This window comes from Pseudomonas sp. UBA6323 (genome assembly GCF_002439135.1).
Lineage (GTDB): Bacteria > Pseudomonadota > Gammaproteobacteria > Pseudomonadales > Pseudomonadaceae > Aquipseudomonas.
In genome coordinates this window covers 1-57,671 of record NZ_DJSX01000079.1, presented here as the reverse complement: position 1 = coordinate 57,671, position 57,671 = coordinate 1, and the positions used below count along the sequence as shown (strand labels likewise).

Below are 57,671 nucleotides of genomic sequence, written 5' to 3'. Positions count from 1 at the left end.
AGATGGAGCGTTTGAAGGCGCTTGGTCTGCAATGGGTGCGCCTTGATCTGCACTGGGACCAACTCGAACTGGCTGAGGACCAATATAATGTAGCGGCCTTGGATGTACTGGTGCGTGATCTGGAGCGCCAGCAGCTCAAGTCCGTTTTCTATCTGGTGGGCTCGGCCCGTTTCATCACTACGGCCCCGCCGGAGTCTCCGTACCAGGATCAGTATCCGCCGCGCGACCCGGAGGTTTTCGCCCAGCGCATGGCGCTGCTGGCCATGCGTTACCCCAGTGTCGACGCCTGGCAGGTCTGGAACGAACCGAATCTGATCGGTTTCTGGCGCCCCGAGGCAGATGCGGCCGGCTACGCCCGCCTGCTCGAAGCCAGTACCAGGGCTCTGCGCAGCGTCGCCCCCGACAAACCGGTGGTGGGCGCCGGGCTGGCATTCTTCAGCGATCTGCCCGGTGGCGCGAGCATGTTCGAGCAGCTCGGCCAACTGGGTGTGCAGCGGCTGAACACCATCGTTGCCTATCACCCCTACACCCAGCTGCCGGAAGGCAACATGCGTGGCAGCAACGATTTCGCCCTGCGCACACGCGAGCTCAACGATGTATTGCGCCGTTCCGGTGTACCCGCCATCTGGGCGACGGAGTGGGGCTGGTCCAGCTATTCGGGGCCCAAGGAGGCTCAGGACATCATCGGCCGAAACGGCCAGGCCGATTACGTTCTGCGGCGTCTGGCCTTGATGAGTACGCAGGATTTCGACCGGGTTTTTCTCTTCACCCTCAATGACCTCGACACCCGTGCAACCGTCAGAGACCGTGACTATGGGTTGCTTGATCTTGAAGGTAATCCCAAGCCTGTCTACCTGGCGCTGCAACGGTTCCTGAAAATCACCGGGCCGCGCCTGGTACCCGCCGAGCCCCCGCAGATCGCAAAGAAGATCGACGGGCTGTACAACATCGCCTGGAAGGACGAGAAGGGACGGAACCTGCTGATGTTCTGGGCGGAGAAGGGCGCTGAGCTTGAGCTTCCGGGAGTCACCCGCGCCGTTCTCCACGATCCGCTCACGGGGCGCGAAACGGCGCTCGGCAATGGCAGCTGGGTGAAGGTGAAGACCAAACCGTCGCTGCAGATACTGACCTGGGACTGAACCTAGATGCGTTTATTGTGGGTTCTCCCTTATTCGCCCTGGCCCACCACCAGCGGTGGCAAGACCCGCCAGTACAATCTGCTGCGCAGTCTGGCCGAACGTGGGCACCGCATCACGTTGCTGGTGCAGAGCAAGCAACCACTGAGCGCCGACGACCGGGCGATGCTCGAGCCTTTGCTCGAGCAACTGATCGTCGTGCCGCGCCGCCCGCTGCGCAGCTTCGCAAGTCTGTTCGTGGCGCTGTTCGCGCCAGCCCCTCTGCTGGCTGGTGTGAATGGTTATGCCCCACGCATGCAGGCCGCGTTCGTCGAGTTGCTGCAGCAGCGATGGGATGTCGTGCAGGTGGAGCACAGCTATACCATCGAGCCGTTGCGAAAGCCGCTCCGTGAACAGCGGCAGCCGTTCGTGCTGACCGAGCACAATGTCGAGTCATCGCTGGGGGCGGCCACCTATTCCCGCTTTCCGACCTGGGCGCGGCCGTTCGTCTGGTTCGACCAATGGCGTTACCGGCGCTGGGAGCGCCAGGTGCTCAGGCAGGCGGCACGTGTGGTCGCCGTGACCGAAGCGGATGCGGCCGTGATGCAGCGCCTGACTGGGCAACCGGTGGCCGTGGTGGTGAATGGCGTGGACTGTGCGCAGTTCGCTGGCGCAACGCCCGACAATGCTTGCCAGAGGATCCTGTTTCTCGGCAATTACGAGTACTCGCCAAACGTCGATGCCGTGCAGTGGGCGCTGGATGAGATCATGCCGCTGCTGTGGCAACGCAACCCGCGTGCGGTCATCAGCATCTGCGGGCATGCGCTGCCGGCCCAATGGCCTGAGCGCTGGTCTGACAAGCGAATCGAGTGGCAGGGGTTCGTCAGCGACCTCCCGGCGCTGCAGTCGCAGTCGTCGGTGTTTCTTGCCCCGTTGCGCCACGGCGGTGGCTCGAAGCTCAAAGTGCTGGAGGCCCTTGCCGCCGGTCTGCCGCTGGTAAGTACCGCGCAGGGGGTGTCCGGCCTGGCGCTGGAGCCGGGGCGCGACTATTTGGCTGGCGAGACGGCGCAGCAACTGGCCGTAGCGTTGTCCGAGGTGCTGGACCAGCCGGCGGATGCCGCGCGACTCGGCCAGGCCGGGCGCGAGTATGTCCGCGTCCATCACGACTGGGCGGTCGCTGCCAGTCAGGTGGAGGCCATCTACGAAGACCTGGCGCGCCAGCCGGTATCGGAGGCGTCATGCGCATAGGCCTCGACTATCGGATGGTGGCGTCTGCGCCGATGTCGGGTATCAGTCGTCAGGTGCTGGCGATGGAGCGCGTGCTGCGCGAACTTCCCGATGTAACCCTCACCCGCTATGCCGTCGCGCCGTCAGGAGCCGATCTGCGCCAGCAGGTCTGCTGTCCGCCCTGGGATTGCGCCTCGGCTTCGATGCACCAGCCCCACAACCGGCTGCGCTTCGAGGCCTGTTTTCTGCCAGGCGAACTGCGCAGGCAGGGTATCGATCTGTACATCGCGAACTTCAACATGGGTCTGCCCCTGCCTCCGCGTCCCAAGGGCACGCGTTACGCGCTGTTGCTGCACGATCTGTTTCAGATCACGCTCAAGAATTACCACGCCAATGCTTTCAAGGCTGCGGTCTACCGTGCCTGTGACCGCCTTTCGATCAGCTATGCGGTGCGGACGGCCGATCAGATCTGGACCCCTTCGCGCTTCACGGCCGACGAGGCGGTGCGGTTGTTTCCTGGCGTGGCCGACAAGGTTCGGGTACTGCCCAACCTGGTAGAAGGTTTCAGTGGGCAACCTGCGGCGCTTACCCGGCCATTGCCTTCACGTTACTGGCTGGTGGTGGGCACGCGGGAGTTGCGCAAGAACATCCCATGGTTCGTCGAAGCCTGGGCGCAGGCCAGGCGTGAGTCTGCTGAAATTCCTGATCTGGTGATGGTCGGCAGCCTGGACCACTTGCCTCAGGCGCAGCGTGACCTGCCAGGCCTGCATGCCTTGTCGGGACTCGATGATGCGCAGCTTCACGCCGTGTATGCGCGAGCGCAGCGGCTCTGGCAGCCCTCATACGCCGAAGGATTCGGTCTGCCGGTTGTCGAGGCCCTGAGCCTGGGTGTGCCGGTGGCCGTGGCTCGCGGCTCCTCCCTCGAAGAGGTGGCGCCTGCGATCAGCCCGCGTTTCTCGCCCAGTGATGGGCCGGCACTGGTACAGCTCATGCTGGGGCTGTCTGCGGAGCCGGCCGAGGACCCACAACTGTTGCGTCAGTGGGCTGAGCGATTCGGCCCGGCAACCTATCGTAATCGCCTGATCGAATTGATCGCGGAAGTGAGTTCGTAATGCCAGGAAAGCTAATTGCCATCGTCGTTGGCGTCGTATTTGGTGCGCTGCTGCTGTTTCTGTCCCCGGTCAAGGCCGTGGCGGCCGTCTTCGCGGTGGCGGTGGCCCTGAGCGTACTGCGCTTTCCGCTGTGGGGGCTGCTGCTGTTCGCGCTGCTTGCCACCTTCATGCCCTACGCGACGGTCAACCTGGGAATTCGTACCACGGTCAGCGAGGCGCTGCTGGCGCTGACCTGGGGTGCCTTGCTGTGGCAGGCGTTCATTTCCCCGGCCTCCCGGGTCGCGGTCACCGGCACCACCGAGCGCTGGCTCATGGTGCTGATGCTGTTCAGTATCCTGCCCTTCGTGGTGGGGCAGCTCACCACACAAGGCACCGCCAGCGGTCTGTCCAACTGGCTGCGCTGGTTGCTCAACCTTTCCGTCGTGTTCCTCGCTGCCAAGCTGCTGCAGGAGCGCAAAAACCGGGAGTTGCTGGTTGTCTGCCTGTTGCTCGGCACGTTGGCGATGCTGCTCCTGTCGATCGCGGTATTCCTGAGGACCCGCTCAGCTTCCGGCATGCTGCCGGTGCTGACGTTCTTCAGTTACGGCAACCTGGATATGCTCGGCTTCGCCCTGAATGCGCTTTCATCGCGCATGGGCTCGCCCTGGATGCACCCCAATGCCACGGGCGGCATCATGGCGCTGTTGTTGCCCCTGGCGCTGTGTTTTGGCCTTGCCAATGAAGGCTGGCGGCGCTGGCTGGGGCTGTGCGTCGCCTTGCTGGGGGCTGCGGCACTGCTGCTGTGCAGTTCGCGCGGGGCGATGCTGAGCCTGACCGTGGTACTGATCTGGATGGCGGGACGGCGAGTTCCCTATACCGGTCGCCTGTTGATGCTCGGTGCCGTGCTTGTCGTTGCGCTGGTGATGAGTTACCCGCCTCTGCAGGAACGCCTGGCGACGATCTTCTCCTCGGATAACGCCAGTACACAGGAGCGATTCGACGAATACCGGATGTTCCCCAGGGCGGTGCTTGCCTACCCGTTCGGTCTGGGCTTCAAGCTGGAGCCGCCTATCGAAGGCACTGACCTGATCGGCATCTCCAACCTGTGGCTCAACTTCATGTACAAGCTAGGGCTTGGCGGCATGCTGTTGTTCATCGCCGTCACCTGGCGCTGGTGGCGCGAGAGTCGGCCTGAGCAGGGGGCTATCGTGCTGACGCGGGACAATGCGATCTGGCTGGGTAGCCTGGGTGGTGTGCTGGCAGCGCTGATAAGCGGTCTGTTCGACCATTACTTCAGCTTCGCGGTGGTGATGATCGGCCTGTTCTGGTTGCTGGTGGGTATCAATCTGCTGGAGGCCAGGCGGCTGTTCCCTGCTCGCAAGCTCCATCGCGGATTGCAGCGCCAGCGCCTGGGTGTCGTGGTCAACGAGCGAGGCTGAGGGGCGACCATGCTTGGCTCCGCCGCGTCGCTCACCCTGGTTACCCTGTTCGGCCTGGCGCTGGGCTTTGCCCGTGAGTGGCTGCTGGTCAGCGCATGGGGCGCTGGCGCGCAGAGCGATGCCTTCCTTGTCGCACTGTTTCTGCCGGAGGCGGTTCGCATGTCGCTGGCCGGTGGGCTGCTCAGTGCCGCTGCGTTGCCTCTTTATCTGGCCGAGGACGAGGTGGGGCGTCGTCGCTGGATGGGGGCGCTGTTGCCGCAGCTTGCGTTGATCGGTCTGGCCGTCGCGCTGCTGGTACTCGTTACGGCTCCATGGATTGTCGGTGTGATCGGCCTGGGCCTGAGCGATGCCGGGCAGGTCCAGGCAGGTGACACCTTGCGGCTGCTTGCGTGGTGCATACCGGGTTTCGTGCTGCATGCGCTGCTCAGTGTGCCGCTGCAGGCCAGTGAGCGCTTCGTGATGGCGGGATTGGGCTCGGTGCTGTTCAACGCACCGCCCGTGATCTATCTGGCAAGCATGGGGACGCAAAGCAGTGTCTCCGGTGTAGCCGAGGCCTGCGTGCTGGGCAGCGTGCTAATGGCCGGCTCGCTGCTGCCCTGGCAATGGAAACAGGGCTGGAGGCCATGGCGCAGCAACGGCTCCCTGCAGGCACTTCGGCTACTGGGGCAGCGCATGTTGCCGTTGGTTGGCAGCAACGCGGCGAGCCAGGGGCTTGCCCTGCTTGAGCGTTCAGTCGCGTCGCTGCTCGGGGAGGGCGCTGTTACCTGGGTCAACCTGGCCCGCAAGCTGGTGAACCTTCCGCTGGTGGCATTGATGAGCCTCAATCAGGTGCTGCTGGGCCTGATGAGCAGCCGAGCCGATACGCAGCGTATTCCTTTGCTCAGACGTGGGGTCGAGACGGCAAGCCTGCTCGCGTTGCCGGCCGGCATCGGCCTGGTGGGCGCCGCCCCTGCGCTGGTGGCATTGCTGCTGCCGTCATCGCTGGGGGCTGATCCGCTACCGGCGCTGCTTGCCTGGTTTGCCCTGCCGCTGGTGTTCGGTTGTTGGAATGCCTTGCTCGCCCGTTATGCCTATTCAACCGGCGACACGGTTCAGCCGCTGTACTGCGAACTTCTGGGCAGCGGCGTCAACGCGCTGTTGTTGCTGGCGCTGCCCTGGTGGCTGGGGTTGGCCGGTATACCGCTGGCAGCCGTGGCAGGCGTGCTGGTCACGGCCCTAGCGCTCATGCGCCGCCAGGCGCTTCTGGGCCAGTTGGCCTGGGTGCGGTACTGGCTGTGTGCGGGCTTGTTGCTGGGTATCAGCGCAGGAGGTCTTTTCGGCGTGGCAGACACCTGGTTGCAACTGGGGCTGACTACGCTGTTCGCGGCGGCGACGCTCGCCGGCATGGCATTGATACTGCGGCCCTGGCGTGCCGCCTGAGCGGTGCGGGTACGTCTCACGAACACACGAACAGTCAGAGCCCCGTAGCGGGCTTTCTTGAAGGGGAAGCAAGGTGGAGCAGCGCTGGATTCAGATGGATATCGCCAAGGGCGTGGGTATCCTGATCATTGTGTTCGGGCATGGATGGTTCGTGGCCAGCTCGCCGGATTTTCTCTATCCGCTGCTGGCGTCCTTCATTCTGCCGCTGTTTTTCTTTCTCTCCGGGGTTTTCTTCAAAACCACTGGTACCTTCGCTGAAACGGCTATTGGCAAGGCCGATGCCCTGCTCAAACCTTTCTTCTTCACGATGTTGTTGTATGTCGTGGTGCGTGATGTGTTGCGAGGGCAGCCCCTGCTACCGGATATCGTAGGCTTGTTCTATGCCTCGGTCAGCACACTGCCCTGGCAAGCATTGTGGTTCCTGCCGCACTTCTGGCTGGCAATTCTATACAGCTGGTTGTTGTTGCGCCTGCTTGAGTCGTTGCGGTGCCCCGCTCCGATCATGTGGCTTGTCGTGGTCGTTCAGATGCTGCTGGGAATCTGGCTGCTTGGCTGGTCGTGGCATTCGCCGGTCACCTTTTTTGGCCACTCCTATAGCATACCTGGGCTGCCGTTCAGTGCCGATGTTGTTTTTATCAGTAGCGCATACTTCTTGCTTGGCTATCTATTACGCTCGGCTCTGCGTGCACATAAAACCTCGTTGATAGGTCTATTAGTCAGCGTCGTATTGTTCGGCATGATTTTCTTTTTTCATCCCGTGACTATGGATTTGGCGCAACGACGTTATGATCATTGGCTGTGGACCACGTTGTTGGCGGTTCTGGGGGTGTATATCTGTTGGGCGTTGTCAGGTCTGATGACACATTGGAGCTGGCTTTCCAAAGCTATGACATATATCGGGCAATCGACTCTGATTATCCTGATCTTCCATGGTGAGATTCAAAACAAAAGCTTCGCCTTGCTGAGATGGTTTTCTGTTCCTGACCATTTAGGTGCCGCTATTGCGCTTGTGTTTACCGTGATTGTTTCCTTGCTGATTGGTGAATTTATTAAGCGATTTGGTTTTTTGCGTGTGATGTATTTACCTGCTTGGAAGAAAAAGAATAAGAAAAAATTGAAAAAGGCGACAGCCAGTCAGGCCTCAGAGTAAGCGAAGGGTTTTGTAATATTACGGTTGGATTCGAGTTGCTCCGGCTTTTTAGGTTTATTTGTTTAGGTCAGGCGGCCAAGGCCTGACCTGTTTGTTGTTTTGTTGCTAGCGGGGTTGGGCTCGCCTCCACAGGCGAAGTTGTCGTTTTGAGTTCAGGAGGCGTCGGTAGTTTTACTAGTTGTCTCGTGGCTCCTCCTAAGCGACAACCAGCCCGGCCTTGTACATTTAAGGGCCTTAACCAAGGCTTTGCTGTAATTATCGCCCGTACTGCCAAATGAAGGCTCGACGCAGTCTCTGCCAGCCGCTTGTTTTGGCGTTTAGAGGCATTCTGGCATGGCCGCTTGATGGATCAGTCCACCGACGCGCAGCATGGCGACCATGCTGAACGTGAAGTCTTGCTTCTAATAATGGTGCTGGCTGTCTAGCCGAGGTGAGCGGTGCAAAACGCTCGAACGCCATCACATACAGCTAACCAGCTAGGTCAAGGCATAGGGGAATCTGGGACCCAAAAGGCGTCGGTGAGGTAGCGATGGGGCGCTCGTCATGCACTCCGAGCTGCTGCGCTCGATATAGACGCCACGCCCCTCTTGTCTTCGGTGCGGCGTGCCCAGTCTTCGGCATCACGCTTGGTTCGGAAGGAATTGGAGCAGGTTGGCCAGCCAGTCTTGCGGATGACTGCTTTCCAGGTGTCAGAAGGGGTTTACGAGGGTCGCCATATGTTCTCCGAGGTGTACTCGGTACGGGGCTGTACCGAAACTCTACCTCGGGAACATATGAGTACGGGGTTAGGAAATTCCAAAGCCCGTAGGCTTGATGTAAATGGTGCCGGCACCAAGAGTCGAACTCGGGACCTACTGATTACAAGTCAGTGGGTGTAACGATACCCTCTGATTTACGAAACACTACAAGCCTATACAGGATGAGGCTTTCAGCCTAGTATTGCCTTAACGGGCTAACACTAAAATCGACCAAATTTGTTAGCCCGTGTTAGCCCGTGTTAGCCCGGTGTTAGCCCGGTGTTAGCCCGACACAGCAGAGGCAGGATCATGGCAAAGCTGAAATTCACCAAAACGGCACTGCTGGCGCTGCAACCGCCAGAGGCAGGAAGGCGTCTCGCCGTCTACGACACAGAAGTGCCGAAGCTGGCGATGCGGATCACTTCGGCCGGCTCCCGCACCTTCTACGTCGTGAAGCGCGCCGGCTCCTCGATTGCCTGGGTGAAGCTCGGCACCTTCCCCGAGATGACCGTCGAGCAAGCACGCGGCGAGGCGCAGAAGATCCTCGGCGATTTCGCCACCGGAGCCAACCCAGCCGCAGCGCGTCGCGCCATTCGCCAGGAGCCGACCTTCACCGAGATGCTGGCCGACATGCTCGCGCATAAGAAAAAGCGTGACGGCTCGCCGATCACCGAGCGCACCAGGAAGGACTACCTCGACACAGCGCGACTTCACATGGGGGCCATCGCCAACAGCAAGCTGTCGCACATCACCCGCTCCGAGGTGAAGGCGATTCATACCAAGGCGAGCAAGAAGAGCGCACGACAAGCAGACAAGGCCGTTGCCATCATTTCCTCGGTGTTCAACTACGCCGCCGATCATGAGCATTTCAGCGGTACCAATCCTGCCAGCCGCATTCAGAAGAACGCCGTGGTATCACGCGACCGCTTCGCCCAGGCCGCAGAACTGCCGTACCTGCTCGAAGCCATCGGCGAATCCAGCCTGAGTGACTTCTTCCTGCTGTCGCTGCTGACTGGCGCGCGCCGCTCCAACGTGCAGGCAATGGCCTGGCGCGACCTCGACCTCGACGCCCGCGTCTGGCGTATCGGCATGACCAAGAACGGCACGCCGCAGAATGTCACCCTGTCGCCCGAGGCCGTGGCTGCCCTGCATGCCCGCAAGCGCACGACCGGCACCTCGCAATTCGTGTTTCCTGGCGATGGCAAGACTGGCCACCTGGTCGAACCGAAGAAGGCATGGGCTGCGATCCTGCTACGCGCCAGCCTGCGCCGCCTTCTCGACCACTTAGACGGACTGGGCAAACTGACTGGCGAAGAGCGCCAGCAGGCTGAGCAGCAAGTCGCAGCAGCGCCAGCAGCCGCAGCGAAACGCTACCGCGCCCTTGCCGACTCGCTGGGCATCGACCCGGCGATCTATGACATGACTGATTTACGCATTCACGACCTGCGCCGCACCCTCGGGAGCTGGCAGGCCAAGACTGGCGCATCTCTGGCGATCATCGGCAAGTCGCTTAACCACAAGACCCACCAAGCGACGGCAATTTATGCCCGCCTCGACCTTGACCCCGTGCGCCAGTCCGTCGAGACAGCAACAGCGGCCATGCTCGAAGCCGCAGGCATCAAGCAACCTGCCGAAGTGGTGAAACTGCCGACGCGCAGCACGAAGAATTGATAGCGCAAGGAGGCGACCGTGGCGAACAACACCAATTTACTTTCAGACCAGCTTAGGGGACTGCAAGGCTTGATCGCATCCATGCCAGAAGATGACGCGATTATGCCTCTCTCCCAGTCATTCCTCGATAACGCCATCAGCGCCTTATCTGAACTTCAGAATGCGCACCCCCAGGCTTATGAGCAGGCAGAGCGGCTAGCCCTGTATCTCGCCAGCCTAGCGACCTGCATAGGGAGTCACTATGCGGGAGTGATCGCAGACCAAGCAGAGAAGGCTGGCGAAAACCGGCGAATCGCTAATACCGCGACAGAGCTATACGCCGACGTTGCCAGAGCGAAAGCCGCTGCATTTTGGGAGGCTGACTCACTTCGACAGGAGTATTCAGTTATGGAGGTGGCCGAGCAGGTTCGCGACATCATGCTCAGGGAAGGCTTTTCCATGGAAAACCAGAGCGGAAAAGAGAAACTGACATTAAGTCGAGTGAAGGGGTGGATTGCGTCATTTGCCCCCCAATACGCTCGCGAGCCCGGCAGAAGAAAAGCGAGCGAGTAGCATATTGCCGCGGCTTTGTAAATATTGAATCCGCAGCGGTTCGCAAATTTTAAAGCCCCGCCCCTTTCTCGAAGATAGCCCCGTCGGACCGATCCACACGGGGCTATTCCAAACATAGCCCCGCCGATTCAATCCAAACGGGGCTATTCACATGACCAAAACCCACGCCATAGACCTTGCCGCGCTCAAGGCAGAGATTGCCCAGCAGATCGCTGAGCAACTCGGCCTTGACCCGAAGAACCCGCCCGTTGCCATCGGCGACAAACAGGCATCCGAAGTTCTCGAAGTGAAGGCGACCACCCTGGCCGTCTGGCGCTCCACTGGCCGCTACAACCTGCCTTACCTCAAGGTCGGCCGCCTGGTGAAGTACCGCATCAGCGACCTTGCCGAGTTCCTGGCTCGCCGCACCACCAGTCATACGGGCGAGGTGGTCTGACATGAAAAAGACTGCAACCCCCGAAGTAAAGCGCTGCCAGTCGCTTAGTAAGTCGACTACCGAACCGCCTTCCAAGATCGCTCGCATCCTTTCGCACCTTCTGAGCGGCACCAGCACCAACCGCTTCGAGGCTGAACGGCTGGGGGACTACTGTCTGCCGTCCACCATTTCCGTGCTGGCGAACTCCTATGGCCTGGCCTTTCAGCGCCAGACGGAGAAGGTGCCGAACCGCTGGGGCAAGCCTTGTACCGACACCCGCGATAGCCTGCCGGAAAGCGAGTACAAGCGCGGCCGCGCCGTTCTGGCGGCGCTGACAGCCAAGCTTTAGGAGGTGAGCAATGAACGCACCTCCCTTTACCCCTACCTGTAACGCGAAAGGGTTCGCCGGCCAAGTTGTCGCCATCCGCTACTTGGAAGACGGCTTCCTGTCGTGCTTCCCGCCCGCCCCGCCTGCCGAACTGGCCGGGATGCTGCGAGGCGCTCTCTCGAACATTGTGGTGCTGGTGATTACCCACCATTACGAAAGCGACCAGTGTGTCCGGGCAGGCGATGACACCGAGCGGGTGAAGCCCCGCATTGGCGAAGTTCGAGACACAGCGAATCCGGGGCGCGCCTTCCTGCAAGGCATCGGCTCCCGCTTCGACAAGGAGTAACCCGAATGACTATTCAAAACGGCGTCCATGCGCCGAAGGGTTCGCTTTGCCCGGAGAAAGGCACTGCCGACCTACAAGGCATTATCGGGCCAGTCGCCAACCTGCTGCTGGGAGATCCCAATGCGGCACTCAGTAAACCTACCGAGCTGCGTTTCGGCTCGCATGGGTCGCTTGCTGTGGATCTGGAAAAGGGTGTCTGGCACGACCACGAAGAGGGCATCGGCGGCGGCGTGCTCGACTTGATTTCAAGAAAGACGGGCATCACCACCCGCGCCGGGCAATTGAGCTGGCTGGAGAAAAATGGACTGAAAGAACAGAAGCCGACTCAAAGTCCTGCAAGTCCTAAAGTCCTGGTTAAGCCGCAAATCGACATCACCTATGGCTACAAGGACGAGAAAGGCAGGCTGCTGTTCGAGGTAGTCCGGTTCGAGCCTAAAGACTTTCGCCAGCGCAGGCCGGACGGCAAAGGCGGCTGGATCTGGTCGGTTAAGGGCGTGCGCCAGGTTCCATACCATTTGCCGCAATTGATCGAGGCGAACCCTAGCCATCCGGTGTTCATCGTCGAAGGCGAGAAAGACGTGCTCCGGCTGGAGTCACTCGGGCTGGTGGCCACCTGCAACGCTGGCGGAGCCGGAAAGTGGCCGGACGAACTGAGCAAACATTTTGCCGACCGCCCCGTGGTCATCCTCCCTGATAACGACGAGCCTGGGCGCAAGCACGCCGACAAGGTAGCGCACGCGCTCGGCATAGTCGCGGCGGATGTGCGAGTGCTTTGTCTCCCTGGCCTGTCTCCTAAGGGCGACGTGTCCGACTGGCTTGATGCAGGCGGAACTGTCGAGCAGCTTCTCGAACTGGTGGCAGCGCCCGGCAATCACTTGCCCGAGGATGACGCGCCTACCGAGCAACACTTCGAGCCAGGCGACGAGGATGACGAAAAGCAGAGCCAGGCATCGCTGCTGGTCAAATTCGTCGAGCAACGCTTCGAGCTGTTCCACGACTCGAATAAAGACGTGTTTGTCCGCGACCGCAAGACCGGAGAAGTCCGCAGCCTGCCCAGTCGGCAGTTCCGCGATTGTCTGGTGGCTGGCTTCTACATGGACACGGGCAAGGCGCCCCGAGACCAGTCTATTCGCGAGGCAATAACCACCCTGGCCGGGCTTGGTCGGTTCCACGGCGAACTGCGTTCTGTTCACCTGCGCACGGCAGGCGGCAATGGAGAGTATTGGCTCGACCTGGCCGCCCCTGGCAGCAGCCGAGCCGTTCGACTTCGCGCTGGGCATTGGGAGATCGTCGAGGAAGTCGATATCGCCTTCGTTCGCCCCGAGTCTATGCAGCCGCTACCCGATCCTATCCCCGGCGGGTCTATCGACGCGCTGTGGAAGGTTGCCAACGTGCCGCACGGCTCCCGTCTGCTGGCCCTGACGTGGTTGATTGAATGCTTGCGACCGGAGACACCCTTTCCGGTAATGGAGCTGCTGGGCGAGCAAGGGAGCGCCAAGAGCACGACACAAATAGCCTTGCGCCGGCTGATCGACCCCAACGCCTGCGACCTGCGCGGGGCACCCAAGACAGTCGAGGATGTTTTCGTATCGGCCGGAGCCTGCGCAATGGTCAGTTACGAGAACATTTCTCACCTGCCGGCACCCATGCAGGACGCGCTTTGTGTGCTCGCCACCGGAGGCGGATTTGCCAAGCGCAAACTGTACTCAGACGCCGAGGAGAGCGTCATCACCGTCAAGCGCCCGATCATTCTCAACGGCATTTCCGCCGCTGTGACTGCACAGGATCTTGTGGACCGCGCCATTACCATCGAGACGCCCGTTATCACCGAGCGCCAGGAAGTAACCGGCCTGTGGCGTGAGTACGAGGAGAACCGTGCTCACCTGCTGGGCGGCCTGCTGGATATTGCGGCAAAGGCGCTGGCAGTTCTGCCGGACATGCGCATCACCGCCGATGACCGTCCGCGCCTAGTCGAGTTCGCACTCCTTGGAATGGCCGTCGCGCAAGCTGCCGGACACGCCCCCGAGGACTTCATGCGGGAGTTCGGCGCAAGCCGGCAAGAGAGCCTGGCGCGCACTATTGACGCAAGCCCTGTTGCGGCGGCTGTGGTGGACATGATCGAGGCGCGTCCGCAAGGCGTGACAGCACCAGCCAAGGAGATCTTGCTCACCCTGGAGCAGTACCGCCCGACCGGCTGCGACTCCTGGCCGCGCTCACCTAAAGGGCTTGGCGACGCACTACGCCGAGCCGCACCAGCGCTTCGGCAGTTGGGCATCGACTGCAAGTGCTTGGGCAAGATCGGCGGCGCGGTTAAGTGGGAGATCAAAAGAAAGCTACCGAAGCAAAGTCCTGCAAGTCCTGAAGTCCTGCAAAACACCCCAACAGCAGCCAAGCAGCAGGACAATAGGACATGCAGGACTTCGAGTCGGGACATATCCCCCGCCGAGGCTCCCGAGTTCGACGATGCCGACGCGGAGGTTTTCTAATGGCCTCCATCGACTTCCTGAGCAGCCGGGGGTTCAGCGTAAAGGCCAAGGATGGGCGCCTGATCGTTTCCCCATCCAGCAAGCTGACGCCAGACCTACGGCAGTACATCAAGCGCAATCGCCTGGTGCTGATCGCAGAGGTCGCCGCTAACGATGGCGAGATGCGGCGCACCGCCTGGGACGTGCTCATACCCAGCGGGGAGAAGTGCCGCATGGTCGGCCAGCCAATGACCTATTCCGAAGCTTTAGCCGCCGCTCGCTGGCGCTGGCCTAACGCCGACATCTTGGAGAACTGAAACCATGAATATCATCCGCACCCTGGCCGAGATCGGTCTCAAGCCAACCACTACGGCTCGCGACACCCTGACCATTGCTCGGCGCGTCTGTCGGAGTATGTGCGAAGCCCGTGCCCAGATATGCGCCGAACGCCGGGAGCTTCGACGCCAAGCCCGCAAGCTGCGCCAGTTCGAGCCGTTCACTAAGCTGGCCGCCGATACGATGGAAGAACAAGCACGCCACCACCGTGCCACCGAATGGGAGAGCCTGCGCCTTGTGCTGCTGAGTTATGGTCGGCTGATCGTGTTGGACCATGACGGCATCGCTGACGCCCTGGGCTTCGAGGCGCTGGCCGATCTGCTGAACATCAACCGCGTGGATCGTGAACGCGCGCGGCGAGAAGGCTGGCGCACTCTGTCCGACTTGGTGGCCGTTCACGATCTGGAGAGCGGCGCCGAACGCCGGAGCGATGAATGGGGCGCCGGTAGCCCGCTGTACGAGGCTGCCTTTCTGGCAGTTGCTGAGTTCATCCACATCACACCCACGCACCTGCTGCCCGACCCGTTCGCGCCCGGCGCAATGTTTGGGCCGAAGGCAAAGGTGGCGTTGCGCTTGGTCTAGCGACAGCGTGCCCCTAAGAGCCGATCCGTATCAGCATCACCGGCCCGATCAATGAAAAGCCTGGAGAAACCCATGGAGCAAAACCTGCGAATTGAACTGCGGCATGGCGAAGCCACAGAGCGAGCCTTGGCCCGCACCGTGACCAGCCCTGAATGCCTCAGTGCGTCGGTACTGACGATCTGCCAAAACATTCAACACACGCAGATCAACGAAATGATCAAGGAGCTTAAACAGCAGACGGCTGCGGTACAGAGCAACGACCTGTCGCGGGCAGAAGGCATGTTGATTGCGCAGGCTCACACCCTGGACGGCCTGTTCGCCAGGCTGACCACCAATGCGCTGACCAGCACCGATATGGACAAGCTGGAGCGTTACATGAAGCTGGCGCTGAAGGCGCAGAATCAGGCGCGGGCCACGCTGCAAACCTTGGGCGAACTCAAGGCACCGAAACAGGTGGCCTTCGTGAAGCAAGCCAATATCGGCAACCAAGTACAGGTCAATAACGCCGGCAGTCCCTCGCACGCGAGGAAAAACAAAAAAGCGCCAAACGAACTATTGGAGGTGGAGCATGGCGAAGGGTTGGACGCCCGAACGGCGGGCGCGGCAGGCGGAGCTGATCCGACAATGGCGCCCGTGGGAGCAAAGCACCGGACCGACCAGCGCTAACGGTAAGGCGCGGACTGCGCGCAATGCCTGGAAAGGAGGGATAAGGCCGCAGCTACGGGAGTTGGCTGCGTTACTCAGGGAGCAGGAGCGCTGGCGGCAGGAGCTTCTGTAAGCTCTACCCAACTCCGGATAGGCTGGCTCAAGCTCCGAGCCGGAAAGCTGGCAGGGAGAGCATCCGTACAGCGGCTCCGATAGCGAAGGTGGCATCTTGGAGCAGCAGGGCGTGAGCGGGTATCCGGCTGCTGACCGCCCGCATACTGGGTATCCGGATTAAGTGGTTGATGGGCCTTCCAGCCCCATCCAACCCTTAGTCCTTCCAGAAGGTTGATAGATCGACACCGAAGATCTTCTCAGGCTCGGGGAGTCCCATGTTGTAGGTCATGGTGGCTCTGCCCAGAAACGGGGATTCCTTGACTTGTGGCGCCTTCTTCTTGTGCTTGGTGGTATAGAGCATCCGGGCTCGCATTACCTCGAACGAATAGCCCCGGCCATCACGGTTTTTGTCCTTGGCTAGGCGGTTTATCGACTACGTGAAAGCGTTGGTGATCGGGATGTCGGTCTCAAAGTAGGTCAGCATCTCTTCACGCCAGCCACTGACGGCGCTGACGAGATCCTTCCAAACCTCCTTCTGCCCCTGGAGGGATGTTGTCAATCCAGGTGGCGAGAGCCTGTTCGGCACCACGCCGATTGGTACAGTCCCAGATATGGTAGAAGCGCTCCTTGTGCTCGTAAGCCGCCAAGAGCTGGGGGGAATGCTCCTGTCCAGGTCTCCATGATGAGCCGTTCGCGGTCTGAAACGTCGTGAGCGCGCTTCAGCAGGATTTTCCGGTCACCTTTGAGGGTCCGGCGCTGATTGGGCTTCAACTCCTTCCTTAGGCCTTTGCGGATCTTCTCTAAGGCCTCGTTGGCCATGCGCACGACGTGGAACTTATCGACCACGATACGGGCCTGTGGCAGCACCGTCTGGAAGGCGCGGCGGTAGGGCTTCCACATGTCCATGCTGACGATCTCGACCTGGTGGCGGTTGGCCATGCTCATGAGGCGTCTTGTCACCCTCTCTTGCTGACGACCGGGTAGCAGGTCCAGCAGGGTGCGCTCTTCCAGATTGGTTAGGATGCAGCAGAGCCCTTGGCAGCAGTCGTGCATCAGGAACGTACAGCTGGCTCATGAAGGCGTGCCGCCTTATCAAGGCCCAGGACGCGCCTATTCCGGAAGTCAAGCATGCGATAGCGAAGACGCTAGGCGATTCAGCGGCGGCGGCTGCCTGGTTGATGTCGTATTTCCGCCCAAATAAAGAGGGCGACACCGAGGAAGATCCATACGTCCGCTAGGTTGAACGATGGCCAGTGCCACTGGGCATAGTGAAAATCGAGAAAATCCTCTACGTAGCCTAACCGCAAGCGATCTGCGACATTGCCCAACGCGCCGCCGAGGATCGCACTGAGGGCGAGCCGATAACTCAGTACGCGTGGTGAACGCCAAAGCCAGTACACCAGTAATATCGAGATAACCAGGGCCAGTCCGATGAAAAGCGGCTGCTGCCAACCGCCGACATCCGCGAGAAAGCTGAAGGCCGCCCCCGTATTGTGGCGGTGGACCCAATTGAAGAAGGGTGCGGCAGGCACGCTTTCACCATGCGCTAGCATGGTGCTGGCAAGGTACTTGCTCGCCTGATCGACAAACAGTAACAGGAGCGAGAGCCACAGCCAGCGCATCGCCTTTCCCGGCTCGTGGGCTTTCTCTGCGAGCCGACTGCCATAAGTAGACATATCCCCTTCCTCCTGACCCAATCTAGAATTTGCTCGCTGCTAAATAACAAGCGTCATGTACCCAACCGATGATGCCGACGAATTCGACGGAGCAGGAGCAGGCCGAGTCCGAGTGCGGTCAGGCCAAGAACAGGCCAATCCCGCCAGCGCACATAAGGGGGCGCGCCAGTTCGCGGTGTCACTTCGGCGCTGAGGGTGGCCACTTCGAACTGCGGAGCACGCTTGAGCACTTTGCCCTCATGATTGATGGCTGCTGTGATACCGGTGTTCGTGGCTCGAAGAAGGTCACGTCCGGTTTCGATGGCACGCATGCGTGCCATCTGGAAATGCTGGAGGGGGCCGAGCGAGCTGCCGAACCAGGCATCGTTGCTGACATTCACCAGTAACTGCGCTTCGGGCAGAAGCTCAGTGACTTCGGCACCAAAGACCGCCTCGTAGCAGATGAGTGCCCCTACGGGCACCCCTGCTGCATTCAGGACGTGCGCTTCCCGTCCCGGTGTGAAGTCGGACATGGGCGCCCCGAGCACGTCGAGGGCCGACCCCAAAAGATCCCGAAACGGAACATATTCACCGAAGGGCACCAGGTGGCGTTTGTAGTAGAAGCCTGAGGGATCGGAGAGGCTTACCACGGCGTTGTAGGTACGGCCCTCCGCCTCGCGTACCGGGACGCCAATCATTAACGATGTGCCTGCCTGATCGGCTAACGCCTCAAGCTCAGCAAGATATGCTTTGGCCTGGTCATGCCACATCGGGATTGCCGCTTCTGGCCAGATCACGATATCGGCTCCGAGATGCTGCGCGGTAAGCGCCTGATAGCGCTCAAGTGTGATGTCCCGGTATCTCGGGTCCCATTTCTTGTCTTGCGCGATGTTTCCTTGCAAGAGGACGACATCGATCGGGTCAGCGGCTGGCTGCGTCCATTCACGATCCAGCAGTTGCAAGCCGGCGAGGGTAGCGACTAACACGGCACCGACTACCGCAGCACGGCGCAGGCTTGGCCCCTGGACAACCCAGGCAAGCCCGCCAGCGAGAAGTGCCACCAGTAAACTCACGCCAAGCACGCCAAAGACGGGAGCGATAGTGGCAAGTGTGGTGTCGGTCTGGCTGTAGCCAATGAAGAGCCAGGGAAAGCCGGTCAAGAACCAGGTGCGCATCCATTCACTCAGCACCCATGCCGCAGGTAGCCCTAGCCAGAGTGCCATTGCATCCATCTCAGGGCGCAGGCAGCGCACGAGGTACGCGACGCCCCATGGAAAGAGGGCGAGCAGCGAGACAAAGGCCGCCGTGACTAACACCGCCACCACGGGGCCATTGCCGTACTGGCTAATGCTGATAAAGACCCAGGAGACACCCACGCCGAAGTAGCCAAGGCCAAAGAGGTAGGCCGACCACAGCGCCTGACGCCTTGAAGACTGCGCGGTCAGGACAAAAAATGTTGCCAGAGCGATCACCGCAAGCCATGCCCAGCCCACAGGGGCAAAGGCAAGCGGCATGGCGCCTCCAGCAAGTAGAGCCATCCCCCCTGTCAGAAGCGGCTTATAGCGCACGCCCGTGTATAGGCTAGAGGGTAGCGCGCACTTATCACCCAATGCTCTCTCGCCTCCGAATCCAGGATCAACCCTGTGGCTCATGCTTTCTTGCTCCGCTTAATCAAGCTGCGTCAATTCATTCGGCCGGCTGGCCAGGGTGGCAAAGTGAATGTTTCTGGACTCGACTAGGTGCGCCGTAAGCTGGGAGCTGCTTCGTATTCGGCCAGCACGACAGTGGCTGTGTTGGGGAGCAGTACGTTAGCTTTGCGATACCACCCCTTCCAAGCCCGCTGATACCAGAACGAACAGGACGAAGCCGCCTATGAAAGCCAGCGGTGAGATGTGCGTATCGTCACCGCTCTCGTGAGCCTCGGAGACCATATCTTCGATGGCAGCGACCGTGAGAAGGCCTGCCGTGAACGTCAGTGCCGCTAGCTTAAATGCCTCCGGCTGGTTCCTGAGTACGAAGTAAGCAAAGACGGCTGCCGAGAGCACAGGAATCGCGAAGGAAGCAGAGAGCAGTATCCGCTTGCTACGAGGGATTCCTTTATCTTTCATGGTGGCGATCGTCGCAAAGCCCTCAGGAACATCGGCGAGAACCTGACCCGCCGCCAGGATTATCGCGACCGACGGTGAGACCGCCGACCCCGCCCCGATCAGGAGGCCATCGCTGAACAGGTCGATGGATACGGCGATATAGATCATCCAGACACTCGTCTGACCGCCTTCTCCCTGCTGGCCTTGTCGCTTCTGGAGACTCTCAACGAGCTTCTCGATACCTACGTAAGCAATGCCGCCCAGCGCGAAAGCGAGGGCGATTACCCAGGCTGAGAGGTTCTCTAGCACGCGCGGCATGATTTCAACCGCCACCACCGCAATGACGAGGCCGGCAGCGCCGTGAAGGGCGTAATTGAGACGGCGCCCGGTAGTTCGGGAGGCCTCCGCAGCGAGCCCACCACTAAAATTGCCTAAGGCGGGCAACAGCGCCAGGCCGAGTACCAGCCAGATACTATCCATCATCTTCCTTCCTTGGTTGATTCCTAGATACGCTACCTTGCTGGCTCCGAGCCTTCGCGCTATATGCTGTCGTTCAGGCCTAGCGCGCTTGTACAGCCACTTCGATCAAGTGTCCCAGGCATCGATAGCTGCGTACCGTGCAGCCTCACCCCTTGAGCGCCAGGATGCGCCGAGCGCCGTTGAGGACGATCAGGCCCACGATGGTACCGATAATCAGGTCAGGGTAGCTGGACCCCGTCCAGGCGACCAAGGCACCGGCGGCGATGACGCCCATGTTGATCACCACATCATTGGCCGAGAATATCCAGCTTGCCTTCATATGCGCGCCGCCTTCGCGGTGCTTGGATATCAACAGCAGGCAACCGGTATTGGCGATCAACGCGACGAAGGCGATCGCCATCATCATCAGCGATTCAGGCTCACTACCGAAAACAAAGCGTCGCACCACCTCGACGAGTACGCCGATAGCCAAAATCAGTTGCAGTACCCCTGCCAGATGCGCGGCACGTACCTGCATTTTCGCACTGCGCCCTACGGCATAGAGAGCCAGGCCATAGACGGCTGCATCGGCAAACATATCCAGGGAATCAGCGATCAGGCCGGTAGACTGGGCGATCAGGCCAGCAGTCATTTCCACCACGAACATGATCGCATTGATACCGAGCAACACGCGCAGAGTGCCTGACTCCTGCGTAGCAGAGACTGCCGAGCTCTCAGCGGCCTTGATCGTCTCTGGGTCGGCAATGACGGTTTCCTGAAGAGAGGCGCCTAGCCCCAAGGTCGCCAGTTTCGCGGTAATGGGCTCAGCCTCGCCGTCATGCACGACCTCCAATCGGCGGTTCGACAAGTCGAAGGACAGCGTTCGAATCTCATCAAAGCCGTTCAGCGCCAAGCGGATCATCCGTTCTTCTGAGGGACAATCCATCTTCGGCACAGCATACACGCTGACCCATTCCCCTGACGCTTCGGAGGAGACCGGCATATCGGTATCCGCTGCAGGCGTTGCATCGCAGCTACATGGGCCACCACAGGCTTTACTCACGATACGGCTCCAGTTAACCAACATAGATTGCTAGTATTAAAAACTATATAGCTACTATAAGGTCAATGGGAAAGATGATCCGTTGAGGAGTAAGCCTGATGCGCATTGGTCAGTTAGCCCAGATAGCGGGTATCGACACGCAGACGATCCGCTTCTATGAGCAGCAGGGCCTGTTGCCGCCGCCAGAACGGCAGGAGAATGGTTACCGTGTCTATACCGAGAAGCATGGCGAGTGGCTTGCCTTTATCCGCCGCTGCCGAATTCTGGACCTGTCACTGACAGAGATTCGCGAGCTACAGAGCTATCAGGACGACCCTCGCCAGCCTTGTACCGCCGTCAACGCCATGCTCGATGACCACATCTCTCATGTGCGGTCGCAGATAACTGCTCTGCAAGCGCTTGAGCAACAACTCGTTTCACTGAGGGCGAGTTGCAACGAGGGTCGGGAGATCAATGCCTGCGGCATCCTGACGGGGATCAGCGAGGAGAGCAAACAACAGCTGTATAGGGCTAGCTCAGGCCGTAAGGACTGAGCAGAGACATGCCGGACCTTGCAGTGACATTGTGAATGCATGGTGTGTTGATCGCGAAGCCTCACTGCGTATCTCGGCATGCGAACCTGGGCGTTGCTGCAAACTTGCAGGGGCCGTGAAGAAGAGTCGTCATCAACCAGGTAATCCGCTGAGCTGATGGTTGGTTCCGTCATCATGATATGAGCCAATCAACCAAAAAATCCGGATACCCTATATGTACTTGGCCCAGAAGCACGGCTGAATGCAGGGCTCTTTGTTTCTGGCCGGCTCTGCGAACCTGTCAAAACCTTACATTCCGGCATCGTGAATGCAGCGTGCGTATTTGTACCCACTGGCGGCGGGCTAGCCAGTGCGGCTTGTTGATTCGGGCTGTCGCCTTAGTTCGGCAATGACTTTAGGCGGGGAAACAGGGGCCGCTTGCCCGGCTGGTGTTAGCCCGGTGTTAGCCCGCCTCAGAAACTAAAAAGGCCCGCATCGCTGCGAGCCTTGATTTAGATGGTGCCGGCACCAGGAGTCGAACCCGGGACCTACTGATTACAAGTCAGTGTCAAATGCAGGTTTTCCACAGGTCGTATCAGCAAAATTGACAAGCCTTTATGTTATGTAAATGCATGAATATAAAGGGATAAGTCGATTTTACTGGGCTGCGTTGAAAAATCTAACCGCTGTTTAATCTTTAGTCAAATTCCTACCCCAAACCTACCCCATGGGCTATAGTCCTACCCCAAACCTACCCCGGAATTGGTCAGGAGCGGGCAGATGAAACAGCGCGTGGCGATGAAGGAGCACATCCTCCAACGGCTCAAGTACGACCCGCAAAAAGGCCGTCAGGACTACCTCGATCCGCCCATGCCCGGGCAGGGTACCTTCGGCGTGCGGGTCAACAAAACATGCATAAGTTTCATCTTGCTCTACAGCTTTCATGGCGACTCTCGGCGTCTGACCCTGGGCAAATACCCCGAGCTGTCCCTCGCTGAGGCGCGTGCTAAGGCCGCGCAGGCGGGGGAGCTGCTCAAGCAGGGCGTCGATCCTGGGAAGAAGAAGCTCGTCGAGTTGGTTGCGTACCGCACTAGCCCGACGCTCGAAGAGGCGATTGTCAGCTACCTGGAGTGGGCCGAAAAGAACAAGAAGTCGTGGCGTGAGGATGAGCGCATGCTGCGCAGCGAGTTTGTCCCCCACCTGGGCAAGACCAAAATTGCTGACATCAGGCGCAAGGAGGTGATTGCGCTGCTTGATCACAAAGCCAAAACCGCGCCGGTGCAGGCCAACCGCCTGCTGTCCGTGATCCGCAAGCTGTTCAACTTCTGCGTGGAGCGGCAGATTCTTGAGGCCACACCGCTGGTGAAGATGCCGCGTGTCGCCAAGGAAAAACGCCGCGAGCGCAGCCTTAACCGGCATGAGTTGGTGTGGTTTCTGCACCAGCTGGCCGGTGCCTCGCTGACAACCAATACGCGGTTTTCGCTGTTGCTGAGTCTGATGCTGGCGCAGCGTTCCGGGCGCATCGTCACCATGCGTTGGGTCGACATTGATCTCGACGATGTGATCTGGGACCGCAGTGGCCTGTTTGAAAAAAACGAAAACCCGATTGCCATTCCGCTTTCCGAGGATGTGCTGAGCATTCTGAAATACCTGCGTGAGCGGCAGGTTCAGAACGTGATGTCGAGTGACCCTGAGCGCTGGGCTGACAGTAGAAAATTGCCGAGCCCGGGGCAGTACGTGTTTCCGGGGCGCTGGCCCGCCAAGCCGCAGACACAGCCCTCACTCAACCGCGCCATGCGCCGCTTCTACGATGACTATCTGAAGGACCCAGAGCGTGTTGAAGAGGAGAGCCTGCTGCGGGTCGCAGACGGCTATCCGCGTCCGACCGTGCATGACTTGCGCCGTACGGCAACCACGCACATGTCCAAGCATGGCTTGGGCAAGGACGTGCGCAGTCGCATCCTCAACCATAAGGACCTGTCGGTGGATGCGATCTATGACCGTTACTCATACTTTGAAGAAAAGGCTGAGGCTCTCCAGGGGTGGCATGCCTATCTGAAGGGGTTGCTGCAGAAGGAGTTTGGTGACGTGGACTGGGTAGGGTTCTACGGGCGGCGCATGGAGGCCTCTGCACCAGATGATGAGGGGGAATAAAGCTATGTCCTGAGCAGCCTCGCTGCTGCGGGCGATCAGGGGCTGTGGGTCAATGATTAGCCCGAGCCGCCTCCCGACCCAGCCCCCAGGCTGGTGGCGCGGGGGATCGGTAGTGTCAGCGTACTCTGTCTCACTGGTACGTAGGATTTTCAGTCCTACAGTCTTTTGCCTTCAGCAACGCCTACTCACCTGTAGAAACCTTGCTTCGCCCCGCATTTGCTAATGCGTTTCAAGTCGCATCGTCTCACTCAGCCCGAACCTAACCAGATGGTTTACTATCCAGAAACTGTGAGGCGGAGCACGGTGCTGGGTGATTCGCGCATTTGGAAGCGAGTAAAAGCAGAGGGTTAGGAAGCGTGGCTAAAAAGCAGAATGTGCTGCTCTGCTGGGTAGGTGGAAACGACCTCAAAGCACCATCAGGAAGTGATGCTGGGCCTGTGCTTTCGACGCTGAAAGCGGAGTCTTTCGATCAGGTCGAACTGCTCTCTTCTTACCCGGCTGCGCAGGTTGAGCCCTACCTGGCCTGGCTGCGTGAGCAGGTGAATTCGCAGGTCAATCTTAGCTATGAGTCGCTTAGGTCTCCGGTGCATTTCGGAGATATCTACCAGGCTGCCAATGCACACCTAAAGCGGCTGCATGTCTCTGGCACACAGCTATCCATCCTGCTCAGTCCCGGCACGCCAGCCATGCAGGCGGTTTGGATTTTGCTCGGTAAGACCCGCTATCCAGTCACCTTCTACCAATCCTCGTTAGAGCAGGGGGTGCAGAAGGTCGATGTGCCATTCGAGATTGCTGCGGAATATGTGCCGGCAGCCAACACCATTACGGGTGACAAGCTGCTTCAGCTTGCTGACGGCCAGGCCCCAGTCAACGCGGCCTTTGACAGCATCGTTACACAGAGTGAGCGCATGTTCAGGCTCAAGGCGCAGGCGCAGGTTCTTGCTCAAAAGCAGGTGCCTGTCCTGATCTATGGCGAAACGGGCACTGGCAAGGAGCTATTCGCCAGAGCGATTCACAATGCCAGTCCTCGATCATTAGGGCCATTTGTAGCGGTCAACTGCGGCGCTATTCCGCCGGAGCTGATTGACTCCACATTGTTTGGTCACCGCAAAGGCGCGTTCACAGGCGCTGTTGAGAATCGAGCTGGTGTCTTCCAGCAGGCTGATGGTGGAACCCTGTTCCTGGACGAGTTTGGTGAGCTGGCTCCTGATGCCCAGGTGCGTCTGTTGCGGGTGCTGCAGGAGGGTGTAGTGACTCCGGTAGGTGGCAGTCAGGAAGTCAGAGTGGATGTGCGTCTGATTACCGCGACTCACCGCAATCTGATGCAAGCCGTAGCAGAGGGTGGCTTCCGTGAGGATCTTTTCTATCGCGTTGCCATCGGTGTCCTGCATCTACCGCCACTGCGTGAGCGCGAGGGTGACCTGCTGTTGTTGGCCGACTCCCTGTTGAGTGGGATTGTCGCAGGGGACGAATCGCTAAAGGGTAAGAAAATTTCCGCAGAAGCAAAAAATCTTATCCTTAATCACCCGTGGAGAGGCAATGTGCGGGAGTTGCAGTCCACCTTGTTGCGCGCCGCCCTCTGGTGCCCGGGTGATGTGATTGGCGCTGCGGATATTGAACAGGCGATGTTCCAATCGCCTCGTGAGCAGAAGAGCTCCTTGTCTCAAGATGTATCTCAAGGCATTGATTTACAAGGGGTAATTGCCGAGGTTGCCGGGCATTATCTGCGCAAGGCGCTGACGCTTACCGGCAATAACAAGACCCGGGCGGCCAGCCTGCTAGGCCTCAAAAGCCAGCAAACGCTGAGCAACTGGATGGACAAATACGGCATCGAATAAAACTGGCACGGTCCTCGCTCTAGGACCCTCATGGACAGAATCGCCTACATGAAATCAGTCAACTTCGAGTTCCTCCGCACCGGCAACGAATTGCTGGCGAACCTCGCAGGCCTCGCTGAAGCCGTCCTGCATATCGATCCGGGCAGCGCACTCACTCGCCTGCGCAGCTTTGCCGAAGAGCTGACCAAAGCCATCTACAAGGAAGAGCTGCTGCCGCGCATGCCGCAGTCAACCTTCTACGACCTGGTGAAAAACTCGGTTTTTGTCGATTGCGTCAGCAAGCCGCTGGTGCACCAGATCAATTTCCTGCGCATCCAGGGTAACGACACCGCACACGGCGCTGAAGGTGACCTGCGCAATGCACAACTGGCACTGAAGACCGCCCATCAGCTGGCCATGTACATGGCCATCAAGTACTACGGTACCGCACAGGCCGATATTCCGCCCTTTGCCGAGGTGCAGGATCCGACCGCGACCCTCGTCCGCCTGCAGAAAACCGTCTCCAGCTATGAGAAGGAACTCAACCAGCAGCAGGAAGCGCTGCAGAGCGTGATGGACAAGCTGGAGCAGGAGCGCACCCGCCACCTCGACAAGGTCGACCCGCCTGCCAAGCCTGATCAGCAAAAGCGTCAGCAGCAGAGCCAGAAGGTGGCCGACAGCCTGCAGTGGAACGAAGCCAAAACCCGCGCATTGCTGATCGACGCCATGCTCCTGCAAGCCGGCTGGGATGTCAGCAACCCCGCGCAGGTCGGCCAGGAAGTGGAGGTCGATTTCCCCGGCAACGTCTCCGGCAAGGGCCGTGCGGACTACGTGCTATGGGGCGACAACGGTCAGCCCCTGGCCGTGATCGAGGCCAAGAAATCCGGCAATGTCAGCCTGCAAGCCGGGCGCGAACAGGCGCGCATGTACGCCGACGGCTTCGAGCGCATGGGCATGCAGCGCCCGGTGATTTTCTACAGCAACGGCTACGAAACCTTTATCTGGGACGATAAGCAGTACAACACCTACCGCCCGGTGTACGGCATCTACAGCAAGGACAGCCTGGAATACCTCGCCTATCAGCGCCAGTACCGTGTCCCCACGCTGGAGAAACACAACCCAGAGCTGAGCATTGCCGACCGCCCCTACCAGATTGAGGCGATCAAAACCGTCGCCGCCCACTTCCAGCAGCAGCGCCGCAAGGCCCTGATCATCCAGGCCACCGGCACCGGCAAAACCCGCGTGGCCATCGCCCTGGCTGAGTTGCTGCTGCGCACCGGCTGGGCCAAGCGCGTGCTGTTCCTCTGCGACCGCAAAGAGCTGCGCGTGCAGGCCGATGACGCCTTCAAGCAAAACCTGCCCAGCGAGCCGCGCTGTGTGATCGGCGAAACCGGCAAGGTCGACCAGACCGCGCGCATCTACATCGCCACCTACCCGGGCATGATGAACCGCTTCGCCCAGCTTGATGTGGGCTTCTTCGACCTGATCATCGCCGACGAAAGCCACCGCAGCATCTATAACAAGTACCGCGACCTGTTCGACTACTTCGACGCGCTGCAGGTCGGCCTCACTGCCACGCCGGTGAAGTTCATCAGCCGCAACACCTTCGATATTTTCGACTGCGAAACCACAGACCCGACTTTCGAGTTCGGCCTCGATGCTGCCATCAATAATGAGCCGCCTTATCTGGTGCCATTCCGCGTGAAGGACCTCACCACGGACTTCCTACGCGACGGCATCCACTACAACGACCTCAGCGACGAGCAGAAGCGCCAGCTCGAAGAGGACCTCGGCGAGGAGGAGGCCAAGCGCACCACCATCGCCGGCAAGGACATCGGTCGCAAAATCTTCAGCGAAGACACCGACCGCATCATCCTGGAAAACCTGATCAACAACGGCATCAAGGATGAGACCGGCTCACTGGTCGGCAAAACCATCGTCTTCGCCCAGCGTCAGGACCACGCCGAGCACCTGGAAAAGCTCTTCTGCAAGCTCTACCCGCAGTACGGCACCAAGGTCTGCAAGGTCATCCACAACGCCATCCCGCACGTGGACACCCTGATCAAGGAATTCAAAAAGCCGGATAACGACTTCCGCATCGCCATCTCGGTGGACATGCTCGACACCGGCATCGACGTACCGGAAGTGGTCAACCTGGTGTTCGCCAAGCCGGTCAAATCCTGGGTTAAGTTCTGGCAGATGATCGGCCGCGGTACGCGCCTGCGCCCCAACCTGTTTGGCCCCGGTAAAGACAAAACCGAGTTTTTGATCTTCGACCACTACGGCAACTTCGATTTCTTCGAGCAGGAGTATCAGGAGCCGGAAGACACCGGCAGCAAATCCCTGCTGCAAACCACCTTCGAAGCTCGCCTGGCGCTGGCCCAAGCCGCCCTACGCCACAACCATGCCGCTGCCTTTGACGCCGCCATTGCCCTGCTGCGTGCCGACATCAACGACCTGCCCGACACCAGCGTGGCGGTAAAGCGTGAACTGCGCGCCGTGCACCAGTTGCAGCAAACCCAGCAGCTGCAGCAGTTCGATGGCAAAACCCAACACCTGCTGACAAACACCATTGCCCCGCTGATGTCGGCCCGCGTGCTGCGCGACAAACACGCCACTGCGCTGGATAAGCTGATCGCCGGTATTCAGTGCTGCCTGGTCGAGCAGGCCACCTGCTTCGAGGACGGCAAAATTGCCCTGCTGGCCGAGTTGGACAAGCTCGCCGTGAATATCCAGGCCGTCCGCCAGAAGGATGCCCTGATCGCCGAAGTACGCAGCGCCGACTTCTGGCTGCAGCCGAGCATCGACAAGCTGGAAAACGCCCGCCAGGAACTGCGCGGCATCATGAAATATCGTCAGACCGGCACCGGGCCAGGTGATGGCATAGGAACCACCAAAACCAAGGATGGCAACCTGCTGGGCGACGAGCGCGCGGTGTACATCACTGGCGCCAGCGAGGCCATGATCTACCGCCGCCGCCTCAAGGACATCCTTGCCGGCATGCTCGCCGCCAACCCGACCCTGCAAAAAATCCACAAGGGCGAACCCATTGCCGAGAGCGAGCTGAAAACCCTGACCTCGACCATCCTCACCAGCCACCCCGGCGTCAGCCTGGAGGTGCTCAACGAGTTCTACGGTCGCACAGCCGATCAACTGCACCTCACCGTACGCGAGATCATTGGCCTGGATGCACACGCCATTGAGGAACACTTCAAACAGTTCCTCCATGCCCATCCCAGCCTGACCGCCCAGCAGGTGCGCTTTATGAACCTGCTGAAAAACTACATCGCCCAGCACGGCAGCATCGTGATTGAAACACTCTACGACGCGCCGTTTTCCAGCATCTCCCACGAGGGCATCGACGGCGTGTTCGCCCCCGCCGATGTCACCGAACTGGTGGCCGTGCTCAAACCCTTTTTGAAGAACCCCGACCAGCCCGGCCCCCCCGCCTGATGGCCGCACAACCTATAGATCGAGACCACTGAATGCTCACCGGCAAAATCCGCAACGATATCGACAAGCTCTGGGAAAAATTCTGGACCGGCGGCATCACCAACCCGCTGACTGTGATCGAACAGATCAGCTACCTGATGTTCGCCCGCATGCTCGACATGCAGGAAGACGTGGCCGAGCGCAAAGCCAATCGCACCGGCAAGCCCTTCGACCGCCTCTTTCCCAATACCCCGGAAGGCCAGCTGCTGCGCTGGAAGAACTTCCGCAACATGAGTGGCAAGGAGCTGCACAGCCATCTCAAGCAGAAGGTCTACCCCTTCTTCGCCCAACTCGGCGGTGCTGAAGGCGAGGGCGGTGAGCGCGAGGGCCTCGGTCATATCAGCGAGTACATGCAGGACGCCGATCTAGAGATCAAGAACGAGTCCGTACTCACCTCCGCTGTGGAGATGGTCAATGACCTGCCGCTGACCCAGAGCGACGTCAAGGGCGATATCTACGAATACCTGCTGAGCAAGCTCACCACCGCCGGCATCAACGGCCAGTTCCGCACCCCGCGCCACATCATCGACGCGATGATCGAACTGATCGCCCCGCAGCCGACCGAGGTAATCTGCGACCCGGCCTGCGGCACGGCGGGCTTTCTCGCCCGCACCATGGAATACCTCAACCGCGTGCATTCAAGCCCGGAAGGCACCTTCACCGACGAAGACGGCAACCTGCATTACTCCGGCGACCTGCTCGAACCCTACCGCCAGCACATCAACAGCCAGATGTTCTGGGGCTTCGACTTCGACACCACCATGCTGCGCGTCTCCAGCATGAACATGATGCTGCACGGCGTGAACGGCGGGAACATCCGCTACCAGGACTCCCTGAGCAAATCCATCAAGGAGCACTACCCGCGTCAGGAACAAGACTTCTTCGACGTGGTGCTGGCCAACCCTCCGTTCAAAGGCAGCCTGGACGAAACCAACACCAACCCCGACGTGCTCGGTCTGGTGAAAACCAAGAAGACCGAGCTGCTGTTCGTTGCCCATATCCTCCGCTCGCTCAAGCTCGGCGGCCGCGCCGCCGTGATCGTGCCGGACGGCGTGCTGTTCGGCTCGTCCAAAGCCCACCAGCAACTGCGCCAGGAGCTGCTCGACAACAACCAGCTCGAAGGCATCGTCAGCCTGCCCAGCGGTGTGTTCAAACCCTACGCCGGCGTCAGCACTGCCATCCTGATTTTTACCAAGGGCGGTACCACCGAACGTGTGTGGTTCTATGACCTGCAGGCCGACGGCTACTCGCTGGACGACAAGCGCACCGAGCTGAAAGGAGAGGGCAGCAACGACCTGCCCGATGCTATAGCCCAGTGGCATAAGTACCGGCAGATGATTGAGGGCAACCTCAGCGCCAGCACCATCAATACCCTGTTCGGCGACAAGCGCAAAAAGGCCTTTGTCGTGCCCGCAGAGGATATTGCTGCCAACAAGTACGACCTCTCCATCAATCGCTACAAGGAAGTGGAGTACCGGCAGGAACAGTACGAGGATCCCAAGGTGATTTTGCAACGGCTCAAAGGGCTGGAGCAGGAGATTCTGGCGGATCTGGATGAGCTGGAGGGAATGCTGTGAGTTGGCCGTCAGTGAAGTTAGAGGCTGTATCTGAATTCATACGTAACGGAGCATCTATCAAACAGTCAAATGATGCTGCGGGGTTGCCCATTACGCGCATTGAGACTATTGCCGATAGAACTGTGAATCTAGATAAGTGTGGCTATGCAGATGTATCTGAGGTCGAGTATTTGAACTATCGACTGCGTAATGGCGATATATTGATCAGTCATATTAACTCTGAAAAGCATTTGGCTAAGTGTGCAATCTTCGAGAGTGATCGAGGGGATATAGTGCATGGTATGAATTTACTTTGCCTGAGGCCAAGCTGTGAGGTGGTCTTTTCAAAGTATTTGTTTCATTATTTATCTAGCTCAGTGTTCCTGCGACTTATTCCAGCGATTACAAAAAAATCCGTTAATCAGGCTAGTTTTACTGTAACTGCTTTTAAGGACTTAGAAATCCCCCTCCCACCCCTGCCCGAACAAAAGCGCATTGCTGCCATCCTCGACAAGGCCGACGCCATCCGCCGCAAACGCCAGCAAGCCATCCAGCTCGCCGACGACTTCCTCCGCGCCGTGTTTCTGGACATGTTCGGCGACCCGGTGACCAATCCGAAGGGGTGGCCTGTAGATAAGTTTGGCAATGTTTTTGATGTGCGGGACGGTACACATGACTCGCCCTCTTATGTGAGCTCCGGATTTCCGCTGATCACATCAAAAAATATAAAGAATGGCGAAATTGATATGTTGGATGTTAACTACATATCGAAAGAGGATTATGAGCTTATAAATAGGCGCTCCAAGGTAGATGTCGGGGATATCTTGATGCCTATGATTGGGACAATCGGAAATCCGGCTATTGTGCGTGATGAGCCGCTTTTCGCAATAAAGAATGTGGCACTGATAAAGTTAGGGAGGTCTAGTCTTCCTGCGGAATTTGTTTTGGCCTTACTTAACGGCCCGTTGCTGGAGGCAGCAGTGCAACAAAAAAGCAGAGGGGGGACGCAAAAGTTTCTTGGTTTGGGCGACATCAGAGACCTTAATTGTTATTTGCCCGATGAGCGGCTGGTCAGCAAATATATTGGCATCGCAAACAAAGTTAGGCAGTTTGCTTCGGCTTACAGGAAAGCTGATGAAGCCGGTCTTGAGGGCTCGCTTAGCCAAAAAGCCTTCTCTGGTCATCTATAGATAAGGAAATCTTCATGCGCCTCAAGGCCATCAAGCTCACCCATTTCCGCGGCTACCGCGCCACCACCGTCATTCCCATCGACGAAGCCATGACCGGCATCGTCTGTCGTAATGACTATGGCAAATCGACCATCCTCGAAGCCCTGGCTATCTTCTTCGAGAGCGGCGACGTCAAGGCGGACAAGAGCGATATGAACTGCTTCAGCAGTGCTAGAAGGGAAGGCCCCGCTACGGTGCTATCACCCGAGTGGATGATCTTAAGGCCAATCTGGCCGCCAACTGTCTCCCGGAGGATCTGGCAGCCTACCAGTCCGAGCGGTTCGAAGCGTTTCTGGCCGAGCGCCGTAGGTTGATGGTGCAGAAGATCAAGCAGGATTACTGGGGGTTGTGAGTGAGCGGCAGAATACTCAAGCGCTACGGGCTCATTTTCTAACTGGTATTGAGGTCATGGTGTGATGCCAGGCATGTATGGTGGCATTATGGCGTTGCGGGTTGGTTAAGCAGCAGGTAGGGATTCTTGATGATTTACAGCCGCTTCTCATGTGCAGTATCAGATACCCTGCAGGTGTATCTCCCCGTCCGTCTCTACGAATTAACGCTTAGACACCGGCTGCTCGATCAGTTGGGGGGCTTTTCGCATTTGCTGATGGATGCGCTGACCTTGATGCCCGGGCAGGGTATCGGCTGGGTCGCCCAAGTCTCGGGCTTAAGTGGTCAGCAACTGCAGCCGATTCTGCGGCGTCTGCATGGGCTGGGCTTGATCGATGGCGACGGCCAACTGACCCAGCGCGCCAAGCACCTTATCAAGTGCATGAGCCTGTTGCATGGCCAGACGCGATCCTTGTGGCTAGATGGCCAGTATAAAAAGCACAACTTCTGTGGCACCACCCTGTTGGCTCCCGTTGAAATCAAGGACGAATCAGGCTTTGTTATTCGCCCCTGGCACAGGGGCGAGGGCAAGCCGCGCCCTTGGCCCAGTTTCGATTGGAATGAAGACTGTGAGCGGCAGAAGAACCGGATTTGGCGCCATCCCGAAGAATATCTGGCGCTCGCATTTGAGGATTTTAACGATTGTTTTGCTGAAACGGGCTTTCCCAGCCAGGAATGGGAACTGACGCTGCGCGTGGCTGAGGATTCCCCCTGGGCTATCGCCGTCAATTTGACGGACAAGGACTTGCGCGCCGGGCACGATTGCGAATTCAAGTTAGCCAGCCCGGTATTCTGCCTGTCCACGCGCTACAGCCTACCGCAAGGTGCTCCAGAGCATCTGACACGGATGGTACCGGTAGAGCACTGTAGATTCGCGACCTTCATAGACCTTGAGGAAGCAGAAGACGCTTTCGTCCCGGAGCCAGACCCAGCGTCATCCTGGGTATGGCCGCGGGTGCACCCAGACATGCGTGAGAGGGTGGTCGATCATCTGTTCTCAGATTTGGCGAATGGTCACGAGGACGAGGCATGCGTGTTCAACCGTCAGCACCAGATCGATGAGCGCTGGCAAAACCTGGGCTTTGATTGGAGCTGCATCCAGCGCCGGCTGGACGTGGAAGGCATTCACCCGATACGAGATGGCAAGTGAAGACAATTGACCTTTTTGCCCGTGTGGGTGAGCAAGTTATGCAGGATGCTCAGGTCCATCGGTATGGCGCTGTTTTACTGACCAGAGGTGTCGGTGGTTTGGCAAGGCTCAATCCGACCGCCGTCTGGATCGATGCGGCGGTCGCGGTGATCGAGGCGGGTACCAGCTACCTGCGTTACTGCGCAGCCCAGGAGGTGACCACGCAGTTGCAAGCCTTCAACGAGCAGTTGGAGAGGACTCTGGCGAATGAGCTGAAGATCGGCCAGATAGCGCTAGAGAAGTTGCGCCGCGAAGGCAGTGGTCGGCGCGCCAAGATCGAGCAACTGTTAAAGGGGCAGGAGAGAGCAACGCGGCTTACGAAGGCGAAAATTGGCCAGCAACTCGACTCTTTGACATCTATCCACAAGCTGCTGCAGCAGGAGCGTCTGGCGTTGGGGAGCTTTCAGGAGCTTATCGGTCTGCAGGTCTGCCTCGATAGTTGTATTGATGCCACCCTGGCACTGCTGCTTAGTCCCACAGGAGAGACGCAATGAAGCCACCAGTCAAATCGACACCCAAGAAAACTGTGCCTAAACAAACTCCCTCCAAAAGCAATGCCGGAGGGTTCAGCGTCAATCAAGCCCTGCAGCTGGCCGACAGGTCGGTAGAGGGCTTGAAGGCTTATGCGGACTACAAGAAAGAAAAGGAAGTGACCAAGCGCGCGTTGATCGAGGGCGAGCGTGACATCCGTCTGAGCGAGCACGAAGTGACCAAGGCGCACTTGCTGGATGATCAGCACAGCAGATCTCACGAAGCGCGACTTGTTGAGTTGGGTAACCAGGATATGGACAGCCAGCGCCAGCATGAGCGGGTACTGACTCAATTGCAGAACAAGGCTGACCTCGAGAGCCGGGTTCTTAAGCAGTTGGAGTCCAAGCAGATCACGGCTGAAGAAGCGGCTCTGTTGTTATACGGCGCACAGGAGTAAGGCATGGCGTTTCCTTTTATCGTCGCTGCTGGTCTTGCCGTTATGGCGACTGCGAAGGTAGTTAGCTGGGTTTTGAACAGCATGACTGAAGAGGAACGCCAGAAGCAGGAGCTTGAGCGCGAGAGAACCGAGGCGATCCGCAAGCGTGCCGGTGCTGCAAAGGCACGCCAGGGCAGCGAGCGAGACAAAATCTACCGGAATATGGCCGGCGAGCACGCCCAAGGTCTGCTTAGGGGCATTCGAGAGCATCGCGTGGCGGTCGCGGATCTTCCGGCTGAGCTGAAAAAGCTCGAACAGATCATCAGCACTGAGGTGGCCGACCAGGCCTCTAGCCCATATCGCAAATCTGCCTTGCGCCGTGAATATGCGCGTATTGAGGATGCGATGGTGCGGATGCAGGAGTATCAGAAGTACCTGATTTTTTCCGAAGAGCAGGTGCAGAACCTGCTGTGTCAGGAGAGATTTGAAGAGTTGCTGGAGCTCGATCCGGCAGAGCCCCTGTTGCCGATGGAATGGCTATATCCAGGCAAACTGGTGCTGGTGGCCATGGATGAAATTGATACCCCCCTGCCGCGTTTTGGCCACCGAATTTCCTTTGGTCGCGACGACTTTGCGCAAAAAGCCTTAGCGCTGACGTACACCGATGAGATCCCGGTGCTAATCAAGTCGGCGCACAAGCATGTGGCAGGCCGTTTTTACGGCTGCGTGTCCCGAGGCGCCTTGTATTACCATCACATCATGCCAGGCGAACCTGTGCAGTTTGTGGTCGATCACAAGGTGAGGCAGGTAGTGATCGGAACCTTGTTCGACGGCATGCTCCGTGCCACGCTGCCTATAAATCAGTTGCAGCATCCGGCTGTCCGTTTGCTCTCCGGGCAAAAGGTTTGGGTACACCCGACCCACTATGATTTGTGCCTGACCGGTAATCCGTTCGCGCAGCAACGCTCCAATATTGAGGTGAGCGAATTCAATTATCAGGCGCGAGGCGTGCAGTCCTATCAACAACTGTATGTCGAGGTTGATGAGCAGCATCTCAAGGTTGTTACTGATCAGTGCTTCTTCGAGGTCGACGAACCCTGGACCTTGTTGGGCTATGCCAGTGCCACAGGCGTCATCTCCCTGGCCAAAGCTTCGGTAAGAGTCGAATGCACCCCAGGTAAGGGCAACCAGATGCTTGAGGTGCGGCGAGTTGTGCAGTGCGGCCTACCCCAGGTGGGGATAGACACACCCTTTCGCTTTACCCTTATCGGACAGCAGTTGGCCCGGCGGACCAGTGTTGGCTGGTCGTGTGGCGTAGAGGAGTTTTTACGCTTCTGTGCCCAGGCTGCGCTGGATATGCAGGATTCTCCAGAGCGTATTGCACAAAGTCGCTTCTATCAGCGTTGGGAGCAGGTTATCGCCTATCAGCGCAGATGTGAGGAGGTTTCTGCTTTGGACTATCCGCTGGCGTTGGCTCCGCGCGATGAGGGTGTTCTACGCCTTATGCGGGACAAGATGCCGGAAGAGGAGCGTGAGCTTTTCGATCAGGTGTCGGAGCAGCTGCGTGAAGTCCTTTCCGAAGACAATACTCTCAACCCGGATCACTGTGTTCGTTTGCTGCAATGGGATGCAACGCGTAATGACTTCATTCCGGCCTTACGCAATGAACGGCGTAACCGGCCTATATACACGTGTACAAAGGATTGCATCAGCATCGAAGGGCTTTTTCTTCTGCCAGACGATGCGCTGCCGATGCTGCGGCTGGTCGTTACCATACCCAGTGCAGCACTCAAGCGTCAGGGGCAGGCGCTGGAAGACTTTTTCAATGATCAGTTGGTCAATCCAGCACTGAAAAACATCCTGCTGGCTCCTGAACATTATCTGCCTCAACAGCAGCAACTCAATGCGCCCATCGAATGGTCGGGTGCTTTGGATGAGAGTCAAAAGCGGGTGGTTGAGCTGGCATTGAGAGAGCGCAATATTGCTTTGATCCAAGGTCCACCTGGAGCAGGCAAGACCACAGCAATCGTCGAAATGCTTTATCAACTGTTTCGTCGGCGTCCTAACGTGCGGGTTCTGGTGGTGTCGCAGCAGAACACTGCAGTGGACAATGCTCTGAGTAAGTTCCTTAGTCAGCACGCTGAGACCTTCGATCAGCCCGTTCGTACAATCCGCATCGGCAACCCTGAAAAGATGAGTTCTGCTATTAAGCCATTGGGCTTTGATAGTCAGTACACAGATTATTTGGCAGAGCTTGACGCGCGTGCCGTGCACGGCGCAGTAAGCCTACCGCGTGAGCAGGCCGAGCTGTGTCATAAGTGGTTGTGCATGATCCGGCAGACCACTCAATCCCGAGCTGCACAGGATGAGTTTTTCATCACTTTGCTCGCTGACAAAAACCTAGTGGGCGCTACCTGTGTTGGTTTGGCCACCAATAAAGGAGGCATCGACCAGTTGCAGTTCGACGTTGCAATAATCGATGAGGCTGGGCGCGCAACCGTGCCCGAAATTCTCATTCCCATTCTGCGCTCGGGCCAGGTAATTTTAGTGGGGGATCATTATCAGTTGCCGCCCAGTATCGCTCCTCTGTTGCGGGAGGACGACGCTGCTGAACAGCTCGGATTTCTGCAGGAGAGCTTCCTCGATAATAGTTTTTTCGAGGTCATGTTTGAGCGGTTGCCTGCACAGTGCCGGGAAACGCTGAACTTGCAATATCGAATGGCTCCGGCGATTGGTGATCTGGTTGCAGAGCTTTTCTATACCCGTCATGGCGAGCGTGTTCTGCACAATGGTCGCGAAAGTGATGAGTTCGAAAAGCGTTATGTGCTGGAAAAAAGTATCTATTGGGTGGATGTCAAAGGGCGACAGCAACAGTCGCGTAATTCAAAAAGTAAGGAGAACCCTCAGGAGACAAAGGAGATCGTCAAGTTTCTGGGCGATCTTGCCGAATCAATACAGTCTGATATTTCGGTGGCCGTTATTACCCCTTACGGCGGGCAGAAGGAGCGGATTCGCGAACGCCTGCGTGCTATCGGGTGGCGAAATGGGCGCCTGGGAACCTTAGAGGTTGCTGTCGATACGGTCGACGCATTTCAGGGTAGCGAGGCTGATATCGTCTGTTATTCAACAGTGCGTACTGAAGGTAGCCTCAACTTTTTACTTGACCGCAAACGCCTAAACGTTGCCTGCTCTCGTGCCCGGTTGCACTTGGTATTTTTCGGCCACAGAGACTTCCTGAGGCGCTGGAAGCCTCGAGGTAAATCCGAAATAAATCTTTTCCCTCAGATAATGAGTTACGCCTATAACCTGCCAATAAAGTTTAGGAATGCCGTAGTGGAAACGGCTTCCGCTGATTAGCCGTCTGCTTTGGTGAGTGAATTTGCCTGTTGCGTCACCGGCTAATTTGACGGTCGTCAACCTGCCCTTGGGTGCCATGCGGCACCCTGTCGCTAAATGCATCAATGGATTCGTGAGGCAGTCGCCCGGTCGAGTAAGGGAAATGAATGGTTTCGGATAACTTTGCCCCGCTGAAGTCTCGCTGGCCCGAGCTGTATCAGCATGCCTCGCTGGCAGAACGCTATGTGTTTGCTGACCCGCATACCGCCGTGGTCAAGTTGCGTTGCTTTGCAGAGGTGCTGGTGGGGGTGCTCTACCGGGATTTGCGCCTGCCCTGTGAACCAAGTGATGGCTTTTTCGAGAAGCTCAAGTCCCCGGCCTTTGTGGAGCTGGTTGGCGACATCGTGCTGCAGAGGCTGCATGCGCTGCGGATGATCGGCAATAAAGCCGCGCATGGCGGGTTTATCGACGCCAGCGTCTCGCTTGCCCTGATTGGGGATGCATATCTGATCGGCCAGTGGTTCTACAAGACCTACAGCGGTGAGTCTGCCAACAGCTATCCGCCGTTCACGGCTCCAGTCGAAGACACGGAGCCGGACAGCCCTGCAGACGACCGTGCCGAGCAGTTGGCCAGGGCGGAAGACGAGTTGAACCGCCTGGAGGCCGCAGAGAAAGCCGCTCGGGCTGAGGCCGCGTCAAGCACACCGGCACCTGATCAGGCCCGGCTGGATGATTTCAAGTGCGCCTCGGCTCAGGTCCTGGACTCTATCGATTTCAGCAGTGGAAACACGCGTCAGCATCTCAGTATTCACGACGCCTTTGCCGGCTATACGCTGACCAGTGGCCAGACGGAGCTGGTCAAACAGATCGAGCGCTTCCTAAGTAGTAGGTCGGAGAGCGTTTTCCTTCTCAAAGGCTACGCGGGCACCGGCAAAACCTTCATCACCAAGGGGCTGACCGAGTATTTCCGGGCCATTGGCCGCAACTACGTGCTCGCCGCACCCACCGGCAAGGCCGCGAAGGTGATCGCCAGCAAAACCCAGTCGCCGGCTTACACCCTGCACAAGACTCTCTATGCGTTCGACGATATGGACGAGTACCGCGATGCAGACACCGAGGGTACCGAGACCTTCAAGTTCTACGCGCAGCTGGCGGTCAACAGCCTCTCAGCCGATACGGTGTACATCGTCGACGAGGCCTCGATGGTGGCCGATATCTACCAGGAGGCTGAGTTTTTCCGCTTCGGTACGGGTTACCTGCTGGCCGACTTTCTCAAGTTTGTGAACCTGGACCATAACGATCACAGCAAGAAGGTGATTTTCATCGGCGACGACGCGCAGCTGCCACCGGTGGGGATGAACTTTTCCCCTGCTTTGGATGCGGAGTATCTGTTGCGCCATCACCGCGTCCGTTGCAGCGAATACGAGCTGTCTGAGGTGGTGCGGCAGAAAGCGCAGAGCGGCATTCTGGCCAACGCTCAGCCCCTGCGACAGTCATTGCAGAGCAAGGTGTTCAACCGCCTGACCATGGACCTCGCCTATCCAGACGTTGAGAAGGTCGAACATCAGGCGCTGTTGCAGCGTTACTTGGACTCCTGCGGTGGCAAGATCAACGGCGAGTCCATCGTAATTGCTCATTCCAACGCTGACGTGGGCGATTACAACCGGTTAATTCGCGAACACTTCTTCCCCGGCTGGGCGCAGGTGCGTCCGGGGGACAAGGTGATGGCTGTTGCCAATAGCAACGCGTACGGGTTCTTTATCTCGAACGGTGACTTCGGCCTGATCCGTGAGGTGCTCGGAGAGGTTGAAGAGCGCAGCGTCAAGCTGAAGCGGAGAAATCCCGAAACCTCAGTGGTCGAGGAAATTGTTGTGCCGCTGCGCTTCAGGGACGTGCTGGCAGGCTTCCGTGACCTTGATGGCACAGCGCATTTTTTCCCGGCCAAGATCATCGAGGACCTGCTCTACAGCAAGGAGCCCACACTCTCGTCAGATGAGAACAAGGCGCTCTACCTCGACTTCTGCATGCGCCACAAGCACTTGCCAAGGCGGACTAAGGCGTTCAAGGATGCCCTGATGGCGGATCCGTATTTCAATGCCTTGAGGCTCAAGTTCGGTTACGCCATCACCTGCCACAAGGCGCAGGGCAGTGAGTGGAACCATGTGTTTGTGAAGTGCAAAAGCCATCAAACCCAACTGGCGGCGGACTACTTCCGCTGGCTCTACACGGCGATCACGCGCACGGCGCGCCACCTGTATCTGCTCGATCCGCCGAACCATCAGCCGTGGAGTGGTATTCAGATGGTGGCCAATCCGGCGCTGGAGATGCTCCGCGCAGCGCCCAGCATGCTCGCGGCTCCGGCTCCGGCTCCGGCTCCGGCTCCGGCTCCGGCTCCGGCTTCAGTTCCAGCTCCAACTCCAGCTCCCAGCGTTGCAGCGCCAGCATCTGCAGCGGTTGCCCCTGCGCCGCAGGACGAAACATTCGGCATCCCCGCCAGTGCAACAGTGCTGCTCGCGTTGCTGACCGAGGTGCGTCGGTTGATTGCCGGGCGTGGGGTCAGCATCGAGGACGTACTCCATCACCAGTACCAGGAGGTTTACCTCTTCAGCCGTGAGGGGGAGTCTGCCCGGATAGACATTGCCTATAACGGCAAGAGCAAGGTTACTGGTGTAGCGGCTCCTTATCTCTCCGATTTGAGCAGCGAACTGAGTGCTGTGCTTGCCGAGCTCAAGGGCTTGCCGCTTGCGGATGGTAGGCCGGCAGGGGTTGCCGATGTGCATTTCGCCAAGCCGTTCCTCAATGAGTTTCACGCCAAGGTGCTCAGCCTGTGTGCGGGCAGTGGTATCACGCTGCACAATGTGGCTGAGTTGCAGTGGTGCCAGCGCTACAGCTTTACCCGTGATGGTGCCGTGGCCGTTTATGACATTTGGTACAACGGCAAAGACCAGTTCACGAAATGCCAGCCCGTGGTCGCAGCGTGCTCACCGGGCACCCTGGCCGCTGAGGTCGGGCAGATGCTTACCGCAGGTATGCAGGCATGACTAGCAACAAGGAGGTATTCGCTAAGCGCAGGGAAGGGGCGATCGACGAAGCCTACATGATGGCGCTTGAGTTGATGGCTGCACCGCAAGTGGATGACTGGGACCGCAAGGCATTTGCCTGGTGCCTGATCGACCTGATCAAGCGAGATGCCAAGGACGGGCAGCTGGAGAACCTGCCGCACTATCGCAGTCAGCTGGAGAGTATTGCTGTCGATCCTGCTGACGATGTGCTGAATAAAGGCGTTCGCCATGCGCTCTCGCTGTGTAATCCCTTTGGCCGGCAGATCAGCGAGGCCAAGGGGCTGAGTAAGAGCGGGCAGCATGCGCAGGCTGCAGCCATCTACCGCAAGGTATGGATGAACGGCGCTGCCAATCAGGAGATCCAGATCAGTTTCGGCTGGGAGCTTTACCAGCACACCAAGGCGCTGCTGGCCAAGGAGAACTTCAGCGTTGGCGAGGTCAAGCGCAATTTAAGTGACTATCTCAAGCTGGAGATCGAAAAGCCCTCTCCGCTCCACTCTCGCATGCTGCAGTTGGCCGCCAAACTGGCCGGGCAGGACAAGCTGAAAATGCTGGCCTTTTCCCGCCATTGGGATCTCCAGCACCTGCGCGGGGAAGACTATGAGCGTTACCGCGCCGAGGATGGCAGGGAGTATCCGTCACTGGCTGAGAAGGTCATCCAGCTCGCGGGCAAGGAGGCGGCCGCTGCGGATGATGCTGACGGGCAGGAGTACATACTGCCCTTCATTGATAGTGCCATGGGCCGCTTCCCGGACAACGTATTTCTCAAGCTGAACAAGGCCAAGCTGCTGCTGGCGCTGGGCCGGCATGACGAGGCGCTGGCTTTCGGGATTGCGGTGACCAAGGCCAAGTCCAACGATTACTGGGCCTGGGGGCTGCTGGGGGAAATTGTCTCGCAAAAGGATCAGGACGCTGCGCTGGGCTGTTATTGCAAGGCGCTGACCTGCTCGGCAGAGGACAAGTTCACCGGGAAAATCCGCCTGAAAGTCGCCGAGCGCATGCTGGAGGCTAATGACCATGCAGCAGCCAAGCATGAGGTCGAGGCTATTGTTCGAGCCAAGGAGCAGGAGGGCTACAAGATCCCTGAAGAGGTTGCCAGTATAGCGGCGCAGGACTGGTTTGCCGGTGTGCAGGCCAAGGTATCCAACCGTGACTACTACAGGCTGAATGCAAAGGCGGCTGAGGCGCTGCTGTTCAATGACTTGCCCTGGATTGATGCTTGCCTGGGCGAGACCTTTGTCGTGCCGGGTAGAGAGAACAAGCCCAAGCGCAAGGTTTTCCTGAAAACGGGCTCAATCCCCGCGGAGGTGTCGATTCCTGAGTCAAAGGTCGCGCGGATGAGTTTGGCGGCCGGGGATGCCGTCAGGATCAAGGGCGAGTTTGATGAGAAGCAGCGCTTCAACCTGTTTGTGCTGGAGCGCCGGCCTGGCGCTACTGTGTGGGATGTGGCACCCGAGCTTTTAGGGGTTGTGAACCAGGTGAATGAGGACAAACAGGTCATTCGCTACATCGTCAGCCGGGAGATCAATGGTGAGATCCCGATGTCGGTGTTGCCGTGTGCGTTTGCCGAGGGCGATGCCATCGAGGTGCAGCTTGTTCGCTATGTTTCGAAGCGTGGCCCTCAATACCGCGTGCTTTCCGCAAAGGCGAGCGAAAAAGTGCCAGGCGATTTGTTGCGCAAGGACTTCACCGAGGCGGTTCGCGTCTCTAACGGCATGGGATTTACCCCAAGCGAAATATTTATTCCTCCGCCATTGGTGGAGCGCTGCGAGATCGAAGACGGTCAGCAGGTTTCCGGTACGGCGGTACAGGTCTACAACAAAAAGCGTGAAAGCTGGGGATGGAAGGCCGTATCCATTCAGCCGTTGTAGACGGCTACATGTTGGTCGTTCTCTGGCTTTTGAGAGTTCACAAATAATTGCGAAAGAGAATTCTGCAGTCCGGCTTTTTCAAGGCAGCACCCCTGGCCGCCGCCCCAAGCCTGATCATGGGTGCACTTCCACTGTTGGGTTACGCGCCGTGGGGGCGTACCACCGCCTGGAGGGCCTCAAGGCGAACCTGGCTGCTAACTGTCTGCCGGACAATCTGGATGCCTACGCGCCGGATCAGTTCGACGAGTTTCTGCTCGAACGCCGACAGCGGATGGCGCAGAAGATTAAGCAGTATTACTGGGGATTGTGAGGGGTATTTCCCACAGCGTTGTGAATGAGCCCCTGTTCGTGTCGGTAAACAAAATTACCAATAAATAACGGTTTTTACGTATATAACGATCTTTCTCGGCCTTCAAGATTGCATAACATACTGTTTTTAAAAGAAAACATGAGTTGGCACGGAATGCGCTTATAGGGAGATATCCAATTGACTACCAAGGAAGTACACAATGTCGGAACTCAAAAAATTCCAGGTCCAAACCGCCCGTCCGCTGCCGATCATCGTTCTGGCTGACACCAGTGGCAGCATGTCTGTGGATGGCAAGATCGAGGCGCTGAACAAGGGCCTGAAAGACATGATCAGCAGCTTTGCCGGCGAGAGCCGCCTGCGGGCTGAACTGCAGGTCAGTTTGATCACCTTTGGCAGTCAAGCAGAGGTGAATTTGCCTTTGACTCCGGCTCATCAGTTGCAGGGCTTCACCCCGCTTACTGCTGCGGGGGCGACTCCGCTGGGTGGTGCTCTGGCACTGGCCAGCCAGATGATCGAAGACAAGGACAGCATCCCCTCCCGCGCCTACAAACCGGTAATCGTGCTGGTTTCCGATGGCCACCCTACTGATGACTGGCAGGGTTCCTTTGCTCGTCTGGCCAATGGCGAGCGCTCGTCCAAGGCCACTCGCTTTGCCATGGCCATCGGTGCTGATGCCGATGAGAGCATGCTCGGTGATTTTGCCAATGACCCGGAGGCACCGCTGTTCCGTGCCGAGAATGCTGCGGATATCCACCGTTTTTTCCGCGCTGTGACGATGAGCGTCAGTGCACGTAGCCGCTCGGCGACGCCGAATCAGTCTGCTCCGCTGCAAATCCCGACGGATGATCAGGACTGGGATTTCTGATGCGCTTGTTGGCGAGTGGGGCTTCGGTGAGGGGCCCCGCCCACCAACAGGATGACTCACCTAACCAGGATGCCCTGGCCGTCAGTGGTATACGCGGCGGTTGGTGCGTTGCAGTTGCCGATGGATTGGGCAGTCGCCCCTTGAGCCACTTCGGTTCGCACAAGGCGGTGCAGTTGTCACGGCACGTGCTTCGGTGCCAGGCGGACATTACTCATGCAGCGGTTACTGACGAGGTTCGCAAGGCCTGGCTGGCCTGTTTTGGCGAGCGTTATCGCCTGCATGAAACGACCTGCCTGTGGGCGCGCGTGGATGCCCGTGGCCGGGCTGTTGCCGGACAGATTGGCGATGGATTGCTGCTGGCAAGAAGCGCTGGCGCTTTCAAGGTGCTGACCGATCAACGCCAGGGCTTCGGTAATCAGACCCTGACCTTGGCCCAGGCGGATGCCCGGAATACTCGCAGTTTCGAGTTTGAGTTGAGCCAGCCGGGTGATGGCGTACTGCTGATGACGGATGGTATCTCGGATGACCTGATTCCATCGCAGCTTGAGTCGTTTTTTGATGCCATTTACCGGCGCCAACTGCGTTGTAGTAGCAAGCGCCGCATGCGCCGCTGGTTGACGGGTGAGCTGCTGGACTGGTCGACGCCGCGCCATGGTGACGACAAGAGCATTGCTGGAATTTTCTTAACGGATTGATACAGATGAGCACGAACAAGGCCGCGCCGCAGAAGCAGCGCATGGTGCAGGACAGCAAAGGTTCGGTTTATGAGCTCACGAGTGAGTTGAGCAGTGGTGGGCAGGGCGTTGTTTACCGCACCCAGTACCCACAAGCTCTGATCAAGGGGTTTACCAATAAGGATGAGCAGGCGCGCCGTCGTTGGCGTGAGCACATCGAATGGCTGACCCGGCAGGATCTGGCCGATTTGAAGCTGGCTAGACCGCTTGAACTGCTGGCTGAGCCACGCTGCGGTTATGTGATGGAGCTGATGGACGGGCTGGTGCCTTTGCAGGGGCTGCTGGACAGTTTTGCTAATGCTGAAGAAGAGGCGCATGAAGATTATCTGCGCCAGGGCGGGCTGCGTCGGCGTATTCGTATTCTGGGCCAGATGGCCAGAACACTGAATCAGTTGCACGGGCGCGGCATGCTCTACGGTGATCTGTCGCCGAACAATATCTTTGTCTCGGACGATCCGGCGTTTGCCGAGACGTGGTTGATTGACTGCGACAACATCAGCCTCGATAGCCACAGTGGCTTGACCCTGCACACCGTGGACTATGGCGCACCGGAAGTGGTGCGTGGTGAGGCGTTGTTGTCCAGCCTCACCGATTGCTGGAGCTTCGCCGTTATTGCCTATCAGTTGCTGACACACAACCACCCGTTCAAGGGTGAGATGGTCAGCGACGGTGAGCCTGAAATCGAGGATGCCGCGCTGCGCGGTGAGCACCCCTGGATCAACGATAGCGAGGACGACAGTAACGCTTGCTTCGTTAATCTGCCGCTGCAACTGCTGGAGCACAGCAAGCTGCCCCAACTGTTTAGCCGTTGCTTTGAGGGTGGGCGAGCCAGCCCCTATGAGCGCCCGGCTATGGCCGAGTGGCTTGAGGCGCTGGTTGAAGTGGACGAGCGCATCTATTGCTGCCCTGGCTGCGGCAGTACCAGCCTGTTGCCAGCGGACTTGCGGGCAGCGGACAAAGCGGAGTGTTATTTCTGCCCGGAGCCGGCTGACAGTCGTCTGGTTATGTTTGAGGAGTTCATTGCCTTGCCTGCCGAGCAGGACGGGGATGCGGAGGCTCCTCCAGACCTGGTAGCGACGGGGCGCAAGGTCTGGCTGCAGCCGGGAGGGCAGGTTGAGCTCAAGCGCTTGCTGCCGACGTTCAGCTATGACCGTTGGCCGGCTGACCATATCCGTATCGAGTACAGCGACAAGGGCCTGGGGATTTTCCCGCTTCCTGAGAGCCAGTTGCAGTTGCAGCGCGGGGAGAACATTAAACCGTTGCAGCGTTATCAGGGCCTCAAGGAGAGCCTGCGTGGCCAGGATGAGGAACCCTTCCTGATTCATGTAGGTGAGCCTGCGAAGTCAGGGCATAAGGACTCCGGGTTGCCCTCCAGCAAAGTCGTCTGGCAATTCCGGTGGTGATGGCAAATGGAATTTAAAGATTTCCCCATGCTGTCAGCCGATGTGCTGGCGCTTTCTACAGATGAGTCTGTGGATGCCTTGCAGGACGGGCAGGCGATTTTCCTGCAGCGCTATCAAGATGACTGGCTGGCGGTGCAGGGAGATGTGCGCATCCGCGTCAATTGTGCCAAGGCCGATGCCGAAATATTTGGCCGTCTGGCCCTGCGTGATCAGACCCGCTGGTTGCTGACCGGTACGAAGAAAAACAAGCTGCTGGTGCAATACTGCGCACCGGTTGAAGTAACGGCAATGCAGCTTGAACTGGGTGTTGATGAGCTGCTTGCTGAGGATTTGCACGCCAAGCGCGAAATTGCCGGCAGCACTGTTGAACTGGCCTGTCGCTGGTTTGCCGAGCACTTTGTGGTACAGGGCCTGGCTGAGGGTGACTGGCTGACGGTTGCTCGTTTCAGCAATACCGCTACCAAGGGCGGCTTTCAGTTGCTGGGTAATGGCTGGCGTGCCGATGTCGAGCGGCGCCAGGATGGCAGTTATCTGCTCAAGCGTGTTAACCGTCATACCCATCGTGATGGTGCATTCTCCATCCTGCTTGGCCAATTTGAATTTAAGGATGCCTCTGTTGCGGCTGCACTCGGCAGCGCCAGTCAGCAGGCTCTGCTGAGTGCGGCGCTGCGTGACAACGCCAGCTATCTCGAACTCTGGAATCTTTACAACGATAAAGAGTGGCAAAGAGCTTTAGAGCAGGCAGAAAGTTTGGGTTCTCTGGCTTACGCCGAGTGCCACGGCTTTCAGGAGGGGCGTGGCAATGCCTGGCGTCTGATTCCCAAGTCGCAGGAGCAGTATCAGGTGTTCCGCGAGCGCTGGCGCGATCTGGAGCTGAGCAGCAATGATCAGTTTGATCTGGGCGATCAGCGTCCGGACTGGCTGGAAGAGCTTTCATCCGAGAAGGCTCAAAGGACTGCCAATGCTCCGCGGGGGACTATTCGCTTCGAGCCAGATTGCGTGATTTTCAAACAGGCGGCGGGTAAGACCAACATCCGACCGAAAGCGGGGGAGGGCTGGTTGTATCTGTCTCTTGCCGGCCAACGTTCGATGGGTAAGCGTCGCTTGGCAGCCAAGCAGTCGATTGACTCGGGCACGCGACTGCCGCAATTGAAATGGCTGCTGGAAGGGGTTGCGGTTCCTGCTGCGCGACGACGCCCGATCAGCGGGCTGACCCCATACGTGCTGGAGTCTTTCAAGGGTGGCAAGCCGACCGAGAAGCAGGCGCTGGCGCTGGATTGCGCGCTCAATACCCCTGATCTGGCAATCATCATCGGCCCTCCTGGTACCGGTAAAACCCAGGTTATTGCAGCATTGCAGCGTTGTCTGGGGGAGCGAGCGGAGAAGCAGAATATTGCGGCGCAGGTACTGGTCAGCAGTTTTCAGCATGATGCCGTCGACAATGCACTGGAGCGTAGCGATGTATTCGGCTTACCTGGCGCGCGGGTGGGCGGCAAGCACGGCGAGAGTGATCAGGCGACTTTGATTGAGCCTTGGCTGGAACGCCAGGCGGCTCATTTGCACCGCAAGATTGCGCAGGAATACAGCCGCTTCCCTGAGCTTGAGCAGTTGCGGGCCATTTCCGCGAGGTTGGCCCTTGCCCGGGTAGCGAGTACCGGCCCTGCACAGCAGGCGGATGAGTTCCAGCGCCTTTTGCATGACTTGCGTGAACTGGAGCAAAGCGGCCTGGCATTGCCGCCCCGGCTTGAAAGTCAGTTCGAGGAGTATATCGATACGCTTGCCGGTCAAGCGCCGGCTACAGCTGCGGGAGGTCTGCCTCCCTCTCAGCTGCTCAGGCGTATCCGTGCTCTGCGTGTCGAGGTTGCTGCCTTTACCGATGATGGCGGCGAGCGTGCCTGGGATCTGCTGAGCTGGCTCAAGCGCCATGAAAAAGGTGTGGCCCCGGAGCTGCTGCGCCTGCTGGAAGAACTTGCCGACTGCTCGCACGTTGAGCCGGCGACCCTTCAGGCTCTGAAGATCTGGAAGGATCTGTTGCTTGATCAGCACTTGCCGGATTACCGGCCGGCTGCGCTGAAACGCCAGGTAGACCCTGATGGCCTAGCGCTGCTTGATGAGGTGGATCGCTATCTGGAAGACCGCATGGCCAAGCGCAAGCAGGGGGTTGCATGGGTCTTGGAGCAACTGGTCGATAGTCTGGAGTCCGATCGTTCCGCTGCGCGGGCTGTGGTCAATGAGTATTCGATGGTGGTCGGTGCAACCTGCCAGCAGGCTGCGGGCAAGCAGATGGAAATGTTGAAAGAGGTATCCACTAGCTCCAACTCGGATATCGAGTTCGATACGGTTGTCATCGACGAGGCAGCACGGGCCAATCCATTGGATCTGTTTATTCCGATGTCCATGGCCAAGCGGCGGATTGTTCTGGTGGGCGATGACCGCCAGCTCCCGCACATGCTTGAGCCGGATATCGAGGGGCAGTTACAGGAGGAGCATGAACTGACCGAACTGCAACTGGCGGCTTTCCGATCCAGTCTTTTCGAGCGTATGCGGGTCAAGCTACAGGATTTGGAAAAGCAGGATTCGATTCGCCGTGTGGTGATGCTTGATACCCAGTTCCGCATGCATCCGGTCTTGGGCAACTTTGTCAGTAAGCACTTCTATGAATGTGAAAACCTGGGGGTTCTGCATTCCGGCAGGCCGGCAGAGGCGTTTGTATTCAGCCAGGAGCTGCTTTCCAGGCTGGGGCCGCTGGCGGAGTCGTACCGTGGCCATGTTTGTCAGTGGATTGATGTGCCGACGGTACAGGGGCGTGATCAGCGCCGTGGCACTAGCCGGGTTCGAGAGGTGGAGGCGCAGCGCATTGCTGAAGAAGTGGTAAAGCTGATGCAGGCCGGCGGTGAGGCGTTGTCTGTTGGCATCATTACTTTCTACGCGGCACAGCGCGATCTGATCATGGAGAAGCTCGCTCAGCAGAAAATCGACGGTACTCCCTTGATGGTAAAGCGCGAGGGGGGCTACGAGCCGCATGAGCAGTTCAAGTTGACCCGCAAGGTGCAGGCAGATGGAAGCGTGGTTGCAGAGGAACGCTTGCGGGTTGGCTCGGTGGACGCCTTCCAGGGCAAGGAGTTCGATGTGGTGCTGCTGTCTTGCGTGCGCAGTTTCCAGCCCAATCGCTCGGTGCGAGCTGCTGCCAGCGAGGGGGGTGAGCGTGAGCTGCAACTGAACCGTCAGTTTGGTTTCCTGCGTTTGCCAAACCGCATGAACGTGGCCATGAGCCGGCAAAGGCAGATGCTGATTTGTGTCGGGGATGCTGCTTTGGCCAGTAACCCGGATGCACAAGAGGCTGTACCAGCTCTGGCTGCTTTTTATCAGCTGTGTGGGGGTGAGCATGGCTGCATTCGCTGAAACCGGTACTTATCTGCAGTTTGCTGAAAAGCCTCGCGGCGAGGCTAGGCCCTTGTTGTGGCCGGTGCTGGTTCATCGCGTGCTTTATCCCGAGGCAAAAGAGGCTCAGTTGAATCTGTTCCAGCGCGCTGTGCTGGGGTTGATCCGGGCACAGTTGACGCAAGCGGAGGCAATCGCTGAGTTGACCGGGCTGCATGTCAATCTGATCAAGCTGATACTGGCTCAAGGGGTGAGTAACGGCTGGCTGACTGATAGTGCCCGTGGGCTGACTGAAAAAGGCGAGCAACTGCTGGATGGTGAGTCTGTTGAGGATGACAACCTGAAGGCTGGTTATCTGTTCCAGGATGCTATCAGTGGTCAGTTCTGGCCACGCTTCGCTGAGCAGCTTGATTCGATCGAGCCCGAAGATCCGCTGCAACGCTATCCCGTATTCAAAGGGGAGCGGAAAAGCGGCAAGTCAATCCGGCCGTTTGTGATGGCGGCGGGCAAGTCATCACTGCCGACGTTGGATCATGAGGCTCTGGCGATAGCTTATCGCGACTATCGGGATGATTGCCGGGCAGCTCGGCAGCTCGATAGCGGCCAGTTCCCGCAATTCCTTAAGTTGTCTGGGGTGCAGCGGCTGGATGATACCGCCAAGCCTGCAAGGGTACTGCTCTGGGCCAAGCCTGATGACGAGGGGCTGGAGCTGTGGGCAGTCGACGATCCGTTTGCGCTGCGAGCCAACGCCTGGTGGTTACAGGATGCTTTGCGGGAGCAGACTGAGGGGGGTAGCAAGTACCTGCTCAACCATTTGCAGCCTTTGGTTTCTGTTCCGCGTGCGGATGATCAGACGGTTGAGCAGTGGCTGCAGGCCATGCGCCAGCAGGCGGATATGCAGGTGCTCACGGAATACCCCTGGGCGGCGCGGCAACCGGATATCAAGCGGCATTTGGCAGCCCTGCTACTGCGTATGAACAAGCTGGAACAAGGCGACCAGAGTGAGCAGGAACTGGATGCTGCAGTGATGGAGTGCCAGAAACTGCTTGAGGTCCTCATGCAGTGGTTGATTCACCAATATCCAGTTGAAGCAGGCCATCTGCCCAAACAGAAAAACCTTGGCCGAGGGCTAAATGCGCGCGTGCTATCCGCCTTGCAGTTGCCGGCGTTTACCGACGGGGTAATCAGCAAACTAGCCGGGCAAAACATCAATCAGATCATTTTGGCTTGCTCTCGGCCAGGCAGCTCCCTGAAGGCTTTGCTGTTTGCTGCAGCAATGGGAACGCTCAACCACTCCGGGCACCCGTTCAAGACGCTGTTAGCTCGCGAGCTGCAACTTGACAGGCTGTTGCTGCTTGCGGATTTGCGTAACCGCAGCAGCCATGCGCAGAGCCGCTTTACCGGACGAGAAGTCGCCCCCCTCACCTATGAGGAAACGCTGGATAACATCCAGTACGCGCTGGGCTTCACCGAATTTTTTAAGGAATGGATGTAATGGGCAAGAAAAGCTCGAACAAGTTTGGTCCACAGCAAATCCCTGCAGCGGCACCGTCTGCGGTCGGTATGGCCCGTGCTTCAGTGGAGCAGCAAGTGAATGTATGGAGCGCTTCTTTCGAGAACGCTTCCAAGGCCTATCAGTCTTTTGACATGACACTGGATATTTCTGTCGAGCGTGAGTGGTTGCGCGGCGTCTGCGAGCGTTTTGAGGGCGACAGTGATCTGGTTCGCTGGATTGAGCAATTCGCCACGCTCTGCAAGGAGTTGGTGCGCTTCAAGGAGCGTTTGCATGACGAATATGCCGAGAGGTGGGCTGCTGCCAGCAAACTAGCTGAAACTGCCGAGGCGGCGGCACTGGCGCAGGTAGCCGAACAGGAAGCGCTTGTGGCCGTCCGCTCCGGACTGGATGCAGAGAAAGCTGAGCTCAAGGCTGAGTGGGACAAGCTGCTTGAGGCTCAGCAGGAATTGGCGCTGAAGATGGCCGAAAATTTGGAGGCCGAGCGTTCCCTGAATATGCGAGAGGCCAATGCGCAAGCCGGCTTTGTTGCGGAAAACGAAGCGGCTTTACGTAAGCTGGAGGCGCAACAACGTCAGCAGGTGCGTCAGCATGAAGCGGATCTTCAGTCGTTGCGCGAAGACAAGCACCAGCTCGACGGTGAAATTTCCCAGGCAGCAAGGCGGCTGGCGGAGGTCAAGTTCAGTTGCACGGAGGCAGAGGCTGAACGTGTCAGGTTGCTTGATCAGCGTGAGCACGACATCAAGCAGAAAGTGGTCGAGTTAGATCGTGCGCGTAGCCGCCTGGATCGTGAGTGGGCGGATATCCAGGCAGAGGAAAAGGCCTTGCAGCAGCGTCTGGATGAGGAAATGGCATCCGAGCGGGCGAATCATCACCAGGTTGTTGCCAAGCTGGAAGAGCAGCGTGAGCGGGCCTGGAGCAAGGCGAATGAACTCAAGGAGCAGCTGCTCGATATTCAGGAGCTCAAGCAATCCCTGGGCGAAGTATCCGGAGCTGAGATCCTGCAGCAACTGGAAGCGCTGCGTCAGGAAAACCGTGAACTCAAGCGCAGCCTGGAGCAATCGGATACGGCGCAATTGCAGCGCGATAATGACTACCTGCGTGACAGCAAGGCTGATCTTGAAAGAGAAGTAGCTGAGCTACGCCCTGAGCGGGATGAGCTGCGTCGTGAGTTGAGCAACAAGCGTGTCGCGGCTACAGAGCTTGAGGCTGTGGCGCGTGAGAAACGTGTTCTGGAGCAACACAAGAATACCCTTACCGTTCACATTGATGATCTGGAAAGCCGCATCGAGCAGCTGACCAGTGCGCAGAAGACCCAGACGCCATTCCCTGCCATGTCGCTGATGGATAGTGAGCGTGATTACCGGGCGCGTATGGAACTGGATGAAGTGCCTGATCTAGAGACATTTGCCACCCAGTTACAGCATCGGATTGCTAAAGCTGAAAAGCATGTAGAACTGTTCTATCCGATCGAGGATATCCGCGTGCTGCTGGGTGGTTTGGCCATGAGCCAGCTGCATGTCTTCCAGGGTATCAGTGGTACCGGTAAAACAAGTCTTGCCAAGGCTTTTGCCAAAGCAATGGGGGGCTTCTGCACAGACATCTCAGTGCAGGCCGGTTGGCGTGATCGGGATGATCTTCTTGGTCATTACAACGCCTTTGAGCGACGGTTCTACGAGAAGGACTGCTTGCAGGCGCTATACAAAGCGCAGACCCCGCGTTGGGAAGACACCTGCAACATCATCCTGCTGGACGAGATGAACCTGTCGCGCCCTGAGCAATACTTTGCCGAGTTCCTCTCTGCCCTGGAGAAGAACAACCCCGATGAGCGCTTGATCAGCCTCTCGGAAACGTCGTTGCCCAATGCACCTGCGATGCTGGCCGAGGGACGCAAGATCAGGGTGCCAGCCAATGTCTGGTTTATTGGTACCGCGAACCATGATGAAACCACCAATGAGCTGGCGGACAAGACCTATGATCGTGCTCATGTAATGACTCTGCCCAAGCAGGATAAGCGCTTCACGATCAAGTCGTTTGAGCCGGCCAACTACTCTTATCGCTCCTTGCGCAAGGCATTTGGCAAGGCACGTGCTGAGCGCAAGGAGGAGGTCGTCAAGCTGCTGAAGGACTTGACCGGCGATGCCTTCACCGAACAGTTGGGCAGCCAGTTTGAGCTGGGCTGGGGGAACCGCTTTGAAAAACAGGCGCTGGATTTCATCCCTGTCATGCTGGCCTGCGGGGCCTCTTCGGGGGAGGCGCTCGATCACTTGCTGGCCACGAGAATCATGCGTCCTGGCAAAGTGACCGGCCGCTACAACGTTTCTGCCGAGACGCTGCGTAATCTGAAGGGCGCTCTGGAGGAGTTCTGGATCAGCGCTGATCTGGCGGGTGATCCGCGCAAGTCTATGGAGCTGTTGGAGGCTGATATTCGTCGCCTGGATGGGCGTAGCTGATGTGGATTGATCGTTTTACTGGTGAGCAGTGCCGGCACTTGCCCGCCCTCATTCCGCCCGGTCGCTATCAGTCCGTGGGTGACGGGCCTGCGTTCAATGGACATACACCGGTATTTACGGGTGTGCTGGTGAGTGATGGGGACCAGCGCTGCCAGTTGGGTGATGAGGCTTGCACTTTTACGCCGTCGCAAAAAAGTCTGGCGGCGGCAACGGAATTGCTGAGCAAGGTCATTACGACTATTGATGCCGAGGCGCTGCAGGCGCCTTTGATGTCCCCCCTGATGCCCGCTTCCATCATTGATGCCAAGAGCCATCTGCAGCCCTTTGAGGAGCAGCTTCTGGATGTGGTGAAGCAAGGGCATCTGCATCACATCTCGCAGCGTCCGCGCCTTGATCTGCATTATGAGGATGAGGTGGCTGATATCGGGCGCGCACGCCGTTTGGCAAAAGGGGCTTTGGTGCATCTGGCCTCGCACTCGGAGTGCTGGCAGCGGCAGACCTTGAGTGGCGTGATCCCCAAGAAGGTACTGGCCCGCTTCAGCGAAGATGACTATGGCATCTATGAGAATCGTGTCTTTGCGCGCTTGCTGGATAAGATTGAACGCTATTTGCACGGACGCCTGGCGGAGTTGCGTGGCTTGCAGGCGACGCTGAATCAGGCGCTGCGCTTCTATGAGGCGGAGAATGTCGATTACCGTCTGCGTGAAGAAATTTGTCGCTTGTGGGGGATGACATTCAGCGCAGAGGAAACCAGTAACGCATCAACGTTGCTTGGTAAAACGCTTAATCAACTTGAGGGCTTGTACCAGACGATTACGGGTCTGCAGCAAAGTGGTCTGTATTTGTTGGTCAGTCGGCAGGCGCAAGTGACAGGTGCGCTGCATATGACCAACATACTTGGCCACGACCAGCATTATCGGCATCTGGCTATCTTGTGGGATCAGTTGGCGAAGGTGGCGCAGGCCAAGCGTGCCACGCCAGCAGAGCGCTTCAGGCAGAACCAGTCTCTTGCTTCTGTCTATTCTCGTTACGCCGGTCTGGTTATGAGGAGGGCACTGCTGCCTTATCTGAATGGCCAGGACGAAGGTGTCTGGGCCGGAAGGCACATACTTCTTCGGCAACGTGGGCTGGAGTGGCAATTGCTTTGCAGTTCTCCTGGCCTTTCAGCGCCAGAGGAGGTATTGCTTACCATTGTGCCTTGGTTGAGTGATGCGCCTGCTCCTGAGGTGACCCCACAGAGCAAGGAGCGGTTTATCGCCTGGCCGGCAATGGGGCAGGAGATTGATGCGGCTTATTGCCCGGAGCAGTGGATACCGCTGTCTCCCACGGACATGTATTGCACGGAGCGCTTTGGCTTGCTGGTTGACCAGGTGCTTTGCCGAATGGCTCTGATTACGTATGCGCAGCCGTTGCAAAAAATCCCGCAAAAAGTGCTGGAACAGGCAAAGCAGGTTGCGGGGGTTCAGGTTAATTCAGAGCAAAATGAACTGATTGTTACTGAGGCCTTGGCCGGGGAGGCAGTGACGGCGCTCAAGGAGGCATTGGTTGCCTCTAACTCCACTGCGCAAGCGTCAGCCCTGGAAGGTCACAACCAGGCGATTCTTGCTTTGGAAAAGTGCCCGGTGTGCTCTGGCAGGGCTCCGCTGGTTTTCCAAAGCCCTTTAGGGTTCAAAGCCAACTGTTTGGATAAAAAGTGCGCAACGCGCTATCTGCGCTTGGAGCAGACCGGGCGTGTTTTTGAACAGTCAATACCGGAGTCCACTGGGTTTACGGTGGTTGGACGAAGGGCATTTACGATTAGGCAGATGGCTGGCGCCTGAGATGATACCCGGCCGCTAACGCTAACGTTCATTTGCGACAGGGTGTGCAGTTGTTCGTCGGTTTGTCAGGCGCTGTGGCGCCTCGATACGGCCGACCACTCGTTCTCGACCAAAAACAGCAGGCTGTTTGGGGTGGCGAACTTTTGACAAGTCAGCGTCCTGTGCAGGTCTGATATGCAATTTGTGACCAGCCCCAGATCGACGGTTCCCATAGACGCTGATGGATTCAATGGATTGGTGCCCCATCATGTAGGCGAGAGCTTCATCGCTTTCACCTGACGCTTTCAGGTTCGAACCAATCTGGTGCCTGAAGCTTTTCAGGGTCGGCTGCTGTTTGCGCCGTGGCCACAGAGCACGGCACTCCTTGCGCAGGCGATCCCGAATAGCTGTATTAGTGCGAGGGCAGATACGCATCCATTTCGCGGCGCCAGCCACAACCTGGAGCACGGCAGGGTCGTCAATGACCAGTGTTCTGTCGGCGCCCCTATCCTGCGGAGCATTTTTTTTGCCGCCAATGATATGAACGTGATTGCCTGTCACCGTGATCGAGCGCATCTCACAGGGGCGTACCCCCAAGTAATAGGCAAGTACGAGCGACCAGGCCTCGTCCATGAATTCACGCGCTAACAGATGCTCCTGAAGCTCTCTGTAGTCTTCTTCAGTGATCGAGCGGATTTGCTTGAGTTTGGGTTTCTTGGGAAGTGTTGAACCTTGCGCTGTCACTGGGTTGACAAGCTGCTTGATGGCTTTGGCCGCTTGGTGTGAATCGCCCCTAGTTTCGTAGACACCTCCAAGCCTCATAATGAGGCCTATCAGGAGGTGCCATGAGCAACCAGCGTTACCCCGAAGAATTCAAGATCGAAGCGGTCAAGCACATCACTGAGCGCGGCTTGCGTGTTGCCGATGTGGCAGAGCGTCTAGGTGTGTCCGCGCATAGCCTGTACGCCTGGGTAAAGCGCTACAGCAAGCCCCAAGTACAGCGGCAGCAGGTAGATGATCAGCAAGCCGAACTGCGTCGTTTGCGCGCTGAACTCAAGCGAGTGACCGAAGAGCGAGACATCCTAAAAAAGGCCGCCGCGTACTTTGCCAAGGAGTCCGGCTGAAGTACGCCGTTATCAGCAAGCTGTCGGTGGAGTACCCGGTGCGGCGCCTCTGCCAGACCCTCCAGGTACATCCCAGCGGTTACTACGCCTGGCTGGCCGAGCCGAAATCTGCACGCGCCAAGGAGGATCAGCGTCTGCTCGGATTGATCAAGCATGCCTGGTTGGAAAGCGGCGAGGTCTACGGCTACCGCAAGATCCACGACGACCTGCGTGAGCTGGGCGAGTCTTGTGGCCGGCACCGCGTGGCTCGCCTGATGCGGGGAGAGGGACTGCGCTCGCAGACCGGTTATCGTCGGCGCCCCGGGTACTATGGTGGCAAGCCGACTGTGGCCTCGCCCAACCGTCTGGAGCGGAAGTTCAACGTCAGTGAACCGAACAAGGTCTGGGTCACCGACATCACTTACATCCGCACCTATGAGGGTTGGTTGTACTTGGTGGTGGTACTGGATCTGTTTTCGCGCCAAGTGATTGGCTGGTCGATGAAGCCACCCGCGCCTTCTTCCACTCGGCGTAGACGTAGGGTTGCACCGGCAAGGGGCGCAGCGCCAGACGATCCAGAGCCTCGAAGGCCGAGTGCCGGGAGCCCGGCAGCTTGCGAAACGGGCGGCGATTGAGCCGCTCCAGCAACACGGAGATGGCGCTGTTGAGTTCATCCAAGGAGAAGAACTGACGGTTGCGCAGGGCCGCGAGGATCCAGCGCTCGACCACCTGCACGCCGACTTCGGCCTTGGCCTTGTCGCGCGGCTTACGCGCCCGCGCCGGCACCACCGCCACTCCGTAGTGCTCGGCAAGGTCGCGGTAGCTGGGGTTGATGTCCGGCTCGTAACGATGGGCCTTGCTTACCGCGCTGCGCAGGTTGTCCGGCACCACGATCTCCGGCACGCCGCCGAGGAAGGCGAAGCAACGGGTATGCGAGCCTAGCCAGTCCGGCAGCTGCTGCGACCAGGTGGCTTCGGCGAAGGTGTAGCTGGACGCGCCAAGCACCGCGACGAACACCTGCGCCCGGCGGATCTCGCCGCTGTGGCGGTCGATAACCGGCACCGTCTGCCCGGCGTAGTCGACGAACAACTTCTCGCCGACGCGATGCTCCTGGCGCATCACCACGTCCAGCTTGCCCTGCCAGGCCCGGTAGTGCTCGCAGAACCAGCTGTACTGAAAACCCTGCGGCTGGTTCAGGCGGTACTCCTGCCAGAGCAGCGCCAGGGTCACGCCGGGGCGACGCAGCTCGGCATGCACCCAAGACCAATCAGGCAGCGGTCGTTGTTCGGAGGGTACCGCCGGCGGTGGCGGGAACAGCTGCTGCTCCAGTTCGGAATCGGACAACGAACAGGGCCAGGCTAGACCGCTGGCGGCAAAGCGGTTGAGGTAATCGCCGACGGTGACACGACCGACCTGCACACTGACTGCAATCTGGCGAGCCGATAGCCCGACCTCGAACTTGAGACGAAGTACTTCGCGAATCTTACGCATGGATAAACGCTCCACGACGACCTCTCTGCTTCGAAAAAGAGGTCGATGGTAGTGAAGAAATCCTGCGTTACTGCCTGCCCGGTTGAGTGGCCGGATGGCCGTGGAATCAGTGGCCGGATCACCGTGGAATCGGTGGTCAGATGCTTATGGAATGGGTGGCCAGATGACCGTGGAATCCGCACTATACCTGTAAGCGAACGGGCATCAC

The 57,671-nt window shown here is 58.4% G+C and carries 41 protein-coding genes and 4 pseudogenes (1 of these 45 running past the window's edge); 37 read left to right on the top strand and 8 right to left on the bottom strand.

The window, feature by feature from the left end:
• From B3P22_RS19525 to B3P22_RS19500, 6 genes are all read left to right on the top strand, one after another.
• Positions 1-1,139 carry the 3' portion of a GH39 family glycosyl hydrolase gene (locus B3P22_RS19525; protein ID WP_279922640.1) on the top strand. The gene continues 175 nt to the left of window position 1, outside the view, so 1,139 of the gene's 1,314 nt are visible here — the last part of the coding sequence; its start codon lies off the left edge, out of view; it ends in the stop codon at positions 1,137-1,139.
• 6 nt (positions 1,140-1,145) lie between these two features.
• Positions 1,146-2,363 (top strand): glycosyltransferase family 4 protein, encoded by a 1,218-nt coding sequence (locus B3P22_RS19520; RefSeq protein ID WP_296272211.1) that lies wholly within the window; start codon positions 1,146-1,148, stop codon positions 2,361-2,363.
• Positions 2,354-3,454, top strand: a complete 1,101-nt coding sequence (locus tag B3P22_RS19515) for a glycosyltransferase family 4 protein (RefSeq protein WP_275546795.1) — start codon at positions 2,354-2,356, stop codon at positions 3,452-3,454. The genes B3P22_RS19520 and B3P22_RS19515 overlap by 10 nt, the downstream gene beginning before the upstream one ends.
• Positions 3,454-4,872 carry an O-antigen ligase family protein gene (locus B3P22_RS19510; protein ID WP_275546796.1) on the top strand — a complete coding sequence of 473 codons (1,419 nt, stop codon included), beginning with the start codon at positions 3,454-3,456 and terminating at the stop codon, positions 4,870-4,872. Before B3P22_RS19515 ends, B3P22_RS19510 begins: the two co-directional genes overlap by 1 nt.
• A 9-nt stretch (positions 4,873-4,881) precedes the next feature.
• Positions 4,882-6,291, top strand: coding sequence for a lipid II flippase MurJ (locus tag B3P22_RS19505; protein ID WP_275546797.1), 1,410 nt, complete (start codon positions 4,882-4,884; stop codon positions 6,289-6,291).
• Positions 6,292-6,364: 73 nt separating this feature from the next.
• Positions 6,365-7,441 (top strand): acyltransferase family protein, encoded by a 1,077-nt coding sequence (locus tag B3P22_RS19500; RefSeq protein ID WP_296272210.1) that lies wholly within the window; start codon positions 6,365-6,367, stop codon positions 7,439-7,441.
• 524 nt (positions 7,442-7,965) lie between these two features.
• On the opposite strand, the pseudogene B3P22_RS19495 reads toward B3P22_RS19500, so the two are convergent.
• Positions 7,966-8,157: pseudogene (locus tag B3P22_RS19495) on the bottom strand (site-specific integrase); the annotation flags it as partial.
• A gap of 330 nt (positions 8,158-8,487) precedes the next feature.
• Here B3P22_RS19495 and B3P22_RS19490 point away from each other — a divergent pair.
• The 9 genes from B3P22_RS19490 to B3P22_RS19450 all read left to right on the top strand — a co-directional run bounded on the left by B3P22_RS19490 (position 8,488) and on the right by B3P22_RS19450 (position 15,539).
• Positions 8,488-9,849 carry a tyrosine-type recombinase/integrase gene (locus B3P22_RS19490; RefSeq protein WP_296272209.1) on the top strand — a complete coding sequence of 454 codons (1,362 nt, stop codon included), beginning with the start codon at positions 8,488-8,490 and terminating at the stop codon, positions 9,847-9,849.
• 18 nt (positions 9,850-9,867) lie between these two features.
• The gene (locus tag B3P22_RS19485) at positions 9,868-10,401 is read left to right on the top strand and encodes a hypothetical protein (RefSeq protein ID WP_141239068.1); all 534 of its coding nucleotides are present in this window, start codon (positions 9,868-9,870) and stop codon (positions 10,399-10,401) included.
• Between the two features lie 151 nt (positions 10,402-10,552).
• Positions 10,553-10,837, top strand: coding sequence for a helix-turn-helix domain-containing protein (locus B3P22_RS19480; protein ID WP_095460805.1), 285 nt, complete (start codon positions 10,553-10,555; stop codon positions 10,835-10,837).
• 1 nt (position 10,838) lies between these two features.
• On the top strand, positions 10,839-11,165 hold the full coding sequence (locus B3P22_RS19475; protein ID WP_296272208.1) for a hypothetical protein: 327 nt from the start codon (positions 10,839-10,841) through the stop codon (positions 11,163-11,165).
• Positions 11,166-11,175: 10 nt separating this feature from the next.
• Complete coding sequence (locus tag B3P22_RS19470) at positions 11,176-11,490, top strand: hypothetical protein (protein ID WP_296272207.1); 315 nt, start codon at positions 11,176-11,178, stop codon at positions 11,488-11,490.
• A gap of 5 nt (positions 11,491-11,495) precedes the next feature.
• Positions 11,496-13,976, top strand: a complete 2,481-nt coding sequence (locus B3P22_RS19465) for a hypothetical protein (RefSeq protein ID WP_296272206.1) — start codon at positions 11,496-11,498, stop codon at positions 13,974-13,976.
• Positions 13,976-14,272: a hypothetical protein gene (locus tag B3P22_RS19460; RefSeq protein ID WP_296272205.1), complete on the top strand. Its 297-nt coding sequence runs from the start codon at positions 13,976-13,978 to the stop codon at positions 14,270-14,272. The genes B3P22_RS19465 and B3P22_RS19460 overlap by 1 nt, the downstream gene beginning before the upstream one ends.
• A 4-nt stretch (positions 14,273-14,276) precedes the next feature.
• Positions 14,277-14,873 carry a hypothetical protein gene (locus B3P22_RS19455; RefSeq protein WP_095460810.1) on the top strand — a complete coding sequence of 199 codons (597 nt, stop codon included), beginning with the start codon at positions 14,277-14,279 and terminating at the stop codon, positions 14,871-14,873.
• Positions 14,874-14,945: 72 nt separating this feature from the next.
• Positions 14,946-15,539 carry a hypothetical protein gene (locus B3P22_RS19450; RefSeq protein WP_296272203.1) on the top strand — a complete coding sequence of 198 codons (594 nt, stop codon included), beginning with the start codon at positions 14,946-14,948 and terminating at the stop codon, positions 15,537-15,539.
• Positions 15,540-15,846: 307 nt separating this feature from the next.
• Here B3P22_RS19450 and B3P22_RS19445 read toward each other — a convergent pair.
• The 5 genes and pseudogenes from B3P22_RS19445 to B3P22_RS19425 form a co-directional block, all read right to left on the bottom strand.
• Positions 15,847-16,658, bottom strand: a pseudogene (locus B3P22_RS19445) (ISL3 family transposase); the annotation flags it as partial.
• A 128-nt stretch (positions 16,659-16,786) separates the two neighbouring features.
• A complete protein-coding gene (lspA, locus tag B3P22_RS19440; RefSeq protein WP_008930575.1) occupies positions 16,787-17,308 on the bottom strand; it encodes a signal peptidase II in 522 nt (173 codons plus the stop codon).
• Positions 17,309-17,361: 53 nt separating this feature from the next.
• Positions 17,362-18,801: an apolipoprotein N-acyltransferase gene (gene lnt, locus B3P22_RS19435; RefSeq protein WP_009686176.1), complete on the bottom strand. Its 1,440-nt coding sequence runs from the start codon at positions 18,799-18,801 to the stop codon at positions 17,362-17,364.
• 294 nt (positions 18,802-19,095) lie between these two features.
• The gene (locus B3P22_RS19430) at positions 19,096-19,857 is read right to left on the bottom strand and encodes a ZIP family metal transporter (protein ID WP_009686175.1); all 762 of its coding nucleotides are present in this window, start codon (positions 19,855-19,857) and stop codon (positions 19,096-19,098) included.
• A 142-nt stretch (positions 19,858-19,999) separates the two neighbouring features.
• Positions 20,000-20,896, bottom strand: a complete 897-nt coding sequence (locus B3P22_RS19425; RefSeq protein ID WP_008928737.1) for a cation transporter — start codon at positions 20,894-20,896, stop codon at positions 20,000-20,002.
• Between the two features lie 98 nt (positions 20,897-20,994).
• On the opposite strand from B3P22_RS19425, the gene cadR reads away from it, so the two are divergent.
• The 21 genes from cadR (at position 20,995) to B3P22_RS19320 (ending at position 54,890) form a co-directional block, all read left to right on the top strand.
• Positions 20,995-21,429 (top strand): Cd(II)/Pb(II)-responsive transcriptional regulator, encoded by a 435-nt coding sequence (gene cadR / locus B3P22_RS19420; protein WP_008175821.1) that lies wholly within the window; start codon positions 20,995-20,997, stop codon positions 21,427-21,429.
• 759 nt (positions 21,430-22,188) lie between these two features.
• Positions 22,189-23,562, top strand: coding sequence for a tyrosine-type recombinase/integrase (locus tag B3P22_RS19415; RefSeq protein WP_038664511.1), 1,374 nt, complete (start codon positions 22,189-22,191; stop codon positions 23,560-23,562).
• Between the two features lie 356 nt (positions 23,563-23,918).
• A complete protein-coding gene (locus tag B3P22_RS19410) occupies positions 23,919-25,400 on the top strand; it encodes a sigma-54 interaction domain-containing protein (protein ID WP_038664508.1) in 1,482 nt (493 codons plus the stop codon).
• 48 nt (positions 25,401-25,448) lie between these two features.
• Positions 25,449-28,832 (top strand): DEAD/DEAH box helicase family protein, encoded by a 3,384-nt coding sequence (locus B3P22_RS19405; RefSeq protein ID WP_092378496.1) that lies wholly within the window; start codon positions 25,449-25,451, stop codon positions 28,830-28,832.
• A 32-nt stretch (positions 28,833-28,864) separates the two neighbouring features.
• Positions 28,865-30,448 carry a type I restriction-modification system subunit M gene (locus B3P22_RS19400; protein ID WP_038664505.1) on the top strand — a complete coding sequence of 528 codons (1,584 nt, stop codon included), beginning with the start codon at positions 28,865-28,867 and terminating at the stop codon, positions 30,446-30,448.
• The gene (locus tag B3P22_RS19395) at positions 30,445-31,617 is read left to right on the top strand and encodes a restriction endonuclease subunit S (RefSeq protein WP_165562308.1); all 1,173 of its coding nucleotides are present in this window, start codon (positions 30,445-30,447) and stop codon (positions 31,615-31,617) included. Before B3P22_RS19400 ends, B3P22_RS19395 begins: the two co-directional genes overlap by 4 nt.
• Before the next feature lie 14 nt (positions 31,618-31,631).
• Positions 31,632-31,970 (top strand): AAA family ATPase, encoded by a 339-nt coding sequence (locus tag B3P22_RS19390; RefSeq protein WP_296272196.1) that lies wholly within the window; start codon positions 31,632-31,634, stop codon positions 31,968-31,970.
• Positions 31,971-32,137: 167 nt separating this feature from the next.
• Positions 32,138-33,196, top strand: coding sequence for a hypothetical protein (locus B3P22_RS19385; RefSeq protein ID WP_043100159.1), 1,059 nt, complete (start codon positions 32,138-32,140; stop codon positions 33,194-33,196).
• A complete protein-coding gene (locus B3P22_RS19380) occupies positions 33,193-33,729 on the top strand; it encodes a hypothetical protein (protein ID WP_043100161.1) in 537 nt (178 codons plus the stop codon). The genes B3P22_RS19385 and B3P22_RS19380 overlap by 4 nt, the downstream gene beginning before the upstream one ends.
• On the top strand, positions 33,726-34,163 hold the full coding sequence (locus B3P22_RS19375) for a hypothetical protein (RefSeq protein ID WP_296272195.1): 438 nt from the start codon (positions 33,726-33,728) through the stop codon (positions 34,161-34,163). The genes B3P22_RS19380 and B3P22_RS19375 overlap by 4 nt, the downstream gene beginning before the upstream one ends.
• Before the next feature lie 3 nt (positions 34,164-34,166).
• On the top strand, positions 34,167-37,499 hold the full coding sequence (locus tag B3P22_RS19370) for a DEAD/DEAH box helicase (RefSeq protein ID WP_296272193.1): 3,333 nt from the start codon (positions 34,167-34,169) through the stop codon (positions 37,497-37,499).
• Positions 37,500-37,645: 146 nt separating this feature from the next.
• Positions 37,646-40,519 carry an ATP-dependent DNA helicase gene (locus tag B3P22_RS19365; protein ID WP_296272191.1) on the top strand — a complete coding sequence of 958 codons (2,874 nt, stop codon included), beginning with the start codon at positions 37,646-37,648 and terminating at the stop codon, positions 40,517-40,519.
• Positions 40,516-42,411, top strand: coding sequence for a DUF7017 domain-containing protein (locus B3P22_RS19360; RefSeq protein WP_296272189.1), 1,896 nt, complete (start codon positions 40,516-40,518; stop codon positions 42,409-42,411). Before B3P22_RS19365 ends, B3P22_RS19360 begins: the two co-directional genes overlap by 4 nt.
• 148 nt (positions 42,412-42,559) lie before the next feature.
• Positions 42,560-42,721, top strand: a complete 162-nt coding sequence (locus B3P22_RS19355) for a hypothetical protein (RefSeq protein WP_153574101.1) — start codon at positions 42,560-42,562, stop codon at positions 42,719-42,721.
• A 199-nt stretch (positions 42,722-42,920) separates the two neighbouring features.
• Positions 42,921-43,586: a vWA domain-containing protein gene (locus B3P22_RS19350; protein ID WP_038664489.1), complete on the top strand. Its 666-nt coding sequence runs from the start codon at positions 42,921-42,923 to the stop codon at positions 43,584-43,586.
• On the top strand, positions 43,586-44,281 hold the full coding sequence (locus B3P22_RS19345) for a PP2C family serine/threonine-protein phosphatase (protein ID WP_043100170.1): 696 nt from the start codon (positions 43,586-43,588) through the stop codon (positions 44,279-44,281). Before B3P22_RS19350 ends, B3P22_RS19345 begins: the two co-directional genes overlap by 1 nt.
• Positions 44,282-44,286: 5 nt before the next feature.
• Positions 44,287-45,723 (top strand): protein kinase domain-containing protein, encoded by a 1,437-nt coding sequence (locus B3P22_RS19340; protein ID WP_296272184.1) that lies wholly within the window; start codon positions 44,287-44,289, stop codon positions 45,721-45,723.
• Positions 45,724-45,729: 6 nt separating this feature from the next.
• Positions 45,730-49,125: a DEAD/DEAH box helicase gene (locus B3P22_RS19335; RefSeq protein WP_296272182.1), complete on the top strand. Its 3,396-nt coding sequence runs from the start codon at positions 45,730-45,732 to the stop codon at positions 49,123-49,125.
• The gene (locus B3P22_RS19330; protein WP_038666039.1) at positions 49,109-50,599 is read left to right on the top strand and encodes a hypothetical protein; all 1,491 of its coding nucleotides are present in this window, start codon (positions 49,109-49,111) and stop codon (positions 50,597-50,599) included. Before B3P22_RS19335 ends, B3P22_RS19330 begins: the two co-directional genes overlap by 17 nt.
• Positions 50,599-53,070, top strand: a complete 2,472-nt coding sequence (locus tag B3P22_RS19325; RefSeq protein ID WP_038664477.1) for an AAA family ATPase — start codon at positions 50,599-50,601, stop codon at positions 53,068-53,070. Before B3P22_RS19330 ends, B3P22_RS19325 begins: the two co-directional genes overlap by 1 nt.
• Positions 53,070-54,890 carry a hypothetical protein gene (locus B3P22_RS19320; protein ID WP_230585268.1) on the top strand — a complete coding sequence of 607 codons (1,821 nt, stop codon included), beginning with the start codon at positions 53,070-53,072 and terminating at the stop codon, positions 54,888-54,890. Before B3P22_RS19325 ends, B3P22_RS19320 begins: the two co-directional genes overlap by 1 nt.
• Positions 54,891-54,911: 21 nt before the next feature.
• On the opposite strand, the gene B3P22_RS19315 is transcribed toward B3P22_RS19320, so the two are convergent.
• Complete coding sequence (locus B3P22_RS19315) at positions 54,912-55,691, bottom strand: site-specific integrase (RefSeq protein ID WP_051605121.1); 780 nt, start codon at positions 55,689-55,691, stop codon at positions 54,912-54,914.
• Between the two features lie 23 nt (positions 55,692-55,714).
• On the opposite strand from B3P22_RS19315, the pseudogene B3P22_RS19310 reads away from it, so the two are divergent.
• Positions 55,715-56,481: pseudogene (locus B3P22_RS19310) on the top strand (IS3 family transposase); the annotation flags it as partial.
• Here the strand turns inward: B3P22_RS19310 and istA are convergent.
• Positions 56,480-57,463, bottom strand: a pseudogene (istA, locus tag B3P22_RS19305) (IS21 family transposase); the annotation flags it as partial. The pseudogenes B3P22_RS19310 and istA sit on opposite strands and share 2 nt — an antisense overlap.
• Positions 57,464-57,671 lie beyond the last annotated feature (208 nt).

What these genes read in the sequence shown, in the direction of transcription:
- B3P22_RS19520 (WP_296272211.1), top strand. Translation starts at nt 1,146, where the DNA reads ATGCGTTTATTGTGGGTTCTCCCTTATTCGCCCTGGCCCACCACCAGC.
- B3P22_RS19515 (WP_275546795.1), top strand. Translation starts at nt 2,354, where the DNA reads ATGCGCATAGGCCTCGACTATCGGATGGTGGCGTCTGCGCCGATGTCG.
- B3P22_RS19510 (WP_275546796.1), top strand. Translation starts at nt 3,454, where the DNA reads ATGCCAGGAAAGCTAATTGCCATCGTCGTTGGCGTCGTATTTGGTGCG.
- B3P22_RS19505 (WP_275546797.1), top strand. Translation starts at nt 4,882, where the DNA reads ATGCTTGGCTCCGCCGCGTCGCTCACCCTGGTTACCCTGTTCGGCCTG.
- B3P22_RS19490 (WP_296272209.1), top strand. Translation starts at nt 8,488, where the DNA reads ATGGCAAAGCTGAAATTCACCAAAACGGCACTGCTGGCGCTGCAACCG.
- B3P22_RS19480 (WP_095460805.1), top strand. Translation starts at nt 10,553, where the DNA reads ATGACCAAAACCCACGCCATAGACCTTGCCGCGCTCAAGGCAGAGATT.
- B3P22_RS19475 (WP_296272208.1), top strand. Translation starts at nt 10,839, where the DNA reads ATGAAAAAGACTGCAACCCCCGAAGTAAAGCGCTGCCAGTCGCTTAGT.
- B3P22_RS19470 (WP_296272207.1), top strand. Translation starts at nt 11,176, where the DNA reads ATGAACGCACCTCCCTTTACCCCTACCTGTAACGCGAAAGGGTTCGCC.
- B3P22_RS19465 (WP_296272206.1), top strand. Translation starts at nt 11,496, where the DNA reads ATGACTATTCAAAACGGCGTCCATGCGCCGAAGGGTTCGCTTTGCCCG.
- B3P22_RS19460 (WP_296272205.1), top strand. Translation starts at nt 13,976, where the DNA reads ATGGCCTCCATCGACTTCCTGAGCAGCCGGGGGTTCAGCGTAAAGGCC.
- B3P22_RS19455 (WP_095460810.1), top strand. Translation starts at nt 14,277, where the DNA reads ATGAATATCATCCGCACCCTGGCCGAGATCGGTCTCAAGCCAACCACT.
- B3P22_RS19450 (WP_296272203.1), top strand. Translation starts at nt 14,946, where the DNA reads ATGGAGCAAAACCTGCGAATTGAACTGCGGCATGGCGAAGCCACAGAG.
- lspA (WP_008930575.1), bottom strand. Translation starts at nt 17,308, where the DNA reads ATGTCTACTTATGGCAGTCGGCTCGCAGAGAAAGCCCACGAGCCGGGA.
- lnt (WP_009686176.1), bottom strand. Translation starts at nt 18,801, where the DNA reads ATGCCGCTTGCCTTTGCCCCTGTGGGCTGGGCATGGCTTGCGGTGATC.
- B3P22_RS19430 (WP_009686175.1), bottom strand. Translation starts at nt 19,857, where the DNA reads ATGATGGATAGTATCTGGCTGGTACTCGGCCTGGCGCTGTTGCCCGCC.
- cadR (WP_008175821.1), top strand. Translation starts at nt 20,995, where the DNA reads ATGCGCATTGGTCAGTTAGCCCAGATAGCGGGTATCGACACGCAGACG.
- B3P22_RS19415 (WP_038664511.1), top strand. Translation starts at nt 22,189, where the DNA reads ATGAAACAGCGCGTGGCGATGAAGGAGCACATCCTCCAACGGCTCAAG.
- B3P22_RS19405 (WP_092378496.1), top strand. Translation starts at nt 25,449, where the DNA reads ATGAAATCAGTCAACTTCGAGTTCCTCCGCACCGGCAACGAATTGCTG.
- B3P22_RS19400 (WP_038664505.1), top strand. Translation starts at nt 28,865, where the DNA reads ATGCTCACCGGCAAAATCCGCAACGATATCGACAAGCTCTGGGAAAAA.
- B3P22_RS19390 (WP_296272196.1), top strand. Translation starts at nt 31,632, where the DNA reads ATGCGCCTCAAGGCCATCAAGCTCACCCATTTCCGCGGCTACCGCGCC.
- B3P22_RS19385 (WP_043100159.1), top strand. Translation starts at nt 32,138, where the DNA reads ATGATTTACAGCCGCTTCTCATGTGCAGTATCAGATACCCTGCAGGTG.
- B3P22_RS19375 (WP_296272195.1), top strand. Translation starts at nt 33,726, where the DNA reads ATGAAGCCACCAGTCAAATCGACACCCAAGAAAACTGTGCCTAAACAA.
- B3P22_RS19370 (WP_296272193.1), top strand. Translation starts at nt 34,167, where the DNA reads ATGGCGTTTCCTTTTATCGTCGCTGCTGGTCTTGCCGTTATGGCGACT.
- B3P22_RS19365 (WP_296272191.1), top strand. Translation starts at nt 37,646, where the DNA reads ATGGTTTCGGATAACTTTGCCCCGCTGAAGTCTCGCTGGCCCGAGCTG.
- B3P22_RS19360 (WP_296272189.1), top strand. Translation starts at nt 40,516, where the DNA reads ATGACTAGCAACAAGGAGGTATTCGCTAAGCGCAGGGAAGGGGCGATC.
- B3P22_RS19350 (WP_038664489.1), top strand. Translation starts at nt 42,921, where the DNA reads ATGTCGGAACTCAAAAAATTCCAGGTCCAAACCGCCCGTCCGCTGCCG.
- B3P22_RS19345 (WP_043100170.1), top strand. Translation starts at nt 43,586, where the DNA reads ATGCGCTTGTTGGCGAGTGGGGCTTCGGTGAGGGGCCCCGCCCACCAA.
- B3P22_RS19340 (WP_296272184.1), top strand. Translation starts at nt 44,287, where the DNA reads ATGAGCACGAACAAGGCCGCGCCGCAGAAGCAGCGCATGGTGCAGGAC.
- B3P22_RS19335 (WP_296272182.1), top strand. Translation starts at nt 45,730, where the DNA reads ATGGAATTTAAAGATTTCCCCATGCTGTCAGCCGATGTGCTGGCGCTT.
- B3P22_RS19330 (WP_038666039.1), top strand. Translation starts at nt 49,109, where the DNA reads ATGGCTGCATTCGCTGAAACCGGTACTTATCTGCAGTTTGCTGAAAAG.
- B3P22_RS19325 (WP_038664477.1), top strand. Translation starts at nt 50,599, where the DNA reads ATGGGCAAGAAAAGCTCGAACAAGTTTGGTCCACAGCAAATCCCTGCA.
- B3P22_RS19320 (WP_230585268.1), top strand. Translation starts at nt 53,070, where the DNA reads ATGTGGATTGATCGTTTTACTGGTGAGCAGTGCCGGCACTTGCCCGCC.
- B3P22_RS19315 (WP_051605121.1), bottom strand. Translation starts at nt 55,691, where the DNA reads ATGAGGCTTGGAGGTGTCTACGAAACTAGGGGCGATTCACACCAAGCG.